Origin of the sequence: Mycobacterium sp. (assembly GCF_036273375.1) — a bacterium.
Classification (GTDB): domain Bacteria; phylum Actinomycetota; class Actinomycetes; order Mycobacteriales; family Mycobacteriaceae; genus Mycobacterium.
Genome location: NZ_DASUHS010000059.1, coordinates 56,788 through 106,418, shown reverse-complemented (window position 1 = coordinate 106,418; position 49,631 = coordinate 56,788). Strand labels below are relative to the sequence as shown.

Here is a 49,631-nt window from a genome sequence, read left to right as displayed (position 1 = left end):
CACGCGCCGCGGCGACCGCGGCGTCGACGTCTGCCGCCGCCGCCAGCGGTGCCTTGCCGAAGTATTCGCCGGTGGCCGGACAGCGCACCTCGATCACCTCAGAGGTCGACGGCTCCGTCCACTTGCCGCCGATGAAAAGCTTGTCGTATTCGGTCTTGATGTCGGTCATCTTCCGCCGCTCCTCCTCATCGCTCCGCTCTGGCGGGCATGGGCGCCACCCTACCCAAGCCGACGCGAAACGAGAACACGTTTCACTATTGGGGTTGGAGGACCAGAACCAGATTGCTCACCAGGAACTCGCGCAGCATCGGCACACCCGTCAGCCACCATGCCCATCGTGGGTGGTAGCGGGGAAATGCGGCCACCATCGACCCGGTGTTCTCGGCCCAGCTCAGCCCCTCGGCCGCCGACACCGCAAACAACGACGACCCGTAGTCGTTTTTGGGTGGATGGCCGTGCTTGCGGGCATAGCGGGCGGCGGCGCGGGCGCCGCCGAAGTAATGGGTCAGGCCCATCTCGTGGCCGCCGAACGGCCCCAACCAGACGGTGTAGGACAGTACGACCAGCCCGCCCGGCTTCGTCACCCGCAGCATCTCGGCGCCGAGCTGCCAGGGCCGCGGAACATGCTCGGCGACGTTGGAGGACAAGCAGATGTCCACGGAGTCCTCGGTGAAGGGCAGCGCCATTCCCGAGGCGCGCACGAAGGTCCCCGTCCCCCCGGCGACGGTGGGCCCGGCCGCGTGCATCTCGCTGGGGTCGGGTTCGACCCCGACATAGCGGACGCCGGCATCGGCGAAGGCCGCCGCAAAGTAGCCCGGGCCGCCGCCGACGTCGAGCAGCGTGCGGCCGGAAAGCGGCTCGCCGTGGGCGGTCCGCCACAGATCGCTCACCATGGCCGCGGTATCGGCCGCCAGGGCGCCGTAAAAGCGGGCCGGATCCGGCTGCTCGTAGCGAAACTCCGACAGCAGCCGCAGCGAGCGGGCCAGCGTCGCCCGGCGCGCGAAGATGTCGGTGGCCGCCACCGGCCACACCCTACGGATGTGTGGCGCCGCCCGGTGCACATCATCGCCGGTTATTCTGACGCTCGATGTCTTCCTTGCGCTCCGTGCTGCTGCTGTGCTGGCGCGATACCGGGCACCCGCAGGGCGGCGGCAGTGAAGCCTATCTGCAGCGCATCGGCGCGCAGCTGGCCGCATCGGGAATCGCCGTCACGCTGCGCACCGCCCGCTATCCCGGAGTGCCGCGACGCGAGGTCGTCGACGGCGTGGGGATCAACCGGGTCGGCGGCCGCTACTCGGTGTACGTCTGGGCGTTGCTGGCGATGGCCTCGGCCCGGCTGGGGGTCGGGCCGCTGCGCGAAGTGCGGCCCGACGTGGTCGTCGACACCCAGAACGGCCTGCCCTTCCTGGCCCGGCTGATCTACGGCCGCCGAGTGGTGGTGTTGGTGCATCACTGCCACCGCGAGCAGTGGCCGGTGGCCGGGCCGGTGCTCGGCCGGCTCGGCTGGTTCGTCGAGTCGACGCTGTCGCCGCTGGTGAACCGGTATAACCAGTACGTCACGGTGTCGCTTCCGTCCGCGCGCGACCTGGTCACGCTGGGCGTCAACGGCTCGCAGATCGCGGTGGTGCGCAACGGCCTCGACCGGGCGCCGGCGCAATCGCTGACGGGCCCACGGTCGGCGGCGCCGCGGGTGGTGGTGCTGTCACGGCTGGTACCGCACAAGCAGATCGAAGACGCCCTGGAGGCGGTTGCGCGTCTGCTGCCGCGGATCCCGGGCTTGCACCTCGATATCGTCGGCGACGGCTGGTGGCGCGAGCGGCTCGTCGAGCACGTGCGGCGGCTCGGCATCAGTTCGGCGGTGACGTTCCACGGGCATGTCGACGACGTGACCAAACACCATGTCCTGCAAGGGGCCTGGGTGCACCTGCTGCCCTCACGCAAGGAGGGCTGGGGCCTGGCGGTCGTCGAGGCGGCCCAGCACCGGGTGCCGACCATCGGCTACCGGTCCTCGGGCGGCCTGTCGGACTCGATCGTCGACGAGGTGACCGGGATCCTGGTGGACAGCCACGCCGAGCTGGTGGATCGGCTTGAAGAACTGCTCGCCGATTCGGTGCTGCGCGATCAACTGGGCGCTAAGGCGCACACCCGCAGCGGTGAATTCTCCTGGACGCAGAGCGCCGACGCGATGTGCGGCGTGCTGGAAGCGGTGCAGGCCGGCCGCACGGTCAACGGGCTAGTCACCGGGCGGGACTGAGCGTGCGCGACGCCGCCACGCACCGATGAACGCGCCGGTGGCACCGCCGATCAGCATCGCCAGCCAAGCCAGATGCGCGACCACCGTCGCCGTCCGCCGCCCGGCCGACACTCCGGGGGTCTGCCCGCCGATCCGGTAGAGCGTTATCTCGTGGTCCCGATAGACCGGGGCCAGCGCGCCCAGGGTGCGGGCGGAGGCCCCCATGTCGCCGGCGCTGTCCGATTCCACCACCAGCCAGCCCACCCCGGCGGCGGCCAGCGCCGCCGGATCGGGCCCGGACAGCAGGAGCTCCTGCACCGCCCGGGCGTGCACTCCCTCCCCGGCAATGGGCGTCCCGGAGATCACCAGGTCACCGGTGCTCAACACGTCGGCGCGCACCCAGCGGGGCAGTGGGTCCAACACCGGTGCAGGGCCTGACCAGGAGAACAGCCGCATGGTGCCGGCGGGCAACACCGCGACCGCGCCCGGCTGGGCGTCGATCGCCGCGGCGACGGCGGTCCAGCCGCGCGGATAGCGCACCGGCACCACCTTGCCGAACACACCCCAGGCCAGGTCGGGCAGCGCCAGCAGCAGCGTCAGGCAACAGACCAGCGCCGGGGCGGCGGCCCCGGCAAGCCGTAGCCACCGGCGCAGCGTCACCACCGCGCCGGCACCCGCCAGGGCATAGCCGGGCACCGCCAGCGCGACCCACTTCTGGCCGTCACGGAACACCCCGAAACCGGGCACGGCGTCGACCACCGCGCTCAGCAGCTGCAGGCCCGGACCGGTCGCCAGCGCCGCCGGGACGAGCACGGACACCGCCGCCAACACCAGCAGTGGCACCGCCACCCTGCGCCGGATGACAGTCGGTAGACCCACCGCCACCACACCCAGCAGCACCACGGCCGAGAACACCGCGAAAAGCGTGGTGCGCGAACCGGGTACCGCGTCACCGTTCCAGATGCCGCCGAGGCTGGCCAGGCTGGCCAGGGTGCCCAGGCCCGGCTCGGCGCGGGGCGCGAACGCCTCGACGCCGAGCCGGTTCGCCGCCGTGTGGGCGGACAGCGACGCGCCCATTGCCGCCGCCGTCAGCCAGGGCAGCGCCGCCACCAGCGCGGCACCCAACGCCGCCGCGGCGCACCACCGGCGCGCCCGGCCGGTACCGGGAGCCACCACGCAGACCAGCGCCACCGTCGCGGCCAGCAGCAGCCCGGTCGGGGTCAGCCCGGCCAGCGCGATCCAGAAGGCCAGCCCGCAGAACACGAACCGGCTCGCCGCCGTCGTCCGCAGCGTCAGCATGGCCGCGGCCACCCAGGGCAGGCAGCCGTAACCGACCAAAAGGCTCCAATGACCCTGCAGAAGCCGTTCTGCGACATAGGGATTCCAAATCGCCAGGGTGGCACCGACGAACTGGCCGGCAGCGCCCGCGCACGGTAGCGCGACCGCGACCAGCCGGGCCGCGCCCCACCCCGCCAGCCACAGCCCGAGCGCCAGCAGGGTCTTCACCACGACGCCGCCGTCGACCAGATGGGAGGCCAGCGCCACCGCGAAATCCTGAGGGGTGGCGCGCGGCGCCGACGTCAGCCCCAGCGCGGTGTCGGATAGATACGAGCGCGGCGTCGACACCGCGTCGCGCAACAGCAGATACCCGGGCGCCAGGAGCGGCCCGACCACCAGCAGCGCCAAGACCAGTGCGTACGCGGGTCGGGTCCAGCGCACGGTTAACGCATCCGAGCCGGGCTATTCCCGGTCGTGCGGCCCGGGCGGATTGGGCTCGGCCCGTTTCGCCGCGGTGGGCTCGTCCGGGCCGGCCGACCCGGGTGCGCCCGGTGGATCGGAGCCGGGCGGGCCGGACTCCTGACGCGCCTCGGGACGCTGGGTGGGCAGCTTCTCGGTCTCGGCTTCGGCGCCGGGCACCGGCTCCTCGAGGCCGCTGCGGCCGAAGAAGTCCTGGTCGCCCCGGTCCAGGCCGGGGTCGGTCAGCGCGCTCTCGCTGCGCAGGCTGAACGAGGCGAGCAGCCCACCGCCGATCAGGGCGATCAAGCCGACCGCGGTGAACGTGATCGGCAGCACCCGCGACCACAGCGCCAGCCGGTCGCGCTCATCGCGGGCGGCGTTGACCTGGGATTCGACGGTGTCTTCGTTCGAGGTGACCTTGTAGTCGGCCAGGGTGAGCTCTGGCTTGAGCGGGTCGCGGGCGAAATAGTGATCGGCGTGCTCGGTCTGCTTGACGATGGTGCCCGACACCGGATCCACCCAGAACGTGCGCTGCGCCGCGTAGTAGCGGGTCATGGCGATCTGCTCGTTCGGATCGCCTCCTTGGACGCCCCACATCGACGCCGACGTGGTCTGCTTGGCGTCCTCGTTGCCGGCCAGCAGCGACGGGTACGCCACCGGGGCCACTAGCTTGCCGTCGGCGTTGTACCCGACGTTCTGGGTGAACTTGTACGTGGAAAGCCCGTTGACGTCTTCCTGGGCTTCGTAGTTGACGTCGAACGCCTTCTGCGCGATCGGGTCGAAGTAGGGATAGGTCTTCTTCTCGGTGTTGAACGGGAACCGATAGGACAGCCCGTCGTGCCGCAGCGGCATCGCGGTGGGCGGGTTCTCGTCGTTGACGGCGCGCGGCTTCTGAACCGAGCCGCCGGCATGGGTGTCGTCCGAGACGGCCAGCGCGGTCTTGCGATTGAGCGTGACGGTGTCGACGATCGCCAGCAGCAGCCCGCTGTCCTTCTGCTTGTCGGTGCGCCGCAACGAACTTCCGACCTGAAGCGTGACCACGTCGCCGTTGGCGGGCGACTCGACGCTGATCTGCTGCTGGGAGACGAGCGGCACGTTCTGGTTGACGACGACGTGGTCGGTCGACAACGACGCGGAGTCGAGTGCGGTCCCGGCGCCATCACCGACCAGCGTGGCGTCGACGTCCAGGGGAACCTTGGTGATCCTGCTGGTGGTGTACGTCGTCAATAGCAGCGCGGCGATCAGCAGGGCAGCTCCGAGTCCGATGATCCCGCATGCGGCGAACCGCAACATGACTGCTCGGTTCACGTCGCCGTGCCCTCCTCGATTCCTTGCTTCATCAGCCGCGACCCGACCCGAGCAGCAGCCCGGGGCAAACTCGTTCGACCCTAACAGCAGAAAGTAAGGCAGCGGCTTACGAACCTGTTGCTCGGTCCTCCAATCGCCGGGCAACGCAGCACAGGCAAACTGTGGTGGTGAGCGATGACCAGCGGGTGGGCGGGGTCCGCAGCTTCCTGCCGGCCGTGGAAGGCATGCGCGCCTGCGCGGCCATGGGCGTCGTCGTCACGCACGTCGCGTTCCAGACCGGGCACTCCAGCGGCGCCAGCGGCAGGCTGTTCGGCCGCTTCGACCTCGCCGTGGCGGTCTTCTTCGCGCTGTCGGGTTTTCTACTGTGGCGCGGACATGCCGCGGCGGCAAGGGATCTGGGACCCCGCCCGGGCACCGGCCACTACCTGCGGTCCAGGGTGGTCCGCATCATGCCCGCCTATGTGGTCGCCGTCGTCGTGATCCTGACCCTGTTGCCCGACGCCGACCACGCCAGCCTGACGGTGTGGTTGGCCAACCTGACGCTCACCCAGATTTACGTGCCGCTGACGCTGACCGGCGGCCTGACCCAAATGTGGAGCCTGTCTGTCGAGGTCAGCTTCTACCTGGCATTGCCGATTCTCGCCCTGCTGGCCCGCAGGCTGCCGGTCCGGGCCCGGGTGCCGGCGATCGCCGCGCTGGGGGCCCTGAGCTGGGCGTGGGGCTGGGTGCCCCTGTTCGGGGGCGGATCCGCCTCGGGCATCAACCCCCTGAACTGGCCGCCGGCGTTCTTCTCGTGGTTCGCCGCCGGCATGCTGCTGGCCGAGTGGGTTCACAGCGGGATCGGATTGCCAGTGCGCGTAGCGCAGAAAAAGGTGGGGCGGGTGGTGATGGCCGCCGTCGCGGTCATCTCCTACCTGATCGCGGCGTCGCCGCTGGCCGGTCCCGAAGGTTTGGTGCCCGGCACCCCGGCCCAGTTCGCGGTGAAGACCGCGATGGGCTCCCTGGTGGCCTTCGCGCTGGTCGCGCCGCTGGTGCTGGACCGGGTGGACACGCCGCATCGCCTGTTGGGGACCACCGCGATGGTGACCCTGGGGCGCTGGTCCTACGGGTTGTTCGTGTGGCACCTGGCGGCGCTGGCCATGGTGTTCCCGGTGCTCGGGACGTTCCCGTTCACCGGCCGCATGCCCACGGTGTTGGCATTGACGCTGATCTTCGGTTTTGCGATCGCCGCGGTCAGCTACGCGCTGGTCGAGTCGCCGTGTCGAGAAGCGTTGCGTCGCTGGGAGAAACGCGAGAAACCGGGCGAAACTCCCCAGGTCGACGCCGAGGCGGACGCGATCGCGCCCTAGCCGGTGCGGTCCATCCAATCGACCGGCCGCGTTCTCGGCGGATCCTTGAAGCCCTGCGCCCCCCAAGGGTCAGCCGGCTTCCGTGGCCGCCAAGCGCTCCATTGAATACGTTCGCCGACAGCGAGGCGACCTGGGAGACAACCAGCATTGACCAGCGCCTGGCGGCACTGACTTCCGATCTCACTTGAGCCGTCAACGCAGCCCACTTTCGCTGTCCCGTTGTTGCTTTGGCGAGCCAACAACAGGCGCATACCGTAGATAAGGGCGCTGGCGCCAAACATGAGAGCCGTGAGCATGAGCCAACGCCCGAGGAAATGTTCTTGGGTCAGCCCAGTGCCTTCAAAGTATTTCTCTGCACCCTGCATGATGATGTCCGGTGAAAGACTGAGCAGAATCAGCCCAGAGCCCAGTGCGGGCACCCGCAGGTGGTTGCGCGTCGACACACGAGCTGGGGGCCGTCGGTTGTTCGGCGCACCCAGAACCCGGTCGGCGAGCGAGTAGATCGGGAAGAGCACCAGGTCATGGAAGACTATCGCCGCGGCGAACCACAGCGTCATTGATTTCCACCAACCGTCCTGCGGTTTCCACAGGGTGGCGGGCCCGGCAGTGACGACCAGATAGCCGATCAATGCGAACCCGGCCGCCATGGTCAACAGGTGTCCCGGATGTGATCCATAGATACCGCGGAAGCGCGCCGATAGGATGGCCATCTTAAGTCGCCCGAAAGTCAATGGAACTCACCCATTTGGTGGTGTGAACTCCCGGTGGTGCCGCGATGATGATCCGCGCGGGGCAACGGTGGTCAAGTGAGATGTCCGCGCCGTTGAGCTGTAGCGCAATCATCGCGTCGGGGTGGCCGATCTGGTTGGCTTGCAAGGCAACGCGGTTGAAACAACCTTTCCTGTCTGGCGATGACACCAGCGCAGAGCGCGGTGCCGACACTCCGGCCAGTACGGCCAGCTCCCCCAGCCGAACCCCGCGCCAGCTCTGCACGGTGGACCAGCCCTGCACGTCAACGGTGGACAGCATCAGCGGAAGGTGACGCGTCAAGCCGGAGATCGTCTGTCCTGCGGCGATCAAGGCCGTCAGCACCGTACCGCCGGCGACCAACCCGAGCGTCTCCGTCGGTCGAAGCCACCCATGGGCACCACCTATCGTGCAGCTGCGCCGATGTGACGCTTCGGCATGGTTTACACCGCACCGGCTGGGGAGTTCAGACCTTGTTTCTCCCACCGGTGGTCCGCTCGTGTCAGGGCGCAACACAGGTAGATCCCGATTCACCACCAGGAAACAGTGTGTCCAGGGCGAAGCCAACCACGAAGGTTAGAACGCGATTGACGGCTGATGCGGAATCGATGCGATCGATCGCCGCGAAACACGTTGTGGTGCAGCTGGATTCGAGTCAGTGGTGTCGAGGTGTCGGCCTCTAAGCTCCTTAGGGATGTCGGTGTTACGTTGCGACGCGCCTAAATCGGAAAGCATCTACGGTGCGGTTACGACGGCACACAATTTGCGCCGTTCACGGCCCGAATGCGCCCTCCCACCGATGCTTTGCAGAAAGCTATGCCGGCGGCATCAAAACGGTGTCGACCATGTAGACCGTAGCGTTCGCGGTAGGCACGCCACCGCACACCACACCGGCGTTGTTGACGTTGAGAGCGTTGCCCTGGCCGGTGACGGTCAGGTCGGCGCCCTGCAGCGTTTTGTGGCTGCCGATGACTCTGGCCGGGCTCAGCTGACCTTGGACGACGTGATAGGTCAGGATGCTGGTCAGCATGGAGGAGTTGGTCTTGAGCTGGTCAATCGTCGAGGGCGGCAATTTGTTGAATGCGTCATCGGTTGGTGCGAAAACGGTGTACTGGCCGTTGTTCAGGGTGTCGACCAAGTTCACCTGTGGGTTGAGCTGGCCGGATACCGCAGCGGTCAACATGGTGAGCATCGGGTTGTGGGACGCGGCGACCGCGACGGGGTCTTGTGACATCCCCTGCACGGATGCCGGCCCCGACGGGTGTGCGGTGGCGTAGTCCGAGCATCCGGGGCCGACCAAGTCAGCTGCTGTTGCCATGGGCGCGGTGGCCAGTGCAACACCAACGATGGTGGCTGCACTTAGACCCGCGGCCGTTAGTGGCATTTTGGTCAATTTCATTGTGTTCGCTCCTTGGTTATCTGCGAGAGCCCTGTGCCGCCGTGTTGGCAGCTGGCATAGGTGATTCGGAACCGCGGCGGGTCCGGATTGCTCGAGCGATTCGATCAGCGTCCATTAGGCGTAGGTGAAGGAAAACGCCTGGAGGCCTTTGGTGAGGTGTACCTCGAGTGTTGCGGTTTCGGTGTGGTCGTCTGCGACCAGCAGATGTGATGTCGGCGCCCCGGAGATGGGCACGGTGGTGGATTGTGCGCCACGTGTCACAGTGATGGTGCCGGTTCCGCCGGCGACGAGATAAACCTTGTTGGCGTGGTAATTGAGTCTGATGCTGGACTCGTCGCTGTTGGCCGTTGCGCCCTGGTAGTCCAGTGACCATGGGCCGCTGAGGGCGAAGCTATCGGCGGGAAGAGTCGAGGGATAATCGAAAACCAGTGCGCCCTCGTCGTATTGGCCGGTACCGCGGTAATTGATGACTTTGCCTACCCCGAAGTACGTCTCGGGAGTGGTGTGTTGCGCCGGGGCGGTGTCATCGGCGGTGTCTGTCGGTGGCGGAAGTCGCGTTCCGGGGGCGGAGTCGGCGATTAGCTGCCGGATAAGCTTCTCGGTACCGCTGTAATCGCCTTCGCCGAATTTGATATGACGCACCGAACCGGTGGCGTCAATCAGATACTCTGCCGGCCAGTAGCGGTTGCGGTAATTGGTCCAGGTCGAATAGCCGTTGTCGAGCGCGATGGGGTAGGTGATGCCGAGGTCTGCGGCACCCTTGGCGACGTTGGCGGGCACCTTCTCGAACGCGTACTCGGGGGTATGCACTCCGATGACTTCGAAATTGTCGTGGTAGGTGTTGTACCAGCCCACGACGTGGGGGATGGCGCGCTGGCAGTTGATGCACGAATAAGCCCAGAAGTCGATCAATACAACCTTGCCGCGCAGTGCCTTTAAGTCGATCGGTCGATCACCCGGTGTGTTGAGCCAGGCGGCGATACCTTTGAGATTGGGGGCTGGGCCGCAGTTTTCGAGTTGGGTGCCTCCATTGCTGCAGTGTGACAGCTGGGCATTTTCGTCGTTGACGATCCCGCCCAAGTCCAGCTTTTCCTGTATCCGATGATCGCTCGCGATCTTGGCTTGCAACGAACTAGTGTAGTCGGGAATGGTCTGTTGCAGCAGTGCGGGCAGGTCGAAGACGAGCGCCACCGCGAGCAAGATGGTCACGATTCCCGCGGCGATGCGGAGCTGGCGTTGGCGAGCCCGAAAGGCGTTAACCCGTTGTGCGACTTGCCGACCTGCCAGCGCGAACACCAACAAGGGCAGTCCGGCGCCGAAGGCAAAGGCACATGTCAGCACGAGCGTGCCCGTGCCGATCCTGGCCGTCGCGCCGGCGACCATGATCGCAGCCAATACCGGGCCGGCGCAGGGTACGTAGAGTACGCCCAGCGCCACGCCGAGACCGAACCCGTTGCCGTAGTTGTGTGTTTGTTTTTGCGGGAGGCGCGCAAAGGGCTTCTCGAGAAACTGTTCAAACCGGGGAAAGATCAGGCCGAGCCCGATCGCGACCAAGGCGACCAGCGCTGCCCACCGGACGGCGTCTTGTGGCAACCGCAGCAGGGACAGCACGGTCGATCCGACGAGGGTGACAGCGCTGAAGCTGAGGACAAGGCCGCCGATTACCCAGTAGGGACGGAACCGTTGCCTCGTTGAGCTTTTCGTCTTGGTTGCCGACTCGGACTCACCACCTCCTTGCTGTCCTTGGCTGGGGGAGCGCTGGTCGGTGCCGGAGAAGAAAATCACCGGTAATACCGGCAAGATGCACGGGGAAACGCCGGTGATCAAGCCTCCGAGGAAGCCGATCAGCGCAAGAGTCACCATGACTGGTATTCGTCGCCGGACCAGTCGTGGATCGCGCGGCGCATTGAGTTAGTGGCAGACGCAAAGGCAGCCGGGCTTTCAGGCCCGGCTGCCTTTTATTTGGTGCGCTGGAGGAGTTATTGGCTGGGAGGCATGAGCACCGTGTCAATCATGTAGACCGTTGCGTTCGCGGTGTGCACCCCGCCGCACACCAGGCCCGCGCCGTTGACCTTGAGCTCGTTGCCCTGGCCGGTCACAGCCAGGCTGGCCCCCTGCAGCGTCGGATGGGTGCCGTCGACCTTGTTCGGGCTCGTCTGACCCTGGACCACGTGATAGGTCAGAATGCTCTTGAGCATCGCCGCATCGGTCTTGAGCTTGTCGATGGTCCCGGTGGGAAGTTTGTCGAAAGCCGCGTTGGTCGGCGCGAAAACCGTGTATTGGCCGTTGTTGAGGGTGTCGACGAGATTGACCTGCGGGTTCAGCTTGCCCGACAACGCTGAGGTCAAAGTCGTGAGCATTGGATTGTTCGAGGCGGCCGTAGCGACAGGGTCTTGCGCCATGCCCGCGACCGATCCCGCGCCTGTCGGGTTTTGTTTCGCGTAGTCCCCGCAGCCCGCCCCTACCAGATCGGCCGCCGGATCGGGGGTTGCTGATGTTGTTCCCGATGCGGCCATGCTGCCGGCCGGGCTACTGGCAGTGGTCGGCCCAGACGCCGACTTGTTAGATGAACATGCTGATAAACCGGCTACCAGTGCTGCCGCCGCCATGGCTGCGGCAGCGACTGACCTTGCCCGATCGTTCCTCATTGCGTTCGGCTCCTTCGTGGCGGGCGGCCTTGTGCCGCCATCGGTGGTCGGACAGCAGTCATTCGGAAACATCGCGGGCCTGGATGGGTCCGACCCAGGTGCGGCCAGCATCCGTGGGGTGTCCGGCGACGAATACCGGGTATGCGATCCGCCGCAATCATTCCGGTGACGGTGGACAACGTTGCGACACCCGTATGCGAAGCGACCGGCGGCGCGGCGGTGATTTCGGCGCAGGGGAGGGCGCCACGGCCCCCGCGTGCGCAGCGGCGACCATCGAAGCCGATACGCTATCGCGCCATGGGCAGTTCGGCGCGCACGGGCAGCGAGCTTGACGCGTTGCTGCGCCGCGTCGCCGAACATGACGTCGACGCTTTCACGCAGCTTTACGACCGGACCCGCGCACGGGTGTACGGGTTGGTCTTCAAGGTCCTTCGTGATGCCAACTACAGTGAGGAAACGACCCAAGAGCTCTATCTGCAGCTCTGGCGCAACGCGCGCGCCTATGACCCGGCGGCGGGAAGCGCGCTGGCCTGGATGCTCATGCTGGCGCACCGGCGGGCCATCGATCGGGTCCGATCGGAGCAGGCCGCCACGGAGCGCGAATCGCGCTACGGTGTCAGCCATGTTGAGCGCCCACGCGATGTCGTCGCGGACGCGGCCATCGCCGATGACGAGCGCGACCGCGTCATCGGATGCATACAGGCGCTGACTGCGACACAACGCGAGTGCATCGAATTGGCCTATTATCGAGGTCTGACCTATGTTCAGGTCGCTGAGCGCCTCGCGCAGAACACCTCGACCATCAAGTCCCGGATGCGTGACGCCTTGCGCGCGCTACGTCGTTGTTTGGAAATCTCATGACCGATCCGTCGGATTCGCTGCTGCTCGAACTGGCCACCGCCTACGCGCTGGACGCTGTCTCGGTGAGTGAACGCGCTGACATTGAACGGCGTGTGGCCGCCGCGTCTTCGTCCGTCACCGAGGCGTTTTACACCGAGGTGCATGCGGTATGGAAGGCGATGGCGGCGCTTTCTGACACGACTCAGCTGGAACCCTCATCGACGCTGCGAACCAAGATACTTCGCGAAGTAGTCACGCCCACCAGATCTCGTGAAAAGCCTTGGCGTGCCGCGGTTCTGGCGGCGGCAGCAGCTATCATCGCCGCGGTGGTGGCGACAGGCATCACCATGGCGTTGCGCCCAGCGCCACCGTCATCGACGACCGAACACGTGTTGGCAGCGCCGGACCTGCACACCGCTACAGCCCAACTTTCCGGCGGCACCGTGACCATGCTGTCATCGCAACACAGCAACGCGGCCGTGATCGTGATGACCGACGTCCCCCCGCCGCATTCGGGCACGGTTTACGAAATGTGGCTCATAGACCCCAACGGGCCCCGGCCCGCAGGGACCATGGACGCCGAAACCGTCAAGCCATCCACCACCGCGGTAATCCGAGACCTCGGACACAGCACCACTTTGGCGCTCACCAACGAACCCGGTCGAGGATCGAGCCAACCAACTACCTCGCCATTGCTTACGCTTCCGTTGAGCTAAGCAACGGGCCTTTCAGCGTCGTTTGGCGCCTGCGCGTGCTTGACGACGCCCGGCTCACTGATACCCCGAGCCACCCCAGGTTGCGCTAGCTTGTCGGGCCCTGGCGCGGCGCGCGATCTCCTCGGTGTCCGAAATCTGTTGGTAGTCGCTCAAGAATTCGTTGGCCGTTATTACGATGCCGGTCCGCGGTGCGCGACAGTCGGCATTGCGACACGTCAACGCCACCATGAAGGCGTCATCGGCCTCGTCGAGGAACAGAAACCCGAGGTATAGGGCGTGACCGACAGTGAAATCGTTGGCGCCACATCCGATACAGTGCCCGCCTCTGACGGCTACCAGCTCTAAAACCCGTTCCCGCTCAACGCTTCTCAAGTTGATCAGCTCGGGGCGCACCGGCGCGTCATGGTTGGCCATCTCAGATCTCCACGTCCTTGTCGTAGTGGACGTTGTCTTCGCGCCACCCTCGATCTGGCTTATCCATTTCGCCATCTTGAAACCGACCTGGGTCTCCACCCGCAACCGCAACGGCGCCCCCGGCTTGCTGTCGTCGTGCCAGTACGTTTCGGGTGGGTGGACAGGATTTCGACGCCGCTGCGCATTACCAGGGTCAGGAAAAGAACGTTGAGCCAGTGGTCGATGCGCAGCCACGCCGGATAGTCGAGCACGGTCATGTCGTCACCGTTCAGTCGTGCCAGTTCTGCCGTTGCGGATACGCCACATTGATGCCGGACAGGACGGTGGTGTGCACGGCGATGACGCCTGTTTCAGCGGGGGCATCATGATGAAGGTCCATGGCGGAGTCTCTGATCGGCGTGCCACCTCCCGAGCCGCCACGTGAGCTTGCCGCGTCACTGGCGCAGTTGAGGATTGGTGGTGGCCATGCGGCATGAGCCATTCGCGAACGTCGCCGTTCTTCAACGCCGTGAGGTCGGCGCCCGGGGTAGTGCGGCGCCGGTTTACTGACCAAGTGCGGGGGTATTTAACTGCCGCGGCTCACACCGAGCGCGGGCGTGCGGGGAGCGCGTTGGCCGGTGCGCGATAGCGCGCTGACGAGACCTAGGAGCAACGATATGAGCGGACCGGGAACCGTCATCGAGAAGCTTCGCGACGTCCTCGACAAAGAACAGGGCCTTGTCGATCGTCTTGAGCGGTCGTTGCGGGAGGCCCGCCGGCGGGCCGGGGCGGAACTGAACCAATCCCTTTACGCGGCGCTGCAGTGGCCGCGCGATCTCGGCGAATACGAGGACTACCTTAAGCGCTTCGTGCGATGGGTGCCGCACGAGTCGGATGCTGTTGCCTGGAAGAACGACAAACGGCAGGCTCAAGAGGTCAGTGATCGGATGTCGCACTTCTTCTTTCTGGTGGACGAGGGCGAGGAGCCGCCGCAGGACTCCGGCGTTTTTCGGGACTGGCTGACCGACTTCGCCCGGCAATGGGGGGATTTCCTGGACTCACCGGAGTCCTTCAGCCCGCAAATCCTGCAGTCGTTCATCGACAATGCACCGGAGTACCGCATGCACGAGTCGCTGGTCGACGGGGCGCCGAATGCGCCCAGCGGATGGTTGACGGCCAATCAGTTCATCGCACGGGAAATCAATGGTGGGCTGCGCCCGATCGCTGAGCCGAACACCAACCTGGTAGTTACCTCACCGGCCGACTGCCAATACCAACATGCCTACGACATCGATACCGACTCGAGCATCCCGGCTACCACCATCAAGAACGAAAAATTCGGCAATATCAAGCAACTCATCGAAGGCAGCCAGTACAGCGAGAGCTTTTTGCGCGGGACCTTCGTTCACTACATGCTGCCGGTGCATGCCTATCACCGCTTTCACCTGCCGGTCGCGGGACTAGTCCAAGAGTCCTTTCGGATCCAGGGGAAGGTCTTCATGCGGGTGGGCCTAGAAGATCACGAGTTCGCCGCCAGCGACAGCGCCACCACCGGGTACGAATTTTCCCAGACCCGAGGCGTTGTCACCATCGACACCTCCCAATCGGACTGCGGCGACATCGGGATTGTGGCGGTTATCCCGGTCGGCATGGCCCATGTCTCGTCAGTGGTGCTGACCGCGGTCCCCGGCCGGCACATGGCCAAGGGCGAAGAATTCGGTTATTTCCAGTTCGGCGGGTCAGACATCATCATGCTTTTCCAGGACGGAGTCGATCCCCACCTAGACACAAGCGAGGAATTTCGGCTCGTTGGTACGCCGGCGGCGCGCTGTCGGCTTTCGGCCACCTGATGCGACTTTGACCCAACCGAACCTGCCGGCACCACGGCGGTGGCTGGAGCGACGATAGATCACGAGGACCTTCAGTCTGGGGCATTGACTTTACGCCGGCGGGCTCGCACAGCTTCGATGTATGGGTGTCGCGGCGACTTTTGTCTACCCGCAGCTGATTGTCGGAAGGATGGTACTTGAACGCGACGTTTATTATCCCCTTCATCATTCTCGGTGGCGCATTGCAAACGTGCGGAGCGGCAATGAATGGGCAACTCTACAAACACATCGTCAATCCCTGGCTCGCGTCGACGATATCGTTTGCGCTGATTACGATCTTTTTCTTGGCGGCATTTCTCATTCGGCCCCATCCGCTGCCCAGCAGCCAGGAGCTCGCTGCGATGCCGTGGTGGGCCGTGATCGGCGGGCTTGTCGGCGCAGTGCAGGTCTACGCCGGGTTGACGCTGGTAACGACTGTTGGTGCCGGCTCTTTTGTTGGCATCACGGTCACCGCAGCACTCATCACCTCGTTGCTGGTCGACCATTTCGGCTGGTTCCGCATTGAAACTCACCCGATCAGCTTGTGGAGAATGCTAGGCGCCGCACTGATGATCGGGGGGGTCGTGCTGATCACTAAATTCTGAAACGTCGCCCCACGCGAGAGCACAGTGCAGCGTTTGTGTTCGTGGCGAGCCGAGCGGACTCACGGTTCGTGTGGTGGCGGCGGGCATGGCGAAGGCCTTGCGTGCCGATCGGCGGGATCGGCTCACTCATACGCGCCCTGCCGCTCGAAGATGCGGCGCGGATTGTCGACCAGCATGGTGTGCAGCTGTTCGTCGGTGACCCCGCGCTCCTTGAGCGCGGGGATGACGTCGTTGTGGATGTGCAGGTAGTGCCAGTTCGGCATCACCTGCGACACCAGCTCGTCGGGCAGCGCGTCGAAATAGCAGTTGGCGTCGTGCGAGAGCACCATCTTGTCGGCGTGCCCGCGCTCGCACATCTGTGCCACGGTGTTCACCCGGTCCTCGAAGGGCAGGAACGCGTCGATGCCGAAGCGGTCCATCCCGAGGTAGGAGCCGGCCGCGATGAGCTCCTCGAGGTAGCCGATGTCGGTGCTGTCACCGGAATGCCCGATGATCACCCGGCTCAGGTCGACGCCCTCGGATTCGAAGATGCGCTGCTGTTCGAGGCCGCGTCGCAGCCCGGCGTGGGTGTGGGTCGAGATCGGCACCCCGGTGCGCTTGTGCGCCTGGGCGACCGCGCGCAAGACCCGCTCGACACCGGGGGTGACGCCGGGCGTGTCCGTGGCGCACTTGAGGATGCCGGCCTTGATGCCGGTGTCGGCGATGCCCTGCTCGATGTCGCGGACGAACATGTCGGTCATGATCTCCGGGCCGCCGAGCTCGCCGCCCGGGCCGAGGTAGTGGAAGTACATGGGCACGTCGTTGTAGGTGTAAAGCCCGGTTGCCACAACGATATTCAGCTCGGTCTCGGCCGCGACGCGCGCGATGCGCGGGATATAGCGGCCCAGGCCGATCACGGTGAGGTCGACGATGGTGTCCACGCCGCGGGCCTTCAGTTCATTGAGCCGGTTGATGGCGTCGGCGACGCGCTGGTCTTCGTCACCCCACGCTTCGGGATAGTTCTCCGCGATCTCAGTGGTCATGATGAACACGTGCTCATGCATGAGGGTTACGCCTAACGCAGCGGTATCGATGGACCCGCGAGCGGTATTGAGTTCTGACACGCCACTGATGCTAGGTCGACTGGCACGTGACCAACAGGGCCGTTTTGTTCCAGGTACCCCGACGGCCGCCCTATTGCAGTACCGTCACCCTCGTCTTCGTCGAGAACCCGCTGGGAGTCACGTCATGTTGCTCAATCCGAACCACCTGCAACGCCAGTACCCAGACCGCCGTTCGGGGGAGATCATGGCCGCGACGGTGGACTTCTTCGAGTCCCGGGGCAAGGCCCGGCTGAAGTCCGACGACCACGAACGAGTGTGGTACTCGGAGTTTTTGGACCACATCGGTCAGGAGCGCATCTTCGCGTCGTTGCTGACCCCTAGCGCCTACGGGGCCGACGATTGCCGCTGGGACACCTACCGAATCAGTGCGTTCGCCGAAATCGTCGGCTTCTACGGACTGAACTACTGGTACCCCTTCCAGGTCACCGCCCTGGGCCTGGGCCCGATCTGGATGAGCGCCAACGAGGACGCCAAGCGCAAGGCCGCCGCGTTGCTCGAGGCGGGCGAGGTCTTCGCCTTCGGACTGTCGGAGCAGACGCACGGCGCGGACGTCTACCAGACCGACATGAACCTGACGCCCTCGCGGGACGGAGGCTGGACCGCCACCGGGGAGAAGTACTACATCGGCAACGCCAACGTGGCCCGGATGGTCTCCACCTTCGGGAAGTTCGACGGCACCGACGAGTACGTGTTCTTCGCCGCCGACTCCCGTCATGATCGCTACGACGTGATCAAGAACGTGGTGAACTCGCAGAACTTCGTCGCCAACTACGCGCTGCGCGACTACCCGGTCACCGAGGCCGACATCCTGCACCGCGGACCCGAGGCCTTCCACGCCGCCCTCAACACCGTCAACGTCTGCAAGTACAACCTCGGCTGGGGCGCGGTCGGCATGTGTACCCACGCGATGTACGAGGCGGTCACCCACGCGTCCAACCGCATCCTGTACGGGACCGTCGTCACCGACTTCACCCACGTGCGTCGGCTGCTCACCGACGCCTACGCGCGACTGGTCGCGATGCGGCTGGTCGCCACCCGGGCCTGCGACTACATGCGCAGCGCATCGGCCGAGGACCGCCGCTACCTGCTGTACAGCCCGCTGACCAAGGCGAAGATCACCAGCGAAGGCGAACGCGTCATCACCGCGCTGTGGGACGTCATCGCCGCCAAGGGCGTGGAGAAGGACACCATCTTCGAGGCGATGACACGCGAAATCGGCCTGCTGCCAAGGCTGGAGGGCACCGTCCACATCAACATCGGGCTGCTCGGCAAGTTCATGCCCAACTTCCTGTTCGCCCCCGACAGCGCGCTGCCTTTGATCGGCCGGCGCGACGACGCCGCCGACGACGCCTTCCTGTTCGCGCAGGGGCCCACCGGCGGCCTGGGCAAGGTGCGCTTCCACGACTGGCGCGCGGCATTCGACAGCTTCGGGCATCTGCCCAACGTCGCGCTGCTGCGCTCGCAAATCGACGTGCTCGCCGACATGCTGGCCGGCGCCACCCCGGATGCCTTGCAGCAGAAGGACATCGACTTCGCCTTCGCCGTCGGTCAGTTGTTCGCGACGGTGCCCTACGCCCAACTCATCCTGGAGGAGGCCGCGCTGTCGGGCGTCGACGAGGGGTTGATCGACGAGATCTTCGCCGTGTTGGTCCGCGACTTCAACGCCTACGCCGTGGAGCTGTCCGACAAGCCGGCGACGACGGACGAACAGGCCCGCTTCGCGCTGCGGATGATCCGCCGCCCCGCCCACGACCCCGCGTGCTACGACCAGATTTGGAAGGACCATGTCGTGCCGCTGAACGGCGCATACCGGATGCGTCCCTGAGGCTCGTCCGCCGAGTGTGCGCCCAGCCGCCCACTCCAGCTCGAGCGTGACGACAACCGCGCACTCACGGTCGAACCCCCTTGACTGTGAGCTTCCTCACAGTAGGATGACCAGTGGTCATTCAGCTGAGGAGGGGCATTGCCAACGGTCACCTGGGCACGCGTCGATCCCGCCCGTCGCGCCGCGATCATCGAAGCCGCGGAGTCGGAGTTCGGGGCCCATGGGTTCTCCCGGGGCAGCCTGAACGTCATCGCACGCCGCGCCGGGGTCGCCAAGGGCAGCCTGTTCCAGTATTTCGCGGACAAGCGTGACCTGTATGCGTTCATCGCCGACATCGGCAGCCAGCGGGTGCGCGCCTACATGGAGGATCGCATCCGCGAACTCGACTCGAGCCGGCCCTTTTTCGACTTTCTCACCGATTGGCTCGACGCGTGGGTGGCCTACTTCGCGGACCATCCGCACGAACGCGCGCTGCACGCCGCCGCGACCCTGGAGGTCGACACCGAAGCCCGCGTCAGCGTGCAGAACGTCATCCACCGTCACTACCTGGAAGTGATGCGCCCGCTCGTCCGCGAAGCGCACATCCGCGGCGACCTTCGCGCGGATTCCGACACCGACGCGCTGTTGTCGTTGCTGCTGTTGATCTTTCCGCACCTGGCACTGGCGCCCTACATGCGCGGCCTGGATCCGGTTCTGGGGCTCGACGAGCCCACCCCGGAGCAGCCGGCGCTCGCCGTGCGCCGGCTCGTCGCGGTGCTGGCGGCCGCTTTCTCGGCGTCGCCAGTCAGCTCAGCCCCTAAACGATCTGAGGAGGTCACATGAATAGAACCCGGATAGCATCGATGGCCGAGGGCGGTCTCAACTGGGACAGCTTGCCGCTCAAGCTGTTTGCGGGCGGCAACGCGAAATTCTGGAATCCGGCCGACATCGATTTCTCCCGCGATCGCGAGGACTGGGAACGCCTCACTGAGGACGAACGGCATTACGCGACCCGGCTGTGCGCCGAGTTCATCGCCGGCGAGGAATCGGTGACCGAGGATATCCAGCCGTTCATGGCCGCGATGCGGGCCGAAGGCCGGCTCGGCGACGAGATGTATCTGACGCAGTTCGCCTTCGAGGAGGCAAAGCACGTCCAGGTGTTCCGCATGTGGCTCGACGCCGTCGGCATCACCGAGGACCTGCACAACTTCCTCGAGGACGTGCCGACCTACCGCACGATCTTTTACGAGGAGCTGCCGGACTGCCTGAACACGCTGACGGTTGATCCGTCGCCGGCCGCCCAGGTGCGGGCGTCGGTGACCTACAACCACATGGTCGAAGGCATGCTGGCGCTGACCGGTTACTTCGGCTGGCACAAGATCTGCGTGGAACGCGGCATCCTGCCCGGCATGCAGGAGTTGGTGCGGCGCATCGGCGATGACGAGCGACGGCACATGGCGTGGGGCACCTTCACTTGCCGGCGCCACGTTGCCGCCGACGACGCCAACTGGGGCGTCTTCGAGACACGGATGAACGAGCTGATGCCGCTCGGCCTGCGCCTGATCGAGGAAGGCTTCGCCCTCTACGATCCGATGCCCTTCGGCCTGTCGGTGGACGAGTTCATGCAGTACGCCGCCGACAAGGGGATGCGACGCTTCGGCACCATCTCCAGCGCCCGAGGACGCCCGGTCGGCGAGATCGACCTCGACTACACGCCGCTGCAGCTCGAGGACACCTTCGCCGACGAGGACGAGCGGGCGCTGGCGGCCGTTTAGTTCGAGCCTGCGTCTAGGCCTGATGGCGGCGACCCGCTGCGCCCGGCTTCGACGGCCTGCGTCGCTAGCCGACCCAGACGGTCTTGGCGTTGCAGAACGAGCGGATGCCGAGGCCGGCGAGTTCGCGGCCGTAGCCCGATCGCTTGACGCCGCCGAACCCCAGCTCCGGGTAGGACACCGTCATCCCGTTGATGAAGACCTGGCCGGCCTCGATGTCGTCGATGAAGCGTTCCTGTTCGGCCTCGTCGTTGGTCCAGGCATTCGACCCAAGCCCGAAGGTCGTGGCATTGGCGATCTCGATGGCCTCGTCGATGCCCGACGCGCGGTACATCGAGGCCACCGGGCCGAAGACCTCCTCGGTGTACAGAGCCATGTCCTTGGCGATGTCGGTGACCACGGTCGGCGGGTAAAACCAGCCCGGCCGGTCGGGCGCCTTGCCGCCGGTACGGACCGTCGCGCCGGCCGCCACGGCGTCGTCGACCTGCTTGGCGATCTCGTCGCGACCCGACTCGGTGGCCAGCGGACCCACGTCGGTATCCGGGTCGGTCGGGTCGCCGACCTTCAAGGCCTCCATCTGCTCGACATACTTGTCGACGAAGGCTTCGTAGATGTCGGTGTGGACGATGAACCGCTTGGCGGCGATGCAGGACTGGCCGTTGTTCTGCACCCGCGCCTTGACCGCGGTCGTGACGGCCTCGTCGAGGTCCGCGGACGGCATCACGATGAACGGGTCACTGCCGCCGAGCTCCATCACGGTGGGCTTGATCTCGTCGCCGCAGATGGCGGCGACCGACTGGCCGGCCGGCTCGCTGCCGGTCAGGGTGGCCGCCGCGACCCGCGGGTCGCGCAGGATCCGCTCGACCGCGCTGGACGAGACGAGCAGCGTCTGGAAGCAGCCCTCGGGGAAGCCGCCGCGGGTGATGACGTCGGAGAGGTACAGCGCCGACTGCGGCACGTTGGATGCGTGCTTGAGGATGCCGACATTGCCGGCCATCAGCGCCGGCGCGGCGAACCGCACAGCCTGCCACAGCGGGAAGTTCCACGGCATTACGGCCAGCACCACGCCGAGTGGCTGCCAGCGGGTGTATGCCCTTTTAGCGCCGACCTTCGACGCCTCGGCGGGCTCGTCGGCGAGCAGTTTCTCGGCGTTCTCGGCGTAGTAACGAAAACCCTTGGCGCACTTCAGCGCTTCAGCCTTTGCCGACGCCAGCGTCTTGCCCATCTCCAGGGTCATCATGGCGCCGACCTCGTCGGCCTCCTTCTCCAAGAGATCGGCGGTCGCGTTTGCCCACTGGGCGCGCTGGGCAAACGTGGTGTTGTGACGGTAGTCGAGGAAGCGTTCGTGAGCGCGGGCAATAGCGGCATCGACTTCTTGATCGGTGGCCGGGGTGAAGGTCTTCACTGTCTCGCCGGTAGCCGGGTTAATGGTGGCGATGGGCACGTCGGCCCTCCTTCAATCGGATTCGTGTTGCTAGTGGCTGAAAAGTCCAACACCTAGCCTGCCACTATCGTTCCCTTAAGGGAGGTGTCGGATGAGCAAAGCCGCTGAGCTGATCGTTAAGTGCCTGGAAAACGAGGGGGTCTCCGTCGTGTTCGGGCTGCCCGGCGAGGAGAACATTCGTTTCGTGCAGGCGCTGGCCTCCTCGAGCATCCGCTACGTGCTCACCCGGCACGAGCAGGCGGCGTCGTTCATGGCGGAGATGTACGGACGGGTCACCGGACGGGCGGCGGTGGTGTCTTCGACGCTGGGCCCCGGTGCCATCAACATGCAACTGGGCGTCGCCGACGCCACCACCAACAGCACCCCGCTCGTGGCGATCTCCGCTCAGGTGGGTCAGGACCGCGAGTACAAAGAGTCGCATCAGTACGTCGACCTGGTGTCCATGTTCGCGCCGATCACCCGGTGGGCCGCCGACATTCCGACAGCGCGCGCCATACCGGAGATGGTGCGCAAAGCCTTCAAACAGGCCGAGACCGAACGCCCGGCGGCCGTCTATCTCGCCGTGCCGGAGCACATCGACGCCGATGAGGCCGACTACGACCTGAAGCCCTTGCCGCGCAACGTCGTTCGCGCCGACGCGCCGGCGTTCCGCCAGGTGGCGCGCGCGGTCGACGTCCTGCGCAACGCGAAGCGCCCGGTGCTGCTGGCCGGGCACGGCGCGGCCCGTGCCGACGCGACCAAGGCCCTGGTGCGCTTCTCCGAGAAATTCGGCATCCCGGTGGCCAACACGTTCCACGGCAAGGGCGTCATGCCCGATGATCACCCCAACAGCATCGGGGCGCTCGGGTTCATGCGGCACGACTATGTGAACTTCGGGTTCGACAACGCCGACGCCGTCATCGCTGTCGGTTACGAGTTGCAGGAATTCGACCCGGTTCGGATCAACCCCAAGTCGGACAAGAAGATCATCCATGTTCATCGCTTCCCGGCCGAGGTCGACGCGCACTATTCGGTCGACGTCGGAATCATCGGCGACATCAGCGCTTCGCTGGACGCGCTGACCGATGCGCTCGAGGACCATGTCTTCGAGGCCGATCCGGAAATCCCCGGTTCTGGTCTCCTCAATGAGGAGTTCGAACGGGGCCAACAGGATTCGCGCTACCCGCTGGCGCCCGCGCGGGTGGTGGCCGACACCCGGGCGGCGCTGGGCCGCAGCGATGTCGTCCTGGTCGACACCGGTGCGACCAAGATGTGGATGGCCCGGCTCTACCCGACGTACGAGCGGAACACCTGTTTGATCTCAAATGGGTTGTCCACCATGAGCTTTGCCCTCCCCGGGGCGCTCGGGGTCAAGCTGGCGTTGCCGGAGGCCAAGGTGCTGGCCGTCGTCGGCGACGGCGCATTCCTGATGAACTCGCAAGAGATCGAGACCGCCGTGCGCGAGCGGATCCCGCTGGTGGTGCTGATTTGGGACGACGGCGGTTATGGCCTCATCGAATGGAAGATGGACCTCGAACTCGGAGCGCACTACTACGTGAAGTTCAACAACCCCGACGTGGTGACCTATGCAGAAAGCTTCGGCGCCAAGGGATACCGGATCAACAGCGCCGAGGAGCTGCTGCCGACGCTGCGGACCGCGCTCGACGACGACGGCGTCTCGCTGATCAGTTGCCCGGTCGACTACTCCGAGAATCTGCGGTTGACCGACCGCCTCGGTGAGCTGGACGAAACGCTGTAATTCTTCCCTAAATCCATTGCCGTGCCCGGCGAGTAAATGCGGGCCTCACAGTGGGTATTCGTCGGCAATGTGCTCGCAGCCGCGTCACCGGTCATGATGGATAGATGGCGGAGCGTGATCGTGACGAAGCGGGCCGGCCGCGAAATGCCCGACCGCGCGACGCCCTGGGCCGACCACTTCCGCCGGGCAGTGCAGGCGTTTCACGCGTTCCGGATGACCTGGTGCTGGCGCCGGCCGAGACCCTCGCGTATGCCCAAGATCTGCTGGATCGAGGTCTCGCATTCAACGCTCACGAGGTTCTCGAGGCCGCGTGGAAGAACGGTCCGGACAACGAGCAGGAGCTGTGGCGAGGCCTGGCGCAGCTCGCGGTGGGGATCACCCATGTCCAGCGGGGCAACGTCAAGGGTGCAACCACGTTGCTTCGCCGCGCCTCCGGCCATCTGGCCCACGAGGATCGGCCGGCACCGCACGCTATCGATGCCGCCGGGTTGGTGGAGTACATCAACGCGCTGATCGGCGATCTCGTCGCAGGGATTGATGTCACCGCCTCGCGGCTACGGCCCCGCCTCTCTGATGTGTCCGGTAGCCCCGACAACTTCGGCGCCCGACCGGTGTAGGGGCACTGCCTACGACATCGCTGCCATCAGTGCAGGTTCAGGCACTGCCGGCGTCCGCGGGGTATGTCACATGCATGCGCTCGTCGATGACGGGTGTGGCGCCCCATTGACCGAGTCGGTGCTGACGCGGGGCGGATCCGCTCATCAGGTGCCATACCGTCCATCCTTGGGCGACAAGGCTGTTCGCGATCAATAGTCGATGGCATCGCCATGGCACGGGCTCGCCGCACATTATGGCCAGTCGGTTTGAGCGGGCCAGAGTGGTCAGTCGTGTGAGGCCGCGCTGGTATTCGCTGGTCAGGGTGTAGTCGGCGTAGTTCTTGAAGCTCGCGTTTTGCCAGCCTGCGTTGATGCTGGGATCGACGCTTTGCTGACCGCGGCGCCCCCCGAGCTCCGGAAGGTGGAGGTAACCGATATCGGCGTCACCCAGCCAGCTCGACATCTCTGCGCTTCCGAACTGTGGGCTGCGTCGCGAACCTGGCTGAGCCCGCACGTCGGCGAGCAGGTTGACACAGGCTTGATGCAGGGGCTCTAAGAAAGTCGGCACCGGGCATGTCCAGTGCCCAATGGTCCAGATCTCGCCGTGCTCGCTCATGGCTGTGTCGTGCTCGTTCTCGTCGATCTTCTCCAGGGCGTCGCCCGTGTGCACCGCGATGCGGTCGTTTGGTCGCTTTGATCTTGAGTACCCGCCAGCCGCCGCTGACATGATCGAATGGCTCATGCTGTTCCGTCAGCTCGAATACTTCGTCGCGCTCGCTCAAGAGCGTCACTTCGCGCGCGCCGCGAGCACCTGTTACGTGTCGCAGCCCGCGCTGTCGGAAGCCATCCGCAAGCTCGAATCCGAACTCAACGTCCCGCTGGTACGGCGCGGACAGAAGTTCGAGGGTCTCACTCCAGAAGGTGAGCGGCTGGTGCCGTGGGCGCGGCGCATTCTGGCCGACCGCGACGCCCTCAAACAGGAAGTGACCGCGTTGCGGGCCGGCCTGACCGGCGAACTGCGGCTCGGCGTGGTGCCAGCCGCCTCGACTACCGTTGCGCTGCTTACGGATCCGTTTTGTGCGGCACATCCGTTGGTGCGGGTTCAGCTCGAGGTCAACCTGCGCTCGGCCGGGATCGTCGAACGGATCCGCAAGTTCGAATTGGACGCGGGCATCCTGTATCCGGACCAGCAGGACACAGCCGATCTACTGGTCACCCCGCTGTACCACGAGCAGCCGGTGCTCATCGCCGCCGCCGAACTGCTTGGCGGTGAGGCGAAAATCATGGCGTGGTCCGAAGCCGTGCAGTTACCGCTGTGTCTGCTGACGCAGGGCATGCGGGGCCGCCGGCTCATCGACGACGCGCTGGCCACCCACGGCCTGCAGGTCACCCCGCAGCTGGAAACCGATTCGGTGGCCGCGCTGTTCGCTCACGTTCGCACCGGCCGGTGGGCGAGTATTGTGCCGCAACCATGGATTCACACCCTGGGCGTACCCGCTGGGGTCAGCGTGCTGCGGCTGCGGCGTCCCTCGGTCACCGCGTTGATAGCGCTGGTGACCAACAGGGCGGAGCCGGGCTCGTTGTTGGCTCGCGCGTTGCGACGGACCGCGCGCGAGGCCCGCATCGGTGCGACGCTCAGCGAGCTGCCCTAGCTGCCTTAGCTGCCCGCCTCGGGTGATCGGCGCTGCCTATCAGCCGGTCGGAATCGCGTCTTTGACACCCGGTGGGCGTCCTTCGAGACTGGTGATTGGTTCCGCTCAAGGAGGACTTCAATGGCCAAGTGTGTGATGGTGCTCTACCCAGATCCCGTCGATGGTTACCCGCCGAGCTACGCGCGCGACAGCATCCCGACGATCCACGGGTATCCCGACGGCAGCACGGTGCCGACTCCGTCCAAGATCGACTTCACGCCCGGTGAGCTGCTTGGCTGCGTGTCGGGTGCGCTGGGACTGCGCAAGTTCTTCGAAGATGCTGGGCACGAATTGGTGGTGACGTCGGACAAGGAAGGCCCCGACTCGGAATTCGAGCGTGAGCTGGCCGATGCCGAGATCGTGATCTCGCAACCGTTTTGGCCGGCCTACCTGACCAAGGAACGCATCGCCAAGGCGCCCAAACTCAAGCTGGCGTTGACCGCCGGCATCGGTTCGGACCACGTGGATCTGGGCGCGGCGAAAGAGCGCGGGATCACCGTGGCCGAGGTGACTTACAGCAACAGCATCAGCGTCGCCGAGCACGCGGTGATGCAGATCCTCGCGCTGGTACGCAATTTCGTTCCGTCGCATCGGTGGGCCGCCGAAGGCGGCTGGAACATCGCCGATTGCGTCGAGCGTGCCTACGACCTCGAGGGTATGGACGTCGGCGTGATCGCCGCCGGCCGGATCGGGCGTGCGGTACTACGCCGGCTGGCGCCGTTTGAGGTCAACCTGCACTACACCGACACCCGCCGGCTGGCACCGGACGCCGAGAAACAACTGAACGTCACTTTCCACCCCACGGTCGAGTCGCTGGCTAAGGCCGTCGACGTGGTGTCCATCCACTCGCCGCTGTACGAGGACACTCGCAGGATGTTCAACGAGCAGTTGATCTCGACGATGCGGCGGGGCTCCTACATCGTCAACACCGCCCGCGCCGAGGAGACCGTCCCGGAAGCGATCGCGGACGCCCTGAAATCCGGGCAGCTGGCGGGCTACGCCGGAGACGTGTGGTATCCACAGCCGCCGCCGCCCGACCATCCGTGGCGGACGATGCCGAATAATGCGATGACACCGCATGTTTCGGGCACCACGCTCTCCGCTCAGGCGCGGTATGCCGCCGGCACCCGGGAGATTCTGGAGAGCTGGTTCGCCGGCAAGCCCATCCGCCCCGAGTACCTGATCGTCGAGGGCGGCAAGCTCGCGGGCACGGGGGCGCTGTCCTACCAGAAGTAGGTAGGCCGTCAACCGGCGCTGGTCGCCGTCGACAGGGCCATCGGTGGCACGTAACCGCCGACCAGGGCGCGATGCCACCATGCTCGATCACGGCGCAGCTCGGCCGGCGTGGTGAAGCGATACTGGTAGAGCTGGGCCCGCACGAACCGGGGCGGTGATTCGGGAAAAGGGTTGTGGTGCAACAAGCGTAGGGTCGGCCGATCGTTCTCCAGCAACCGCCGCAAGAAAGGCTTCAGCCACGGCTGCGCGTAGCCCGGCGAGATCGCGGCGAACCACATCAGCCAGTCCAGGCGCAGATGATAGGGGGCCCATTGTCGCGGCAGCCGTCGCAGCGCCCCCGGCTTGCCCTTGAATTCGTATTCCTTCCAGACGGTTTGGGCGGTGATGAGCGCCGCGTCGGTGCCTTCGATCACCACCTCGCGGCGGATCCGTCCGATGCTGCCGAACGCCCCGTAGGTGTTGACCAGATGAAACGAGTTGAACGACATATTCATTCGTTGCCGCGACGACATCATATTCGCCAATGGCCAGTAGCTCATGAACAACACCGCGGCCGTGACCGCGGCCACCAGGCCGACGTACCACAGCGGCGTCGCCGCCAGGCCCGGATGCGCCGAAACGATGCCCTTGGGCAGGAGCATCGCCACCGTCGCGTCGTCGATTGCGCTGAACGCCAACAGGATCGTCACCCAATTGAGCCACGCGAAATTGCCCGAGGCGACCAGCCACAGCTGGGTGGCGACGATGATCGCGGCGGCCACGCCGGCCACCGGCTGCGGCGCGAACAATCCGAACGGCACGATCAGCTGCGCGAAATGGTTGCCCGCCACCTCAATTCGATGCAATGGTTTGGGCAGATGGTGGAAGAACCAGCTCAACGGCCCCGGCATCGGTTGTGTCTCGTGGTGGTAGTACAAACACGTCAGATCGCGCCAGCACGGGTCGCCGCGCATCTTGATCAGTCCCGCACCGAACTCGACGCGGAACAACAGCAGTCGAACCATCCAGAGCGTCAAAACCGGCGGGGCCACATCGTGATTGCCCAGGAAGATCATCAGGAACCCGGTCTCGAGCAGCAGCGACTCCCAGCCGAACGAATACCAGGTCTGCCCGACGTTGACGATCGACAGGTAAAGCACCCACAGCGCCAGCCACATCGCCATCGCGGCCCACAGCGGCACCGCGTCGGCGGCCCCGACGGCGATCGCCGCCGACAGTGCCGCGCCGAACCACGAGACGGCCGAAAACAGCCGATCGGAATAACGCAGGTGGAAAAGGCTCGGCGTGCGCCAGAAGGATTGCCTCGCCAAGAACTGTGGAATGGGCAGGATGCCGCGCTCGCCGATGAGCGCGCGGAACTGGACCGCGGCCGCGACGAAGCCGAGCAGGTAAATCACCGCGGCGCCGCGCTCGAGCACCAGTCTGCCCACCCAATATTCGGGTGCGGAAAACCAGTCCATGGCGCCTGACTCCTCGGTTGGTGACGGTTAAGCCAACCCGCATATCCAGTCAATCAGCCGGTAAACGGGTAGCCAATAGCCCGGCCAACTATTCGTCGCGCGGCCCCCGCGCACGTTCGGGCACCGCAACCACCGAAGCGGCAAGCACCGCAAGCGAAATCAGCGCAACCAACTGGACCCCGGCAGAATGGCCGGCGTAGCCGTCGGCCGACCGCCAGGGCTGCCGTGACAGCGCCGCCCCGGCCAGGATCAGCCCGCCGGCGCTGCACACCACGCTCAGGCGTTCCCAACGCCGCCGGCGCAGCGCGTACCGCAGGCCCAGGGCGGCCCCCATCACCACGACACCGCCCCAGCCGGCGATCACGCCGGCGGCGGCCAGCGCGGGGACGGTCGCCCATGCGCCGGGCCGCCATGGCCGCGCTGGCGCGGGTGCGTCGTCCTTTCCTCGGGTGCGCCACAGCGCGAGCATCGCCAGCAGCGGCAGCAGGGCCAGCCCCACCGCCAGGCCAGCGCGGTAGAGCGAGTTGGAGGCGAACGTCAGCGTGATGGTGCCGGGGTCGCCCGCGGGCACCACCCAACCCTGCTGCCACCCGTTGACGGCGATCGGCGTCAACCGGGTCCCGGTGCTGGTGTGCGCCACCCAGCCCGGGTTGATGCTTTCCGGGATGACCAACACCCGGGACGTGGCCGAGGCGGGCGCCTGCACTTCGCGGCGAGCCGGACCCCAGGCCCGCCATGACGAAACACTCACCGGCCGTGCGGCTTCGGGGGTGACGGGGGTGGTCAGCTCGGCTCCGTCCACGACGAACTGAGCGCCGGGGCTGACCAACAGCTCCTGTTGGCCCGCGGGCAGTGCGATCGGGTCGCGCTCGCAGGGCACCGCGGCCAGCGGCGCATCATCCAGGATGGCCCCCACGGTGGTGTGTATCGCGGTGTGCACGAACCGGCCCGCGACCGCGATGACGGGTCCGTGGTCGCAGCCGACGGTGATCTCCCGGGTGCGGTTGCGGGCCGCGTCGGCGGGCGCGATCACGTTGCCGTCGGCGCCCAGCGCCGCGACCTCGGCCAACCCGGGTGGCTTGAGCTGGTCGAAACCCAAAGCGTTGCGGTCGATGATGTCTTCCCAATTCAGCAGGCTGATGGTCACCGTGTCGGTCATCCGGGGTTTCAGCGGCACAATCTGCGCCCCGTCGGGTCGCACCGCGGCGGTTTGCGGGCCATCGCCCAGGTTGATGGCCACCATCGTCGGGTGCGCGGGCAACGTTGACCGGCTCGGAGCGAGTCGCACCCCGGTGACCTCGGTGGGGCGGGGCAGCGTGAGGGTCAGGGTCGGCGGGGTCTTGTGCTGCACCACCCGCTGCGGCGCCGTCCACGCGGTGGCCGGGTCGCCGTCAGTGGCCGCGTACGCCGAGCCGAGAACATCGACCGTATCCGAATCACCATGAGCCACAGTGACATTCGGCTCGGTGATCAGGTCGGCCAGCTTGGGGCCCTGGCGCGGCCGCACCCACACCGTCGGGGTCACCGATGTCGCCGTCGGCACGGTCAGCGTCCGGCTGAAATTCACCGGTTCCTCCGGGGCCAGGGCCATCGACGGCGCGCAGCGCATACCGTCGGGCGCTTGGGCGCAACCCGGTCTGCCCAGCAGTTCCGGTCCCAGGTCCCACCCCGTGACCGCCGATCCCGGCGGCGGTCCGGGCACCCGCGCGGTGTGCCGCAGTTCGACCTGGTGGGCGAATCCCGCGGCGTCGTACTGGGTGATCGACAGGTCGGTGATGCCGAACTGCACCCCGGCGGATCCGTCGTCGGTGCCCGCGGCGGTGATTCGCACCCACGGGGTCTCGCCGTAGGGGAGTGCCGCGGCAAGCGGCTTGCCCGGCTCGTCGAAGCGCAAAGTGGTGCTGCCGGTGGCAGTTTCGATCAGGATGCGGCGCACCTGGGCGCCGACGGCGGTGGCGCTGGGCGTCAGCGTGATCGCCGCGTTGGTCACCGGGTGGTCGAAATCGATCTGCATCCATTGACCGACGGCGGCCTGCAGCGAGTTCGACACCCAGGCGGTCGCCGAGTCCCCGTCGATCGCCGAGGCCGGCGAGTTCGCCGGTGCGACGTCGGGCATCGCGGTGGAATCCGACGACGAACTCGATACCGTGATCCGCCCGCCGGTCCAGGCGCCGGCGACCGGGTCGGCGCCGGGGACGGGGTAGTCGGGCACCCGGTTGTAGGTGTGCCGCGCATCGCCGGGGGCGCGGATCGCCGACGAATGTTGGTCAACCCGGCCATAATCCGTCTCCCGGGCCACCGGGGTGTCGGTGATGGTCACCCCGGCATTCATCGGCAGCCCGGCGCCCCGCGCGTCCGCGGTCAGCAGCGCCGGGCCCAGCGGCGGCTGACCCAGCAGGCGCCGGCGCTCGTCAAGACGCAGCAGCGCCTCGGGCCCCCCGTCGACCCGGGCCAGCCGGTCGGTATCGACGAAATACGGTGTGGCGGGGTCGCTGGAATCGGTGTCGCCGCCAACCCGATAGATCTCGACCGCCGGATATCGCGGCCGCAATCCGCTGTCCGCGACGAAACCCGCCAGGGTGCCGGGCCCCACCGGCGCGCCGAACTGTGCGACCTTGCGCAGCCCCGGTGATCCGTCGACGGCGCGGTGCACCAGGATCGGGCGCGCCGAGCGCGACGTGTCGGGGTCCAGATCGTTGCGCAAGGCCACATAGGAAATACCTTGGCGAGCAAGGGTATCGGCCAAGCCCGCCGAGGGGCGGCCGGCGGCGAACAAGCGCTGCACCGAATCCAGCGCCCGAATGGTCTGCGGCGGGGTCAGGGGAATGGAATCGCGCACCCCCCACGGGCTGGCGCCCAGCACCTGCAGCGGCTCGTCGTGGCTGGTGCCCCACACCTGGGTGGCGAACGGTGCCCCCGGAACCACCAGTACCCGCCCGGGTGCCGGCGTCCCGGTGTTGTGCTCGGTGAGCCAGTCGGCGGCCTGGTGCCAGTACTGCGGGATCGTTGTGAAGGTCCCCGGCGGGGCCAGCCGACCGGTCCACGCCAGTGACGTGCTGACCATCAACGCCGTCACGACGACGATCGCGGCCGCGACCCGTTTGTCATGCTCGGGGTGCCCAAAGGCCCGCAGCCACACCAACAGTGGCGCGCTGCCCGGCAGCGGTATCCGGCCCAGCAGCTGCGCGAGGCCGAGCACCACCGGGATCCTGATCACCGAGCCGAGCTTGTGCACGTTGCGCAACGGGGCGCCCCCGGCGTCCAGGAAGGCCTGCACCGCGTGCGCCAGCGGGGAGCCCAGCCCGCCGCTGTATCCGGCGGCCATCAACACCACCCCGACCAACAGCATCGTCACCAGCCGCCCGCGGGCCGGCATGGCCGGGTTCGCCAGCCCCGCCAGTCCGGCCGCCGCGACCAGGCAGGTCCCCAGCACGGCCGCCGACCCGGTCACCAGCGGAGCGCCCGCGGTGGCGGTCGGCGCAACGTACGGCGTCCAGCTGTCGGTACCCCGCAACATCTCGACCAGTGACGACCATTGTGTCGTCACGCCGGAGGATTCGATGAAGTCCAGGAACGGCGGGCTGATGGCGCGCAGCATCACCAGCGCCACCACCCACCACAGCGTGGCCAACAGCAGCGCCACCAGCCACCACCCGGTGTACCGCCACCACAACCGGTTCGGGCGGTGGCACGCCCACCAGATCACCGCCGGCAGGCAGCCGGCCAGGGTCGCGATGGCGTTGACCGCGCCCATCAGCGCCACGGCCAGGCCCGCCTGCCCGGCCAGCGCCCGCACCGACCGGGCTGAAGTTGATCCCGCGGAGCCGCGCAGGGCAAGGATCGTGGGCAGCAAGACCCACGGCGCCAACATCATCGGCCATGTCTCCGACGAGATCGATCCGAGCGTGGTCAGCACTCGCGGCGACAGCGCGAAGGCGACCGCGGCGATCACCCGTGACGCGGGGCTGCCGATCCGCAGCGCCTCGGCGACCCGCAACAGCCCCCAGAAGCCGACGGTGAGCAGCAGCGCCCACCACAGCCGTTGGGTGATCCAGCCGGGCACGCCCAGCGCATGGCCGAGCAGAAAGAAGGTGCCGTGCGGAAACAGGTACCCGTAGGCCTGGTTCTGCGCCTGCCCGAACGGGAGCTCGCTGTTCCACAGATTGGTCGCCCGGGCCAGAAAACGCAGCGGGTTGGCGGTCAGGTCAAGCTTGGTGTCGGGGGAGATTCGCCCGGGGGACTGGATGAACGTGAGGGCCAGCGCGATCGCGCCGACCAACCACAGCCACCGGCGCGACACCGGCCCAGCCGCCGAGCATGAGACCGGCGTTGCGGTCCCCGTCTGCGGCGCGGAATCCGATAGCGGCGACCCTCCCCCGCAAGCGGGAGGTACCCCCATGCGCCCGGCTTCGCCGCGCTTGCGATCGCCGCTAGCTACGGTTGCCGTACTCGACCCGGTTGAGCACTGACGACTGCGGATCGCCCCCGGGAAGGGGCGGCTTCGTGTCTTGCTGGACCATCAGCGTGATCCCGAAGATCGCGGCCGCGCCGAGCAGCAGGCCAACCACAACGCTCGCTGCGGCGGGCGCAACGATCCGGTTCATCGATGGCTCCTGAGTGTCGGCTTGCGGTCGTGACTTTCAACCTAGCGCCAACCTAGCAGAAGCCTGCCGGCCACCCGGGGCGCTGGTCACCAGTGCAGACAGTGTCCGTGGATACAGCGGTCGCCGTATTCCACCTGATAGGGACCGGTCGGCAGCGCAGGGCGCTGAAGGCTTGGCACCTGCACCAAGCTGTGGTCGGCCACGGCGAGCGTGATTCCGACGGTCGTCGCCACCCCGACGGATAATCCCACCGCGACGCTGACCGCGGCGGCCAACGTGAAACCGTTCATCGCTGGCTCCTCCCTGCCAGTCAGTGGGCGCGCAGCCCCCTGATCAGCAAGGTACCGCTGATGCCCCCTGGAGCCGGGCACGAAACGCCCGTCGTGAAAGCATGGCCCGATGGCATTTTCGCGCACCTTCGCCGTGCTCGCAGCCGCGTCGGTGCTGGTGGCTGGTTGTGGCTACCACACCGCGCACCCGTCCCGCCCGTCGACCTCCACGTCAAGCAGGCCGGTGGCCGCCCCGGCGCCGCCGGTGTGCGCCGACCCGTCGGCGGTTCCGGCCACTTTGACCATCCGCGACAAGCTCGCCCAGCTGCTGATGGTGGGCGTGAAGAACGCCGACGACGCCCGCGCCGTCGTCAATGGCTACCACGTGGGCGGCATCTTCATCGGCAGCTGGACGGACCTGTCGATCTTCAAAGGGCCGCTGGCCGACATCACGGCCAAGGCGGGCCCCCTACCGCTGGCCGTCAGCGTCGACGAAGAGGGCGGCCGGGTCTCGCGGTTGAAGTCGCTGATCGGGACGTCGCCGTCGCCCCGCGAGCTGGCGCAGACGCAAACGGTCCAGCAGGTGCATGACCTGGCCGCCGACCGCGGCAAGAAAATGCACGACCTGGGCATCACCGTCGACTTCGCGCCCGTCGTCGACGTCAGCGACGAGCCCGACGACGCCGTGATCGGCAACCGCTCGTTCGGCGCAAATCCGGCCACCGTCACCGACTACGCCGGGGCTTATGCGCAGGGGCTGCGCGAGGCCGGGCTGCTTCCTGTGCTCAAGCACTTTCCTGGCCACGGACACGGCTCCGGTGATTCGCACACCGGTGGTGTCGTCACGCCGCCGCTGGACGATTTGCAGAACAGCGATCTGGTGCCCTACCGGACCCTGGTGGCCGCGGCGCCGGTCGCGGTGATGGTGGGCCACTTGCAGGTTCCCGGACTCACGGGCGACGTCCCGGCCAGCCTGAGCCCCGAGGCGGTGCGGCTGCTGCGTAACGGCGTCGGCTACCAGGGGCCGCCGTTCACCGGGCCGGTGTTCAGTGACGACCTGTCCAGCATGGCCGCCATCTCCGACCGGTACGGGGTAGCGGAGGCGGTGCTGCGCAGCCTGCGGGCCGGTGTCGACGTCGCGCTGTGGGTCACCACCGACGAGGTGCCGGCGGTCTTGGACCGGTTGCAAAAGGCAGTGGCGTCAGCCGAATTGCCGGCCCAGCAGGTCGACGAGTCGCTGGTGCGGGTGGCGACGATGAAGGGCCGCAGCGCCACCTGCGGGCACTAGTGGGTGTGCGGCAGAGCCGGGCGAAGCGGGTCGCCGCCATGGGCACTAGTGGGTGTGCGGCAGCAGCACGTTGCTTACTCTTGAGTCAGATAGACGGAGAGGTAAGCGATGGCCGGTGGTACCAAGCGGTTACCGCGTGCCGTCCGCGAGCAGCAGATGCTCGACGCCGCCGTGCAGATGTTCTCGGTCAACGGCTATCACGAGACCTCGATGGACGTCATCGCCGCCGAGGCGCAGATTTCCAAGCCGATGCTGTACCTGTACTACGGCTCCAAGGAAGACCTGTTCGGCGCCTGCCTGAACCGGGAGATGGGCCGGTTCATCGACGTGGTGCGCGCCGACGTCGATTTCCGGCAGAGCCCCAACGACATGCTGCGCAACACCATCGCGTCGTTCATGCGCTACATCGACGCCAACCGGGCGTCCTGGATCGTGATGTACACCCAGGCCACCAGCTCGCAGGCGTTCGCCCACATGGTCCGCGAGGGACGCGAGCAGATCATCGATCTCGTGGCTGGGCTGATGCGGGCGGGTAGTCGCAACCCGCGCTCCGAGCGCGAGCACGAGATGATGGCCGTGGCCCTGGTGGGCGCGGGCGAGGCGGTCGCCAACCGGCTCAGCACCGGCGACGTCGACGTCGAGGAGGCGGCCCAGCTGATGATCGACCTGTTCTGGTACGGCCTCAAGGGCTCACCGGCGGAACGGGAAGCGGCCGCGGCCCACCCCGATGCGGGCGGCTCGGACGCGGCCGGCGACTAGGCCTACATTCGTTCGAGTGGCCCGTATGAGCGCCCCCAGCCCGGACCGCGGCAACCTCGACTTCTTCTGCGCGGTAACCATCGTCGGGTTGCTCGCCGGAGTTGCCGGATTGGCGACGACGTTCGTGCTGCGCGCTGTCCAGCACGCCACCTACAACTACAGTTTCGGCGCGCTGCTGGCGGGGGTGGCCGCCAGCAGCCCGATCCGCCGCGTCGTCGGCCCGATGATCGGCGCCGCCGTGGCGGGCCTGGGGTGGTGGCTGTTGCGGCGCCGGGCGGAGGTGCCTCCACTGGCGCCGACCATCGCCGCGCGGCAACCCGTGCCGAGGCTTTCCTGGAGCATCGACGCCTTGCTGCAGGTGCTGCTCGTCGGATCGGGCGCGTCGCTGGGGCGAGAAGGGGCACCGCGCCAATTCGCGGCAGCGCTAAGCGATTTGGGCACCGGATGGCTCAAGCGGCTCTCGCCGCGTGATCGTGAGGTCCTGCTGGCCTGCGCGGCGGGGGCCGGGCTGGGCGCGGTGTATGCGGTCCCGCTGGCCGGGGCGCTGTTCTCGATCCGGATCCTGCTCAACACCTGGCAGCCGCGCGCGGTGGGCGCGGCGTTTCTCTCCTCCGGTCTGGCGGTCGCCGTCGGTTCGGCGATCACCCGCGATCAGCCCAACCTGCAGTGGCCGATCGAGGAGTCGACGTATCTGCTGACCGCGCACGGATTGCTGCTGGCTCCGGTGACTCTCGCGGTGGGACTGGCCTTCAACCGGTTGATGGCCGTGTCACGGCCGGCGCGCCCGATGCGGACTCCGTTGCTGATTCCCGCACTCGCCGGGGCGGGGTTGGTGATGGGGATCTGTTCGCATTGGTGGCCCGAGTTGCCCGGCAACGGCCGAAGCATCCTGACGGTCAGCCTGGCCAGCGGTATGACCTTGCTGTCGGCGCTGGCGATTCTGGCGCTGAAACCCGTATTGACCGCACTGTTTCTGCGGGCCGGCGGTGCCGGCGGATTGCTCACGCCTTCGCTGGCGACCGGCGCCGCCGCCGGGGCGGCGCTGGTCTTGATGATCAACTGGGCGACCGGGACGCACCTGCACGTGCCGGCGGTGTCGCTGGCCGGCGCCGCCGGCGTGCTCGCGGTGACGCAGGGCTCACCCATCTGGGCGGCGATCTTCGTCTGGGAACTCGCCCGGCCGCCCCTGTGGCTGTTCCTGCTTTTCCTGCTGACCGCGACCAGCGCCCACGCATTGAAAGTGCTTGCCCAGGGCCGCAGTACAACGCACGCGGGCTAGTGGCGATCGCGAGCGCGGCGCTAAAGCGCGCGGACGGTGCCGGTCAGGTGCGGGTACCCCTTGGCGATGTTGCGCAGCGAAATGTCCCAGCCGCCGTCGTGTTCATCGATGTAGAGCCCGGCGGTCGCGGGCAGCACCACCGGCTTGCCGAACCGCACCGAATACCGGACCGCATCGGGAATCTGCGCTTCGACATTGGCCAATACGGCTGCGGCGCTGAACATTCCGTGCGCGATCACCGTCGGGAACCCGAACAGCTTGGCCGCGACCGAGTTGGTGTGGATCGGGTTGTGATCGCCCCCGACGTCGGCGTAGCGCCGGATCAACCCCGGGCTGATGCGCAGCACGGTGGACGGCGGCGCTAGTTTGGGCTGCTTCTGTGGGGGCGGCTTGGGTTCGTCGGACAGGCTGGTCCGCTGCTGGTGCAGGAAGGTCGTCACCTGATGCCAGGCGGTGTCGTTGCCGACGCTGACGTCGGTCACCAAATCGACCATCAGACCCTTGCGGTGCTCGCGCAGGTTCTCGGCGTGCACGCGCACGCCGACGGTATCGGTGACCGCAATCGGGCGGTACTGCGTGATGTGGTTCTCGGTGTGCACCGATCCCATTGCGGCGAAAGGGAAGTCGAACCCGGTCACCAGCGACATCAGCGCCGGAAAGGTCAGTGCGAACGGGTAGGTCAGCGGAACGTGATTGCCGTAGCGCAGGCCGGTCACCCCCGCGTACTCGGCCACATTCGTGCGGTCGATCGGCAGTTCCTCGATGGTCACCGTGCGGGTGGGCAGCTCGCTCCCACGGGATACCACCGGCAGGGCCCCGGCGGCCGCCCGCAGCATGTTCTTCAGGCCGCTTGGCTGGTTCATGGCGTTCTCCTCGACAGCCTTTTTGTTCTATGCGCCCAGCATGGCCTGGCCGCAGACGCGAATGACGTTACCCGTCACCGCATTTGAAGCCGGGCTGGCGAAGTAGGCGATGGTTTCCGCGACGTCCACCGGCTGCCCGCCCTGCAGCAGCGAGTTCATCCGGCGTCCGACCTCACGAGTGGCCAGCGGGATGGCGGCCGTCATCTGGGTTTCGATGAATCCCGGCGCGACGGCGTTGATGGTGATGCCCTTGCCGTAAAGCTCCGGGGCCAGCGACTGGGTGAGGCCGATCATCCCGGCCTTCGTTGTCGCGTAGTTGGTCTGGCCGCGGTTGCCGGCGATGCCGGCCATCGACGACAGGCCGATGACCCGGCCGCCCTCGCCGAAGGTGCCGTTGGACACCAGCCCTTCGGTAAGACGCAGCGGGGCAAGCAGATTGACCGCCAACACGGCGTCCCAGCGCGCGTCGTCCATGTTGGCCAACAGCTTGTCGCGGGTGATGCCGGCGTTGTTGACCAGCACGTCGGCGCGGCCGCCGTGGTGTTCGCGCAGGTGCTCGGTGATTTTGTCGACGGCGTCGGAGGCGGTGACGTCGAGCCACAACGCGGTGCCCCCGACCCGGCTGGCGGTCTCGGCGAGCGCCTCGGCGGCCGATTCCACGTCGATCGCGACCACGCGCGCGCCGTCGCGCGCGAACACCTCGGCGATCGTCGCGCCGATTCCCCGGGCCGCGCCCGTGACGATGGCGACCTTCCCGTCCAGCGGGCGCTCCCAGTCCGCCGGGGGCGTGGAGTCGGCGTCTCCGACGTAGAAGACCTGGCCGTCGACGTAGGCGGACTTGGCCGACAGGATGAACCGCATCGTCGATTCCAGGCCCGTCGCAGCGGGTTTGGCGTCCGGCGACAGATAGACCAGGGCCACCGTGGTGCCGTTGCGCAGTTCCTTGCCCAGCGAGCGGGTGAAGCCCTCCAGCGCTCGCTGCGCGATCCGCTCGTGCGGGCTGGCGGCGGCGTCGGGCGTGGTGCCGACTACGGCGACGCGCGCGGAGTGACCCAGATTGCGCAGCAGGGGGGTGAAGAACTCGTACAGCCCCGTGAGCCCCTCGGGCGTGGTGATGCCTGTGGCATCGAACACCAGGCCGCCGAACTTGTCGGCCCACCGACCGCCCAGGTTGTTGCCCACCAGGTCGTAATCGGCGTCCAGCGCAGCGCGCAGCGGTTCGACGACCCTGCCCTCCCCGCCGATCAGCAGGGCCCCGGCCAGTGGCGGTTCGCCGGCCCGGTAGCGGCGCAGCGTCTCGGGTTGGGGAACGCCGAGCTGCTTGGCGAGAAACGATCCAGGACCGGAATTGACGATCTGAGAGAACAGATCGGATGAAGCCTTGGGAGCCACCGGAGCTACCTTCCATGTTCTTTCGAAGTCAGGGTATGCCTACAGCACAACCGTATCGAGGACGAACTTACTGCAGAGTAAGAACAGTGAGTAGTATGGCCCCAGACGGGCGATCCCCAAACCGATAGACCGCCGAAACACGGAGAAGACAGTGGCCCCTGCAAGTTCTGAGGCAAGTAAGCAACGCAGTTCCGAGCGGCCACGCGTGGCCGTGCTGGGCGGCAACCGTATCCCGTTCGCCCGATCCGACGGGGCCTACGCGGAGGCGTCCAACCAGGACATGTTCACCGCGGCCCTGGAAGGGCTGGTGGATCGCTTCGGACTGGCCGGCGAACGGCTGGGTGTGGTGATCGGCGGCGCCGTGCTCAAGCACAGCCGGGACTTCAACCTGACGCGTGAGTGCGTGCTCGGTTCGCAGCTGTCGTCCTACACACCCGCGTTCGACCTGCAGCAGGCCTGCGGAACCGGGTTGCAGGCGGCCGTCAACGCCGCCGAGGGCATCGCGGCGGGCCGCTACGACGTGGCCGCTGCCGGCGGTGTGGACACCACCTCCGACGCGCCCATCGGCCTGGGCGACAACCTGCGCCGCACGCTGCTCAAGTTGCGCCGCGCCAAGTCCAACGTGCAACGGCTGAAGCTGGCGGGCACGCTGCCGGCGACGCTGGGCGTCGAGATCCCGGTCAACAGCGAACCCCGCACCGGGCTGTCCATGGGGGAGCACCAGGCGCTGACCGCCAAGAAGATGGGCATCAGCCGCGTCGCCCAGGACGAGCTGGCCGCCGCCAGCCACCGCAACATGGCCGCCGCCTACGACCGCGGCTTCTTCGACGACCTGGTCACGCCGTTTTTGGGGCTGTACCGCGACGATAACCTGCGCGCGGACTCGTCGGCGGAAAAGCTGGCGAAGCTGCGTCCGGTGTTCGGCGTGAAGGCCGGGGACGCGACGATGACGGCCGGAAACTCGACTCCGCTGACCGACGGCGCATCGGTGGCGCTGCTGGCCACCGACGAGTGGGCGGCCGCGCATTCGTTGACCCCGCTGGCCTACTTGGTGGATTCGGAGACCGCAGCGGTCGACTACGTCAATGGACGCGACGGTCTGCTGATGGCCCCCACCTACGCGGTGCCGCGACTGCTGGCCCGCAACGGCCTGAGCCTGCAGGACTTTGACTTCTACGAGATCCACGAGGCGTTCGCATCGGTGGTGCTGTGTCACCTGCAGGCATGGGAATCCGAGGAGTACTGCAAGGAGCGCCTCGGCCTGGACGCAGCGCTGGGTTCGATCGACCGGTCGAAGCTCAACGTCAACGGGTCCTCGCTGGCCGCCGGCCACCCGTTCGCGGCCACCGGCGGACGGATCCTGGCTCAGGCGTCCAAGCAGCTGGCCGAGCGCAAGGCCGAGCAGAAGGGCGGCGGCACGGTGCGCGCCCTTGTCTCGATCTGCGCGGCCGGCGGCCAGGCTGTCGCCGCGATTTTGGAGGCCTGACGGGTCCGTCTGCACCTCACCCGCGCCGCCCGACGCTCGTAATGAGTTGAGTCACACCTGGTTAGTCGGATGGGGGCGCGGGTATCCGACCCACCGGATGACCCCGTGTTGTGGTCTGACCCCCCGACCCCGACGGCAATACGGGGCCATCCCCCGCATGCGAACGCTGGCCCGTTTTCACGGACTGGCGTGCGAAATCGGCCGCCGCTGGAGTGAGGGGATCCAGCGGCGGCCTTTTTCCTGTCCAGCGGGCTGTGCTGCGTTCTGCTGAGCGACAAATCCCCCGCTTCGCGGTCGAAGCGGGGGATTTGCGCGTGGCGTTCGAGGTTGGCCTAGAAGGCGGCCTCGTCGAGCTCCATGATGTCGTTGTCCAGCGTGTCGATGACCTCGCGAGTGCTGGTCAGCATCGGCAGGAAGTTCTTGGCGAAGAACGATGCCACCGCGACCTTGCCCTCGTAGAAGGACTTCTCCTCGCCGCTGGCGCCGGCGTCGAGCGCCGCCACGGCAACCGCCGCCTGGCGCTGCAACAACCAGCCGATGACCAGGTCACCGACGCTCATCAGGAAGCGCACTGAACCCAGACCGACCTTGTACAGGCTGGTCACGTCGTCCTGCGCTGCCATCAGGTAGCCAGTCAGCGTCGCAGCCATCGCCTGGACGTCGTCCAGCGCCTTGGCCAGCAGCTCCCGCTCGGTCTTCAGGCGGCCGTTGCCGGACTCGCTGTCGACGAACTTCTGGATCTGCCCGGACACGTGGGCCAGCGCCACACCCTTATCGCGGACGATCTTCCGGAAGAAGAAGTCCTGCGCCTGGATGGCGGTGGTGCCCTCGTAGAGCGAGTCGATCTTGGCGTCCCGGATGTACTGCTCGATCGGGTAGTCCTGCAGGAAGCCGGACCCACCGAAGGTCTGCAGGCTCTCGGTGAGCTTGGCGTAGGCCTGCTCGGACCCGACACCCTTGACGATCGGCAGCATCAGGTCGTTGACCTTGACCGCCAAGTCGGCGTCCATGTCGTGGAGTGCCTTGGCGACCGCCGCGTCCTGGTAGGTCGCGGTGTAGAGATATAGCGCGCGCAGACCCTCGGCGTAGGCCTTCTGGGTCATCAGGCTGCGACGCACGTCCGGGTGGTGAGTGATGGTCACCCGCGGCGCGGTCTTGTCGGTCATCTGGGTCATGTCGGCGCCCTGCACCCGGTCCTTGGCGTACGCCAGGGCGTTCAGGTAACCGGTGGACAGCGTCGCGATGGCCTTGGTGCCGACCAGCATGCGCGCGTTCTCGATCACCTCGAACATCTGCGCGATGCCGTTGTGCACCTCACCGACCAGCCAGCCCTTGGCCGGCACGCCGTGCTGACCAAACGTCAACTCACACGTAGCGGAGACCTTCAGACCCATCTTGTGCTCGACGTTGGTGACGAAGACGCCGTTGCGCTCGCCCGGCTCGCCGGTCTCGAAGTCGAACAGGAATTTCGGCACGAAGAACAGCGACAAACCCTTGGTGCCTGGGCCGGCGCCCTCGGGGCGGGCCAGCACCAGGTGGAAGATGTTCTCGAACATGTCGTCCGAGTCGCCCGACGTGATGAACCGCTTCACGCCGTCGATGTGCCAGGAGCCGTCGTCCTGCTGGATGGCCTTGGTCCGGCCGGCGCCGACGTCCGAGCCGGCGTCCGGCTCGGTGAGCACCATGGTCGAACCCCACCCGCGCTCAGCGGCCAGGACCGCCCACTTCTTTTGCTCTTCGGTGGCCAGGTTGTAGAAGATCTGCGCGAATCCCGCGCCACCGGCGTACATCCACACCGCCGGGTTGGCGCCGAGCAGGTGCTCGTGCAGCGCCCACAGCATCGCCTTGGGCATAGGCATACCACCGAGCTCTTCGTCGAGGCCGACTTTGTCCCAGCCGGCCTCGATGACGGCGTGGACCGACTTCTTGAAAGATTCCGGCAGCGTCACCGAGTGCGTCTTCGGGTCGAAGACCGGTGGGTTGCGGTCGCCCTCGACGAACGAGTCCGCGATCGGGCCCTCGGCCAGCCGGCTGATCTCGTTCAACATTTCTTGGGCTGTGTCGGCGTCCAGGTCGGCGTATTCGCCCTGACCCAGCGCCTTGTCAACGCCCAGAACCTCGAACAGGTTGAATGCCTGGTCGCGGACGTTGCTCTTGTAGTGGCTCACTACGGTCCTCCTCGTTGAGAATGCCACTTGTGGTTGGGTACTAGGTCTAAGTTACCCACCAGTAACACTGCCAAAATATCGCTAGCGTCAGCGGTATGCAAGCCAATGTGAGCTAGATTTCATTGCCTAATTAACCAACCGGTTGGGAAGCTGCAGGTCACGGTGTTGAAATCCGATTTACCTGCGATGATGCGCACATGACCGATGTGTGTGGCGTCACTGCGCTGCCCGTGGTGGACCTGCGGGCCGCTCCGAACCGCCTGCGGGAGGGGCTGCGCGCGGCCGGCCACGAGGTCGGCTTCTTCTATCTGACCGGTCACGGCGTGCCGCCGGACTTGGTCAGGCGGGTCCTGGACGCGGCCCGCCGGCTCTTCGCGCTGCCGCAACAGGACAAGGACGCCGTCGCGATGGTGCGCAGCCCCCATTTCCGGGGTTACACCCGGCTCGGCGGCGAGTTGACCCGCGGGGAGGTGGATTGGCGCGAGCAGATCGACGTCGGACCGGAACGTCCGCCGATTGGTGGGCTGGACGGATCCGACTATCGGTGGCTGCAGGGCCGCAATCAGTGGCCGGCCGCGCTGCCGGACCTGCCCGCAATCGTCGGGGAATGGGACGCCGCACTGTCCGGGGTGGCCCGCACCCTGCTGCGGCTGTGGGCGGCCTCGCTGGGCGCTCCGTCCGACGTGTTCGAGGCGGCCTTCGCCGACGCGCCGGCCACCCTGATCAAAATCATCCGCTACCCGGGCCGCGCGGCCAGCGCGCAGGGCGTGGGCGCGCACCGCGACTCCGGGGTGCTGACGCTGTTGCTGGCCGAGCCGGGCAGCACGGGTCTGCAGGTGCTGCCGCCCGGAATCGGCCATTCAGAGGGCGGCTGGATCGACGTGCCGCCGCGCGAGGGCGCGTTCATCGTCAATATCGGTGAACTGCTGGAGGTGGCGACGCGCGGGTACCTCCGGGCCACCCAGCACCGGGTCAACCTGCAGGGGCCGGCGGGCGACCGCATCTCGGTGCCCTACTTCTTCAACCCACGCCTGGACGCGCGGGTACCGGTGCTGTCGCTGCCCGACGAACTCGAGGCGCACGCGCGGCGAGTGGAGGATCCCTCGGATCCGATCTTCGCCGTCTACGGCCGCAACGCCTGGAAGAGCAGGCTGCGGGCCCATCCGGATGTCGCCGCGGCGCACGGATATTCGGCAGAACGCTTAGAAAACGGGTAAGGGTGGCCGGGCCGGGGCGAATGATGCCGGGTAGGGTCACATCCGACAAATCCCGTCTCCGGCTCTAGGGGCGAATAAGTCCGGTGAACTTGAATAACAAGCTGACAGCGTCGTCGCTTCGGGAAGCCTTCGGTCATTTCCCGTCCGGTGTCGTGGCGATCGCCGCCGAGGTGGACGGAACCCGGGAAGGCCTGGCGGCCAGCACCTTTGTGCCCGTATCGCTGGATCCGCCGTTGGTGTCGTTCTGCGTGCAGAACACCTCGACGACGTGGCCCAAACTCAAGGATCTGCCGATGCTGGGCATCAGCGTGCTCGGCGAGGAGCACGACGAGGCCGCGCGTTCGCTGGCGGCCAAGACAGGCGACAGGTTCGCGGGGCTGGAGACGGTCTCGCGGTCCACCGGGGCGGTGTTCATCAAGGGCACCGGCCTTTGGCTGGAAAGCGCGATCGAGCAGCTCATCCCGGCCGGCGATCACACCATTGTGGTGTTGCGGGTCAGCGAGGTGACGGTGGACGCCGAGGTGGCGCCCATCGTGTTCCATCGGAGCGTCTTTCGCCGTCTCGGTGCGTAATCGCCTCGGCTGCGTCGCGGGCCGGCTAAGGGCGGTGGCTCAGTTCTTCCCGAAAGCCCTGGATGCGGCTCTCGAGTTCGGCGGCGTCGGTGTACCGGCCTTCCTTGTTCGCGAGCTGGGCGCGGACCGACAACTGCCGAATCGCGGTGCGAATGTTGTTGATGCTGGCGGTTTCTCGCATAGACTCCATGAAATGCCTTTCCGGTCGTGGGTACCCGGCCGCACGGGGCGGCCCGACAGGATGCAGTTTGGTTACCCGGGCCGCGCGACGGCCTAACGCGGGATGACGGGATCGGCCCGGACCATTGCGGCGCGGCAGCTCAGCGACGGAACAGCTTGTTACCGAGCCACACCACCGGGTCGTACTTGCGGTCGGCGACCCGCTCTTTCATCGGGATCAGCGCGTTGTCGGTGATCTTGATGTTTTCCGGGCAGACCTCGGTGCAGCACTTGGTGATGTTGCAGTAGCCCAGGCCGTGCTCGTCCTGAGCGTCGTTGCGCCGGTCGCGGGTGTCCAGCGGGTGCATCTCCAGCTCGGCGATCCGCATCAGGAAGCGCGGGCCGGCGAACGCCTTCTTGTTCTCCTCGTGGTCGCGGACCACGTGGCATACGTTTTGGCACAGGAAGCACTCGATGCACTTGCGGAATTCCTGCGAGCGCCCGACGTCCTCCTGCGCCATCCGGTATTCCCCGGGCTGCAGGTCCTTGGGCGGCGCGAAAGACGGTATTTCACGGGCCTTTTCGTAGTTGAACGAGACGTCGGTGACCAGGTCACGGATCACCGGGAACGTCCGCAGCGGCGTGACGGTGACGACCTCGTCCTCGGCGAACGTGGACATCCGGGTCATGCAGAGCAGCCGCGGCTTGCCGTTGATCTCCGCCGAGCAGGAGCCACACTTGCCCGCCTTGCAGTTCCACCGGACCGCCAGGTCGGGCGTCTGGGTTTGCTGCAGGCGATGGATGATGTCGAGGACGACCTCGCCCTCGTTGACCTCAACCGTGAAGTCCTGCAGAGCACCGTCGGCGTCGTCGCCGCGCCACACCCGCATCGTCGCGTTGTAGGTCATTTGCCACTCCGTTCTGGGTGCCCGGCGAGTTCTTCGTCGGTGTAGTACTTCTCCAGCTCACCGATTTCAAACAGTTCCAGCAGATCGGGCCGCATCGGCGTCTGATCCTTCTTCGTGATGGTGATGTCGGGAATCACCTCGTCGCCGTTGGCTGCCTCGCACGCCAGCAGCACCTTGCGCCACGATGAGTCCATCGACGGATGGTCATCGCGGGTGTGCCCGCCGCGGCTCTCGGTGCGCTGCAGCGCGGCCTTGGCGACGCATTCGCTGACCAGCAGCATGTTGCGCAGGTCGATGGCGAGGTTCCAGGCTGGGTTGTACCGGCGCTGCCCCTCCACATGAAGGTTCTTGAACCGCGCACGCAGCTTGTCGAGCCGCGCCAGGGCCTCCGAGACTTCGTCGGCTTTACGGATGATGCCGACCAGGTCGTTCATCGACTGCTGCAGTTCCAGCTGCAGGGTGTACGGGTTCTCCCCGGCTGCCCCGTTGGCCGGTGCTTCGAAGGGCGACAGCGCCCGCTTCGCCGCCGCGTCGACGGCGCCTTCGGCGATCGTCGGACGGCTGCTCAAAGCCCGCACGTAGTCGGCCGCGCCCAGACCGGCCCGCCGGCCGAACACCAGCAGGTCCGACAGCGAGTTGCCGCCCAGCCGGTTCGAGCCGTGCATACCGCCGGAGCATTCGCCGGCGGCGAAGAGCCCGGGGACCGTGGCGGCTCCGGTGTCGGCGTCCACCTCGACGCCGCCCATCACGTAGTGGCAGGTCGGCCCGACTTCCATCGGCTCCTTGGTGATGTCGACCCCGGCCAGCTCCTTGAACTGGTGGTACATCGACGGCAGGCGGCGGTTGATCTCCGCCGGGGTCAACCGCGACGCGATGTCGAGGAAGACGCCGCCGTGCGGGCTGCCCCGTCCGGCCTTGACCTCAGAGTTGATCGCGCGCGCGACCTCGTCGCGCGGCAGCAGGTCCGGAGTGCGGCGGGCTGAGTCGTTGTCCTTGAGCCACTGGTCGGCTTCTTGTTCGGTCTCGGCGTACTGCCCCTTGAACACCGACGGGATGTAGTCGAACATGAACCGCTTGTCTTGCGCGTTCTTCAGCACCCCGCCGTCACCGCGAACGCCCTCGGTGACCAGGATCCCCTTTACACTCGGCGGCCACACCATGCCCGTCGGATGGAACTGGACGAACTCCATGTTGATCAGCGACGCGCCTGCGCGCAGGGCCAGTGCGTGGCCGTCGCCGGTGTACTCCCACGAGTTCGAGGTGACCTTGAACGATTTGCCGATCCCGCCGGTGGCCAGCACCACCGCGGGCGCCTCGAACAAGATGAAGTTTCCGCTTTCGCGGATGTAGCCAAATGCCCCGGCGATCGCGTCGCCGTCCTTGACCAGCTCGGTGATCGTGGTTTCGGCGAACACCCTGATCCGGGCTTCGTAGTCGCCGAGCTCGGCGAAATCCTCCTGCTGCAGCGAGACGATCTTCTGCTGCATGGTGCGGATCAGTTCCAGCCCCGTGCGGTCACCGACGTGGGCCAGCCGCGGGTAGGTGTGCCCGCCGAAGTTGCGCTGGCTGATCTTGCCGTCCTTAAGGCGATCGAACAGTGCGCCATAGGTTTCCAGCTCCCAGACGCGGTCCGGGGCTTCCTTGGCGTGCAGTTCGGCCATGCGCCAGTTGTTGAGGAATTTCCCGCCGCGCATCGTGTCGCCGAAGTGCGTCTTCCAGTTGTCCTTCGGGTTGGTGTTGCCCATGGACGCCGCGCAGCCACCCTCGGCCATCACCGTGTGGGCCTTGCCGAACAGGGACTTGCACACCACCGCGACCCGCAAACCCCGTTCCCGCGCTTCGATAACCGCACGCAGCCCGGCGCCGCCGGCACCAATCACGACCACGTCGTACGTGTGCCGCTCGATTTCAACCATGAAACCCTCGCTAGCTAAATTCTGATCTATTTCGAAATGGCTTGTCAGCCAACAAATCTCAGGTCAGGAATGGTGCCGCTGGCCACCAGAGCGACATAGAAATCGGTGAGCATCAGGGTGCCCAGCGTGATCCACGCGTACAGCTTGTGCCGGGTGTTGATGACACTGACCTGGGTCCAGATCCAGTACCGCACAGGGTGCTTGGAGAAGTGCTTGAGCCGCCCGCCGGTCACGTGCCGGCAGGAGTGGCAGGAAAGCGTGTAGATCCACAGCATGATGACGTTGCCGAGCAGGATCAAATTGCCCAAGCCGAAGCCGAATCCACCGGGTCCGCTGTCGGAGTGGAACGCAACGATGGCGTCGTAGGTGTTGATCACCGAGATGATGCCTGCGATGTAGAAGAAGTACCGGTGGGTGTTCTGGATGATCAGCGGGAACTTGGTCTCGCCGGTGTAGTGGACGCGGGGCTCGGCCACCGCGCAGGCGCTGGGCGACTGCCACACCGTGCGGTAGTAGGCGCCGCGGTAGTAGTAGCAGGTCAACCGGAACAGCAGCAGGAACGGCAGCGACAGTGCCGCGTACGGTAGCCACCACACATCCGGCAGGAACTGCGGCCAGATGTCGCCGGCCTCACCGCAACCCCTGCTCACGCAGGGCGAGTAGAAGGGCGTCAGGTAGTGGTATTTGGGGACGAAGAAGTAGTTCTGTTGAAATGCCCGCGCTGTCGCATAAATAAGGAAGGCGGCGAAGCCGAGATCGATTCGCAGCGGCGACATCCACCACCGGTCGGTGCGCAGGGTGCGTTGCTGGATGCGGGCGCGCGTGGGTGAAAAGACACCGGACGCAGGACGGTTCGCCGTAGGTGCGCTCATTTACTGTGTTCCTCTTCGAACGGGCTGTAGGTCGAAGGGTACACAGAGAGAAGCCCCCCTTTTCTGGGGGGCTTAAGTTGTTCAGGCCCTGTTGTGACCGCCGACACCCTCGTCGTCGACATCGCGCCAGAATTCGCTGTCGTACTGGGTGTCTGGAATGACGATCTTGTCGCCCGACTGCTGCACGGTGGCGCCGGCCAGGTCCAATTCGGACACGTCGGTGTCGAGCAGGTCGACGTCGGACATGATGCGATCGGCGTCGATGACGATGCGCCGCATGGCCGGGCTGTCGCCGTATCGCGCCCGCAGGGAACTCACGCACCGCCGCAGGCCGCCGATGAGGTCGTGGAGTTCGGCGAATTCGGTCGTCCCAGTCGTGCTCGTCAACGGATCTCCTCGGCAGTGTTTCGGATCACAGTACGCCCTCGATACTATCCACGGCACAGGCCAGACGTCAGTTCGTTGAGCCGGATGCCGAGGGAGCAAGCACTTATGACGGGACGCACCACACCGGCCGAGCGGGCCGCCACGCTGCTGGAACTCCACCGGCCGGGCGACCCGGTCATCCTGCCGACCGTCTGGGATGCCTGGTCGGCGCGGTTGGCCACCGGCGCCGGATTCGCCGCCCTCACCGTGGGCAGTCACCCGATGGCGGACTCGATCGGCAAACCCGACAACGAGGGCATGTCTTTCGACGATGTCCTCACCCGGGTCGCACAGATCACCGCTGCGGTCGACGTCCCGGTGTCGGTGGACATCGAATCCGGCTACGGGCAGCCGGCGGGCCGGCTGATCGAGGGCCTGCTGGGCGTCGGGGCCGTCGGGCTGAACATCGAGGACACCGTGCACTCGGAGGGCAAGCGGTTGCGGTCCGCCGACGAACACGCCGAGTTGGTCGGCGCGCTGCGGTCGGCCGCCGACGCGGCCGGGGTGCACGTCGTCATCAATGCCCGCACGGATCTGTTCCTGCGTCAGGACGGCGAGGCGTCTGATCGCGTCGAGCGCGCGGTGGCACGCCTGAATCAGGCGGCTGCCGCCGGCGCCGACGTGTTGTATCCGGTGGGCCGCCACGACCCCGACACGTTACGGCGCTTGACCGCTGAGTTGGAGTTGCCGGTCAACGCGATCGCGCTGCCTGACCAGGACGACCCGGCCTCCTTCGGCCCGCTGGGTGTGGCGCGCATCAGCTTCG

At 66.6% G+C, this 49,631-nt stretch carries 44 protein-coding genes and 2 pseudogenes (1 of these 46 running past the window's edge); 20 read left to right on the top strand and 26 right to left on the bottom strand.

The window, feature by feature from the left end; all coding sequences use genetic code 11:
- Together VFW69_RS05815 and VFW69_RS05810 are read right to left on the bottom strand one after the other, a co-directional pair.
- Window positions 1-169, bottom strand: a 169-nt coding sequence (locus VFW69_RS05815; protein ID WP_526499085.1) for an aldehyde dehydrogenase family protein, incomplete at its 3' end; no start/stop codon positions are given.
- An 85-nt stretch (window positions 170-254) separates the two neighbouring features.
- Entirely contained in the window at window positions 255-1,022 is a 768-nt protein-coding gene (locus VFW69_RS05810; protein WP_526499060.1) for a class I SAM-dependent methyltransferase, read from the bottom strand.
- 65 nt (window positions 1,023-1,087) lie between these two features.
- On the opposite strand from VFW69_RS05810, the gene VFW69_RS05805 reads away from it, so the two are divergent.
- Complete coding sequence (locus VFW69_RS05805; protein ID WP_526499058.1) at window positions 1,088-2,254, top strand: glycosyltransferase family 4 protein; 1,167 nt, start codon at window positions 1,088-1,090, stop codon at window positions 2,252-2,254.
- Here the strand turns inward: VFW69_RS05805 and VFW69_RS05800 are convergent.
- The gene (locus VFW69_RS05800) at window positions 2,234-3,952 is read right to left on the bottom strand and encodes an MmpA family trehalose lipid delivery protein (protein ID WP_526499056.1); all 1,719 of its coding nucleotides are present in this window, start codon (window positions 3,950-3,952) and stop codon (window positions 2,234-2,236) included. The two genes, VFW69_RS05805 and VFW69_RS05800, sit on opposite strands and share 21 nt — an antisense overlap.
- Before the next feature lie 21 nt (window positions 3,953-3,973).
- Window positions 3,974-5,278 carry a cell envelope lipid trafficking protein PgfA gene (gene pgfA, locus VFW69_RS05795; RefSeq protein WP_526499054.1) on the bottom strand — a complete coding sequence of 435 codons (1,305 nt, stop codon included), beginning with the start codon at window positions 5,276-5,278 and terminating at the stop codon, window positions 3,974-3,976.
- Window positions 5,279-5,439: 161 nt separating this feature from the next.
- Here pgfA and VFW69_RS05790 point away from each other — a divergent pair, with 161 nt between their 5' ends.
- The gene (locus VFW69_RS05790) at window positions 5,440-6,627 is read left to right on the top strand and encodes an acyltransferase family protein (RefSeq protein WP_526499052.1); all 1,188 of its coding nucleotides are present in this window, start codon (window positions 5,440-5,442) and stop codon (window positions 6,625-6,627) included.
- A gap of 191 nt (window positions 6,628-6,818) precedes the next feature.
- Here VFW69_RS05790 and VFW69_RS05785 read toward each other — a convergent pair.
- From VFW69_RS05785 to VFW69_RS05765, 5 genes and pseudogenes are all read right to left on the bottom strand, one after another.
- Window positions 6,819-7,337, bottom strand: a pseudogene (locus VFW69_RS05785) (hypothetical protein); the annotation flags it as partial.
- A gap of 1 nt (window position 7,338) precedes the next feature.
- A complete protein-coding gene (locus tag VFW69_RS05780) occupies window positions 7,339-7,656 on the bottom strand; it encodes a molybdopterin-dependent oxidoreductase (RefSeq protein ID WP_526499050.1) in 318 nt (105 codons plus the stop codon).
- Window positions 7,657-8,188: 532 nt separating this feature from the next.
- A complete protein-coding gene (locus tag VFW69_RS05775; RefSeq protein WP_526499083.1) occupies window positions 8,189-8,758 on the bottom strand; it encodes a fasciclin domain-containing protein in 570 nt (189 codons plus the stop codon).
- A 129-nt stretch (window positions 8,759-8,887) separates the two neighbouring features.
- The gene (locus VFW69_RS05770) at window positions 8,888-10,636 is read right to left on the bottom strand and encodes a cytochrome c biogenesis protein/redoxin (RefSeq protein ID WP_526499048.1); all 1,749 of its coding nucleotides are present in this window, start codon (window positions 10,634-10,636) and stop codon (window positions 8,888-8,890) included.
- Window positions 10,637-10,752: 116 nt separating this feature from the next.
- Window positions 10,753-11,289 (bottom strand): fasciclin domain-containing protein, encoded by a 537-nt coding sequence (locus VFW69_RS05765; RefSeq protein ID WP_526499081.1) that lies wholly within the window; start codon window positions 11,287-11,289, stop codon window positions 10,753-10,755.
- Between the two features lie 429 nt (window positions 11,290-11,718).
- Between VFW69_RS05765 and VFW69_RS05760 the strand changes: the two genes are divergently transcribed.
- The gene (locus VFW69_RS05760; RefSeq protein WP_526499046.1) at window positions 11,719-12,282 is read left to right on the top strand and encodes an RNA polymerase sigma factor; all 564 of its coding nucleotides are present in this window, start codon (window positions 11,719-11,721) and stop codon (window positions 12,280-12,282) included.
- The gene (locus tag VFW69_RS05755) at window positions 12,279-12,977 is read left to right on the top strand and encodes an anti-sigma factor (protein ID WP_526499044.1); all 699 of its coding nucleotides are present in this window, start codon (window positions 12,279-12,281) and stop codon (window positions 12,975-12,977) included. The genes VFW69_RS05760 and VFW69_RS05755 overlap by 4 nt, the downstream gene beginning before the upstream one ends.
- Before the next feature lie 54 nt (window positions 12,978-13,031).
- Here the strand turns inward: VFW69_RS05755 and VFW69_RS05750 are convergent, their stop codons facing one another.
- Window positions 13,032-13,391, bottom strand: coding sequence for a hypothetical protein (locus tag VFW69_RS05750; RefSeq protein WP_526499079.1), 360 nt, complete (start codon window positions 13,389-13,391; stop codon window positions 13,032-13,034).
- A gap of 268 nt (window positions 13,392-13,659) precedes the next feature.
- Window positions 13,660-13,731: pseudogene (locus VFW69_RS05745) on the bottom strand (oxidoreductase); the annotation flags it as partial.
- A 316-nt stretch (window positions 13,732-14,047) separates the two neighbouring features.
- Between VFW69_RS05745 and VFW69_RS05740 the strand changes: the two are divergent.
- Window positions 14,048-15,220, top strand: coding sequence for a phosphatidylserine decarboxylase (locus tag VFW69_RS05740; protein ID WP_526499042.1), 1,173 nt, complete (start codon window positions 14,048-14,050; stop codon window positions 15,218-15,220).
- A gap of 176 nt (window positions 15,221-15,396) precedes the next feature.
- The gene (locus tag VFW69_RS05735; protein ID WP_526499040.1) at window positions 15,397-15,843 is read left to right on the top strand and encodes a DMT family transporter; all 447 of its coding nucleotides are present in this window, start codon (window positions 15,397-15,399) and stop codon (window positions 15,841-15,843) included.
- A gap of 122 nt (window positions 15,844-15,965) precedes the next feature.
- Here the strand turns inward: VFW69_RS05735 and VFW69_RS05730 are convergent, their stop codons facing one another.
- The gene (locus tag VFW69_RS05730; RefSeq protein WP_526499038.1) at window positions 15,966-16,946 is read right to left on the bottom strand and encodes a phosphotriesterase family protein; all 981 of its coding nucleotides are present in this window, start codon (window positions 16,944-16,946) and stop codon (window positions 15,966-15,968) included.
- Between the two features lie 124 nt (window positions 16,947-17,070).
- Here VFW69_RS05730 and VFW69_RS05725 point away from each other — a divergent pair, with 124 nt between their 5' ends.
- From VFW69_RS05725 to VFW69_RS05715, 3 genes are all read left to right on the top strand, one after another.
- Entirely contained in the window at window positions 17,071-18,771 is a 1,701-nt protein-coding gene (locus VFW69_RS05725; RefSeq protein WP_526499036.1) for an acyl-CoA dehydrogenase family protein, read from the top strand.
- A 138-nt stretch (window positions 18,772-18,909) separates the two neighbouring features.
- Window positions 18,910-19,593: a TetR/AcrR family transcriptional regulator gene (locus VFW69_RS05720; RefSeq protein ID WP_526499035.1), complete on the top strand. Its 684-nt coding sequence runs from the start codon at window positions 18,910-18,912 to the stop codon at window positions 19,591-19,593.
- Window positions 19,590-20,525 carry a R2-like ligand-binding oxidase gene (locus tag VFW69_RS05715; protein ID WP_526499033.1) on the top strand — a complete coding sequence of 312 codons (936 nt, stop codon included), beginning with the start codon at window positions 19,590-19,592 and terminating at the stop codon, window positions 20,523-20,525. Before VFW69_RS05720 ends, VFW69_RS05715 begins: the two co-directional genes overlap by 4 nt.
- A 64-nt stretch (window positions 20,526-20,589) precedes the next feature.
- Here VFW69_RS05715 and VFW69_RS05710 read toward each other — a convergent pair whose 3' ends face one another.
- Window positions 20,590-21,966, bottom strand: a complete 1,377-nt coding sequence (locus tag VFW69_RS05710) for an NADP-dependent succinic semialdehyde dehydrogenase (RefSeq protein ID WP_526499031.1) — start codon at window positions 21,964-21,966, stop codon at window positions 20,590-20,592.
- A 91-nt stretch (window positions 21,967-22,057) separates the two neighbouring features.
- On the opposite strand from VFW69_RS05710, the gene VFW69_RS05705 reads away from it, so the two are divergent.
- A complete protein-coding gene (locus VFW69_RS05705) occupies window positions 22,058-23,704 on the top strand; it encodes an acetolactate synthase large subunit (RefSeq protein WP_526499029.1) in 1,647 nt (548 codons plus the stop codon).
- A gap of 104 nt (window positions 23,705-23,808) precedes the next feature.
- Window positions 23,809-24,321: a DUF309 domain-containing protein gene (locus VFW69_RS05700; protein WP_526499027.1), complete on the top strand. Its 513-nt coding sequence runs from the start codon at window positions 23,809-23,811 to the stop codon at window positions 24,319-24,321.
- 37 nt (window positions 24,322-24,358) lie between these two features.
- Here VFW69_RS05700 and VFW69_RS05695 read toward each other — a convergent pair whose 3' ends face one another.
- Window positions 24,359-24,916, bottom strand: coding sequence for a DUF488 domain-containing protein (locus VFW69_RS05695; protein ID WP_526499077.1), 558 nt, complete (start codon window positions 24,914-24,916; stop codon window positions 24,359-24,361).
- A gap of 124 nt (window positions 24,917-25,040) precedes the next feature.
- Between VFW69_RS05695 and VFW69_RS05690 the strand changes: the two genes are divergently transcribed.
- Together VFW69_RS05690 and VFW69_RS05685 are read left to right on the top strand one after the other, a co-directional pair.
- A complete protein-coding gene (locus tag VFW69_RS05690; protein WP_526499075.1) occupies window positions 25,041-25,952 on the top strand; it encodes a LysR family transcriptional regulator in 912 nt (303 codons plus the stop codon).
- 120 nt (window positions 25,953-26,072) lie between these two features.
- The gene (locus VFW69_RS05685; RefSeq protein WP_526499025.1) at window positions 26,073-27,227 is read left to right on the top strand and encodes an NAD-dependent formate dehydrogenase; all 1,155 of its coding nucleotides are present in this window, start codon (window positions 26,073-26,075) and stop codon (window positions 27,225-27,227) included.
- Between the two features lie 8 nt (window positions 27,228-27,235).
- Here the strand turns inward: VFW69_RS05685 and VFW69_RS05680 are convergent, their stop codons facing one another.
- From VFW69_RS05680 to VFW69_RS05665, 4 genes are all read right to left on the bottom strand, one after another.
- Complete coding sequence (locus tag VFW69_RS05680) at window positions 27,236-28,687, bottom strand: lipase maturation factor family protein (RefSeq protein ID WP_526499023.1); 1,452 nt, start codon at window positions 28,685-28,687, stop codon at window positions 27,236-27,238.
- Between the two features lie 88 nt (window positions 28,688-28,775).
- Complete coding sequence (locus tag VFW69_RS05675; protein WP_526499021.1) at window positions 28,776-32,987, bottom strand: alpha-(1->3)-arabinofuranosyltransferase domain-containing protein; 4,212 nt, start codon at window positions 32,985-32,987, stop codon at window positions 28,776-28,778.
- A 130-nt stretch (window positions 32,988-33,117) separates the two neighbouring features.
- A complete protein-coding gene (locus VFW69_RS05670; RefSeq protein ID WP_007769006.1) occupies window positions 33,118-33,291 on the bottom strand; it encodes a DUF2613 domain-containing protein in 174 nt (57 codons plus the stop codon).
- Window positions 33,292-33,377: 86 nt separating this feature from the next.
- Window positions 33,378-33,581 (bottom strand): DUF2613 family protein, encoded by a 204-nt coding sequence (locus VFW69_RS05665; protein ID WP_526499015.1) that lies wholly within the window; start codon window positions 33,579-33,581, stop codon window positions 33,378-33,380.
- Window positions 33,582-33,690: 109 nt separating this feature from the next.
- Between VFW69_RS05665 and VFW69_RS05660 the strand changes: the two genes are divergently transcribed.
- From VFW69_RS05660 to VFW69_RS05650, 3 genes are all read left to right on the top strand, one after another.
- Window positions 33,691-34,848, top strand: coding sequence for a glycoside hydrolase family 3 N-terminal domain-containing protein (locus VFW69_RS05660; protein ID WP_526499013.1), 1,158 nt, complete (start codon window positions 33,691-33,693; stop codon window positions 34,846-34,848).
- Window positions 34,849-34,956: 108 nt separating this feature from the next.
- Window positions 34,957-35,607 carry a TetR/AcrR family transcriptional regulator gene (locus VFW69_RS05655; protein ID WP_526499011.1) on the top strand — a complete coding sequence of 217 codons (651 nt, stop codon included), beginning with the start codon at window positions 34,957-34,959 and terminating at the stop codon, window positions 35,605-35,607.
- Between the two features lie 25 nt (window positions 35,608-35,632).
- Entirely contained in the window at window positions 35,633-36,886 is a 1,254-nt protein-coding gene (locus tag VFW69_RS05650) for a chloride channel protein (protein ID WP_526499073.1), read from the top strand.
- Window positions 36,887-36,906: 20 nt separating this feature from the next.
- Here VFW69_RS05650 and VFW69_RS05645 read toward each other — a convergent pair whose 3' ends face one another.
- Both VFW69_RS05645 and VFW69_RS05640 read right to left on the bottom strand, forming a co-directional pair.
- Entirely contained in the window at window positions 36,907-37,749 is an 843-nt protein-coding gene (locus tag VFW69_RS05645) for a MaoC/PaaZ C-terminal domain-containing protein (RefSeq protein ID WP_526499009.1), read from the bottom strand.
- A gap of 27 nt (window positions 37,750-37,776) precedes the next feature.
- Window positions 37,777-39,141: a 3-oxoacyl-ACP reductase gene (locus VFW69_RS05640; protein WP_526499007.1), complete on the bottom strand. Its 1,365-nt coding sequence runs from the start codon at window positions 39,139-39,141 to the stop codon at window positions 37,777-37,779.
- Between the two features lie 151 nt (window positions 39,142-39,292).
- Here VFW69_RS05640 and VFW69_RS05635 point away from each other — a divergent pair, with 151 nt between their 5' ends.
- Window positions 39,293-40,627: an acetyl-CoA C-acetyltransferase gene (locus VFW69_RS05635; RefSeq protein WP_526499005.1), complete on the top strand. Its 1,335-nt coding sequence runs from the start codon at window positions 39,293-39,295 to the stop codon at window positions 40,625-40,627.
- Window positions 40,628-40,959: 332 nt separating this feature from the next.
- Here the strand turns inward: VFW69_RS05635 and VFW69_RS05630 are convergent, their stop codons facing one another.
- On the bottom strand, window positions 40,960-42,795 hold the full coding sequence (locus VFW69_RS05630; protein ID WP_526499003.1) for an acyl-CoA dehydrogenase family protein: 1,836 nt from the start codon (window positions 42,793-42,795) through the stop codon (window positions 40,960-40,962).
- A gap of 197 nt (window positions 42,796-42,992) precedes the next feature.
- Between VFW69_RS05630 and VFW69_RS05625 the strand changes: the two genes are divergently transcribed.
- Complete coding sequence (locus tag VFW69_RS05625) at window positions 42,993-44,012, top strand: isopenicillin N synthase family dioxygenase (protein ID WP_526499001.1); 1,020 nt, start codon at window positions 42,993-42,995, stop codon at window positions 44,010-44,012.
- Between the two features lie 83 nt (window positions 44,013-44,095).
- On the top strand, window positions 44,096-44,584 hold the full coding sequence (locus VFW69_RS05620) for a flavin reductase family protein (RefSeq protein ID WP_526498999.1): 489 nt from the start codon (window positions 44,096-44,098) through the stop codon (window positions 44,582-44,584).
- Window positions 44,585-44,609: 25 nt separating this feature from the next.
- Here VFW69_RS05620 and VFW69_RS05615 read toward each other — a convergent pair whose 3' ends face one another.
- The 5 genes from VFW69_RS05615 to VFW69_RS05595 form a co-directional block, all read right to left on the bottom strand.
- The gene (locus VFW69_RS05615; RefSeq protein ID WP_526499087.1) at window positions 44,610-44,765 is read right to left on the bottom strand and encodes a hypothetical protein; all 156 of its coding nucleotides are present in this window, start codon (window positions 44,763-44,765) and stop codon (window positions 44,610-44,612) included.
- A 139-nt stretch (window positions 44,766-44,904) separates the two neighbouring features.
- On the bottom strand, window positions 44,905-45,651 hold the full coding sequence (locus tag VFW69_RS05610) for a succinate dehydrogenase/fumarate reductase iron-sulfur subunit (protein ID WP_526498997.1): 747 nt from the start codon (window positions 45,649-45,651) through the stop codon (window positions 44,905-44,907).
- Window positions 45,648-47,567: a fumarate reductase/succinate dehydrogenase flavoprotein subunit gene (locus VFW69_RS05605; RefSeq protein WP_526498995.1), complete on the bottom strand. Its 1,920-nt coding sequence runs from the start codon at window positions 47,565-47,567 to the stop codon at window positions 45,648-45,650. Before VFW69_RS05605 ends, VFW69_RS05610 begins: the two co-directional genes overlap by 4 nt.
- A 44-nt stretch (window positions 47,568-47,611) precedes the next feature.
- On the bottom strand, window positions 47,612-48,439 hold the full coding sequence (sdhC, locus tag VFW69_RS05600) for a succinate dehydrogenase subunit SdhC (RefSeq protein ID WP_526498993.1): 828 nt from the start codon (window positions 48,437-48,439) through the stop codon (window positions 47,612-47,614).
- A gap of 81 nt (window positions 48,440-48,520) precedes the next feature.
- Window positions 48,521-48,826 carry an Rv0250c family protein gene (locus VFW69_RS05595; protein WP_526498991.1) on the bottom strand — a complete coding sequence of 102 codons (306 nt, stop codon included), beginning with the start codon at window positions 48,824-48,826 and terminating at the stop codon, window positions 48,521-48,523.
- A gap of 105 nt (window positions 48,827-48,931) precedes the next feature.
- On the opposite strand from VFW69_RS05595, the gene VFW69_RS05590 reads away from it, so the two are divergent.
- A protein-coding gene (locus VFW69_RS05590) for an isocitrate lyase/PEP mutase family protein (protein WP_526498989.1) crosses the window boundary here: on the top strand, window positions 48,932-49,631 show its 5' portion. It continues 62 nt past the right edge of the window; the window shows 700 of its 762 coding nt (coding positions 1-700); its start codon is at window positions 48,932-48,934; the stop codon falls past the right edge of the window.

Coding starts and splice junctions, on each gene's coding strand:
- VFW69_RS05805 (WP_526499058.1), top strand. CDS start 1,088: ATGTCTTCCTTGCGCTCCGTGCTGCTGCTGTGCTGGCGCGATACCGGG.
- VFW69_RS05780 (WP_526499050.1), bottom strand. CDS start 7,656: ATGCTGTCCACCGTTGACGTGCAGGGCTGGTCCACCGTGCAGAGCTGG.
- VFW69_RS05775 (WP_526499083.1), bottom strand. CDS start 8,758: ATGCCACTAACGGCCGCGGGTCTAAGTGCAGCCACCATCGTTGGTGTT.
- VFW69_RS05770 (WP_526499048.1), bottom strand. CDS start 10,636: ATGGTGACTCTTGCGCTGATCGGCTTCCTCGGAGGCTTGATCACCGGC.
- VFW69_RS05765 (WP_526499081.1), bottom strand. CDS start 11,289: ATGGCCGCATCGGGAACAACATCAGCAACCCCCGATCCGGCGGCCGAT.
- VFW69_RS05760 (WP_526499046.1), top strand. CDS start 11,719: ATGGGCAGTTCGGCGCGCACGGGCAGCGAGCTTGACGCGTTGCTGCGC.
- VFW69_RS05755 (WP_526499044.1), top strand. CDS start 12,279: ATGACCGATCCGTCGGATTCGCTGCTGCTCGAACTGGCCACCGCCTAC.
- VFW69_RS05750 (WP_526499079.1), bottom strand. CDS start 13,391: ATGGCCAACCATGACGCGCCGGTGCGCCCCGAGCTGATCAACTTGAGA.
- VFW69_RS05740 (WP_526499042.1), top strand. CDS start 14,048: ATGAGCGGACCGGGAACCGTCATCGAGAAGCTTCGCGACGTCCTCGAC.
- VFW69_RS05725 (WP_526499036.1), top strand. CDS start 17,071: ATGTTGCTCAATCCGAACCACCTGCAACGCCAGTACCCAGACCGCCGT.
- VFW69_RS05715 (WP_526499033.1), top strand. CDS start 19,590: ATGAATAGAACCCGGATAGCATCGATGGCCGAGGGCGGTCTCAACTGG.
- VFW69_RS05705 (WP_526499029.1), top strand. CDS start 22,058: ATGAGCAAAGCCGCTGAGCTGATCGTTAAGTGCCTGGAAAACGAGGGG.
- VFW69_RS05700 (WP_526499027.1), top strand. CDS start 23,809: ATGGCGGAGCGTGATCGTGACGAAGCGGGCCGGCCGCGAAATGCCCGA.
- VFW69_RS05695 (WP_526499077.1), bottom strand. CDS start 24,916: ATGAGCGAGCACGGCGAGATCTGGACCATTGGGCACTGGACATGCCCG.
- VFW69_RS05690 (WP_526499075.1), top strand. CDS start 25,041: ATGCTGTTCCGTCAGCTCGAATACTTCGTCGCGCTCGCTCAAGAGCGT.
- VFW69_RS05685 (WP_526499025.1), top strand. CDS start 26,073: ATGGCCAAGTGTGTGATGGTGCTCTACCCAGATCCCGTCGATGGTTAC.
- VFW69_RS05680 (WP_526499023.1), bottom strand. CDS start 28,687: ATGGACTGGTTTTCCGCACCCGAATATTGGGTGGGCAGACTGGTGCTC.
- VFW69_RS05670 (WP_007769006.1), bottom strand. CDS start 33,291: ATGAACCGGATCGTTGCGCCCGCCGCAGCGAGCGTTGTGGTTGGCCTG.
- VFW69_RS05665 (WP_526499015.1), bottom strand. CDS start 33,581: ATGAACGGTTTCACGTTGGCCGCCGCGGTCAGCGTCGCGGTGGGATTA.
- VFW69_RS05660 (WP_526499013.1), top strand. CDS start 33,691: ATGGCATTTTCGCGCACCTTCGCCGTGCTCGCAGCCGCGTCGGTGCTG.
- VFW69_RS05655 (WP_526499011.1), top strand. CDS start 34,957: ATGGCCGGTGGTACCAAGCGGTTACCGCGTGCCGTCCGCGAGCAGCAG.
- VFW69_RS05650 (WP_526499073.1), top strand. CDS start 35,633: ATGAGCGCCCCCAGCCCGGACCGCGGCAACCTCGACTTCTTCTGCGCG.
- VFW69_RS05645 (WP_526499009.1), bottom strand. CDS start 37,749: ATGAACCAGCCAAGCGGCCTGAAGAACATGCTGCGGGCGGCCGCCGGG.
- VFW69_RS05625 (WP_526499001.1), top strand. CDS start 42,993: ATGACCGATGTGTGTGGCGTCACTGCGCTGCCCGTGGTGGACCTGCGG.
- VFW69_RS05615 (WP_526499087.1), bottom strand. CDS start 44,765: ATGCGAGAAACCGCCAGCATCAACAACATTCGCACCGCGATTCGGCAG.
- VFW69_RS05610 (WP_526498997.1), bottom strand. CDS start 45,651: ATGACCTACAACGCGACGATGCGGGTGTGGCGCGGCGACGACGCCGAC.
- VFW69_RS05605 (WP_526498995.1), bottom strand. CDS start 47,567: ATGGTTGAAATCGAGCGGCACACGTACGACGTGGTCGTGATTGGTGCC.
- sdhC (WP_526498993.1), bottom strand. CDS start 48,439: ATGAGCGCACCTACGGCGAACCGTCCTGCGTCCGGTGTCTTTTCACCC.